The 57,671-nt window shown below is 41.9% G+C and carries 31 protein-coding genes (2 of these 31 running past the window's edge); 28 read left to right on the top strand and 3 right to left on the bottom strand.

Annotated elements, in window-relative coordinates:
• The 11 genes from BACCELL_RS06525 to BACCELL_RS06475 form a co-directional block, all read left to right on the top strand.
• Nucleotides 1–2,568: the 3' portion of a SusC/RagA family TonB-linked outer membrane protein gene (locus BACCELL_RS06525; protein ID WP_007210848.1), read on the top strand. Its footprint begins 552 nt before the window's first position; the window shows 2,568 of its 3,120 coding nt (coding positions 553–3,120); the start codon falls outside the window, past its left edge; it ends in the stop codon at nucleotides 2,566–2,568.
• Between the two features lie 13 nt (nucleotides 2,569–2,581).
• On the top strand, nucleotides 2,582–4,402 hold the full coding sequence (locus BACCELL_RS06520; protein WP_026366601.1) for a RagB/SusD family nutrient uptake outer membrane protein: 1,821 nt from the start codon (nucleotides 2,582–2,584) through the stop codon (nucleotides 4,400–4,402).
• 39 nt (nucleotides 4,403–4,441) lie between these two features.
• Entirely contained in the window at nucleotides 4,442–7,207 is a 2,766-nt protein-coding gene (locus BACCELL_RS06515; protein ID WP_029426088.1) for a SusC/RagA family TonB-linked outer membrane protein, read from the top strand.
• Between the two features lie 22 nt (nucleotides 7,208–7,229).
• The gene (locus BACCELL_RS06510; RefSeq protein ID WP_007210845.1) at nucleotides 7,230–8,894 is read left to right on the top strand and encodes a RagB/SusD family nutrient uptake outer membrane protein; all 1,665 of its coding nucleotides are present in this window, start codon (nucleotides 7,230–7,232) and stop codon (nucleotides 8,892–8,894) included.
• A 288-nt stretch (nucleotides 8,895–9,182) separates the two neighbouring features.
• Entirely contained in the window at nucleotides 9,183–11,117 is a 1,935-nt protein-coding gene (locus BACCELL_RS06505; protein ID WP_007216911.1) for a sialate O-acetylesterase, read from the top strand.
• Between the two features lie 13 nt (nucleotides 11,118–11,130).
• The gene (locus BACCELL_RS06500; protein ID WP_007210842.1) at nucleotides 11,131–12,195 is read left to right on the top strand and encodes a glycoside hydrolase family protein; all 1,065 of its coding nucleotides are present in this window, start codon (nucleotides 11,131–11,133) and stop codon (nucleotides 12,193–12,195) included.
• 34 nt (nucleotides 12,196–12,229) lie between these two features.
• Nucleotides 12,230–14,230 (top strand): hypothetical protein, encoded by a 2,001-nt coding sequence (locus BACCELL_RS06495; RefSeq protein WP_007210841.1) that lies wholly within the window; start codon nucleotides 12,230–12,232, stop codon nucleotides 14,228–14,230.
• 11 nt (nucleotides 14,231–14,241) lie between these two features.
• Complete coding sequence (locus BACCELL_RS06490; protein ID WP_007210840.1) at nucleotides 14,242–16,575, top strand: glycoside hydrolase family 127 protein; 2,334 nt, start codon at nucleotides 14,242–14,244, stop codon at nucleotides 16,573–16,575.
• 2 nt (nucleotides 16,576–16,577) lie between these two features.
• On the top strand, nucleotides 16,578–17,507 hold the full coding sequence (locus BACCELL_RS06485; RefSeq protein ID WP_007210839.1) for a hypothetical protein: 930 nt from the start codon (nucleotides 16,578–16,580) through the stop codon (nucleotides 17,505–17,507).
• Nucleotides 17,485–17,751, top strand: a complete 267-nt coding sequence (locus BACCELL_RS06480; RefSeq protein ID WP_007210838.1) for a hypothetical protein — start codon at nucleotides 17,485–17,487, stop codon at nucleotides 17,749–17,751. The genes BACCELL_RS06485 and BACCELL_RS06480 overlap by 23 nt, the downstream gene beginning before the upstream one ends.
• Nucleotides 17,752–17,777: 26 nt before the next feature.
• A complete protein-coding gene (locus tag BACCELL_RS06475; RefSeq protein WP_007210837.1) occupies nucleotides 17,778–18,710 on the top strand; it encodes a glycoside hydrolase family protein in 933 nt (310 codons plus the stop codon).
• Between the two features lie 79 nt (nucleotides 18,711–18,789).
• Here BACCELL_RS06475 and BACCELL_RS06470 read toward each other — a convergent pair whose 3' ends face one another.
• On the bottom strand, nucleotides 18,790–22,701 hold the full coding sequence (locus BACCELL_RS06470; protein ID WP_044153441.1) for a hybrid sensor histidine kinase/response regulator transcription factor: 3,912 nt from the start codon (nucleotides 22,699–22,701) through the stop codon (nucleotides 18,790–18,792).
• Between the two features lie 260 nt (nucleotides 22,702–22,961).
• Here BACCELL_RS06470 and BACCELL_RS06465 point away from each other — a divergent pair, with 260 nt between their 5' ends.
• The 15 genes from BACCELL_RS06465 to BACCELL_RS06395 all read left to right on the top strand — a co-directional run bounded on the left by BACCELL_RS06465 (nucleotide 22,962) and on the right by BACCELL_RS06395 (nucleotide 54,840).
• On the top strand, nucleotides 22,962–26,174 hold the full coding sequence (locus tag BACCELL_RS06465) for a SusC/RagA family TonB-linked outer membrane protein (RefSeq protein ID WP_007210834.1): 3,213 nt from the start codon (nucleotides 22,962–22,964) through the stop codon (nucleotides 26,172–26,174).
• 19 nt (nucleotides 26,175–26,193) lie between these two features.
• Nucleotides 26,194–28,011 (top strand): RagB/SusD family nutrient uptake outer membrane protein, encoded by a 1,818-nt coding sequence (locus BACCELL_RS06460; RefSeq protein ID WP_007216918.1) that lies wholly within the window; start codon nucleotides 26,194–26,196, stop codon nucleotides 28,009–28,011.
• Between the two features lie 119 nt (nucleotides 28,012–28,130).
• Nucleotides 28,131–29,714, top strand: a complete 1,584-nt coding sequence (locus BACCELL_RS06455; RefSeq protein WP_007210832.1) for a sulfatase family protein — start codon at nucleotides 28,131–28,133, stop codon at nucleotides 29,712–29,714.
• Nucleotides 29,715–29,740: 26 nt separating this feature from the next.
• The gene (locus BACCELL_RS06450; RefSeq protein ID WP_007210831.1) at nucleotides 29,741–32,056 is read left to right on the top strand and encodes a glycoside hydrolase family 20 protein; all 2,316 of its coding nucleotides are present in this window, start codon (nucleotides 29,741–29,743) and stop codon (nucleotides 32,054–32,056) included.
• Nucleotides 32,057–32,083: 27 nt separating this feature from the next.
• Complete coding sequence (locus tag BACCELL_RS06445; RefSeq protein ID WP_007210830.1) at nucleotides 32,084–35,149, top strand: glycoside hydrolase family 2 TIM barrel-domain containing protein; 3,066 nt, start codon at nucleotides 32,084–32,086, stop codon at nucleotides 35,147–35,149.
• A gap of 25 nt (nucleotides 35,150–35,174) precedes the next feature.
• Complete coding sequence (locus BACCELL_RS06440) at nucleotides 35,175–37,046, top strand: alpha-L-fucosidase (protein WP_007210829.1); 1,872 nt, start codon at nucleotides 35,175–35,177, stop codon at nucleotides 37,044–37,046.
• A gap of 4 nt (nucleotides 37,047–37,050) precedes the next feature.
• On the top strand, nucleotides 37,051–39,471 hold the full coding sequence (locus BACCELL_RS06435) for a sulfatase-like hydrolase/transferase (protein ID WP_007210828.1): 2,421 nt from the start codon (nucleotides 37,051–37,053) through the stop codon (nucleotides 39,469–39,471).
• Nucleotides 39,472–39,761: 290 nt separating this feature from the next.
• Nucleotides 39,762–41,363 (top strand): DUF6377 domain-containing protein, encoded by a 1,602-nt coding sequence (locus BACCELL_RS06430; RefSeq protein WP_007210826.1) that lies wholly within the window; start codon nucleotides 39,762–39,764, stop codon nucleotides 41,361–41,363.
• A 200-nt stretch (nucleotides 41,364–41,563) separates the two neighbouring features.
• Nucleotides 41,564–43,663 (top strand): alpha-amylase family glycosyl hydrolase, encoded by a 2,100-nt coding sequence (locus BACCELL_RS06425; RefSeq protein ID WP_007210825.1) that lies wholly within the window; start codon nucleotides 41,564–41,566, stop codon nucleotides 43,661–43,663.
• 17 nt (nucleotides 43,664–43,680) lie between these two features.
• Nucleotides 43,681–45,210 carry a sulfatase family protein gene (locus tag BACCELL_RS06420; RefSeq protein ID WP_007210824.1) on the top strand — a complete coding sequence of 510 codons (1,530 nt, stop codon included), beginning with the start codon at nucleotides 43,681–43,683 and terminating at the stop codon, nucleotides 45,208–45,210.
• A 2-nt stretch (nucleotides 45,211–45,212) separates the two neighbouring features.
• Nucleotides 45,213–46,559 (top strand): sulfatase family protein, encoded by a 1,347-nt coding sequence (locus BACCELL_RS06415; protein ID WP_157133885.1) that lies wholly within the window; start codon nucleotides 45,213–45,215, stop codon nucleotides 46,557–46,559.
• A gap of 16 nt (nucleotides 46,560–46,575) precedes the next feature.
• A complete protein-coding gene (locus BACCELL_RS06410) occupies nucleotides 46,576–48,435 on the top strand; it encodes a glycoside hydrolase family 13 protein (protein ID WP_007210822.1) in 1,860 nt (619 codons plus the stop codon).
• 12 nt (nucleotides 48,436–48,447) lie between these two features.
• Nucleotides 48,448–51,618 carry a SusC/RagA family TonB-linked outer membrane protein gene (locus tag BACCELL_RS06405; RefSeq protein WP_007210821.1) on the top strand — a complete coding sequence of 1,057 codons (3,171 nt, stop codon included), beginning with the start codon at nucleotides 48,448–48,450 and terminating at the stop codon, nucleotides 51,616–51,618.
• Nucleotides 51,619–51,729: 111 nt separating this feature from the next.
• Entirely contained in the window at nucleotides 51,730–53,190 is a 1,461-nt protein-coding gene (locus BACCELL_RS06400) for a RagB/SusD family nutrient uptake outer membrane protein (protein WP_007210820.1), read from the top strand.
• 12 nt (nucleotides 53,191–53,202) lie between these two features.
• A complete protein-coding gene (locus tag BACCELL_RS06395; protein ID WP_007210819.1) occupies nucleotides 53,203–54,840 on the top strand; it encodes a sulfatase family protein in 1,638 nt (545 codons plus the stop codon).
• 161 nt (nucleotides 54,841–55,001) lie between these two features.
• On the opposite strand, the gene BACCELL_RS06390 is transcribed toward BACCELL_RS06395, so the two are convergent.
• Entirely contained in the window at nucleotides 55,002–55,508 is a 507-nt protein-coding gene (locus BACCELL_RS06390) for an RNA polymerase sigma factor (protein WP_022208469.1), read from the bottom strand.
• Between the two features lie 268 nt (nucleotides 55,509–55,776).
• Entirely contained in the window at nucleotides 55,777–56,280 is a 504-nt protein-coding gene (locus BACCELL_RS06385; RefSeq protein WP_007216924.1) for an RNA polymerase sigma factor, read from the bottom strand.
• 231 nt (nucleotides 56,281–56,511) lie between these two features.
• Here BACCELL_RS06385 and glsA point away from each other — a divergent pair, with 231 nt between their 5' ends.
• Together glsA and glsB are read left to right on the top strand one after the other, a co-directional pair.
• Nucleotides 56,512–57,330, top strand: coding sequence for a lyso-glycine lipid O-acyltransferase GlsA (gene glsA / locus BACCELL_RS06380; protein ID WP_007210816.1), 819 nt, complete (start codon nucleotides 56,512–56,514; stop codon nucleotides 57,328–57,330).
• Nucleotides 57,331–57,367: 37 nt separating this feature from the next.
• On the top strand, nucleotides 57,368–57,671 hold the 5' end (the start) of the coding sequence (gene glsB, locus BACCELL_RS06375) for a glycine N(alpha)-acyltransferase GlsB (RefSeq protein ID WP_007210815.1). Its footprint extends 683 nt past the window's final position; only the first 304 of its 987 coding nucleotides appear in the window; the start codon lies at nucleotides 57,368–57,370; its stop codon lies beyond the right edge, outside the window.

The raw sequence follows: 57,671 nt of genomic DNA, 5'->3' as shown, positions 1-57,671 counted from the left end.
GGTATCAGTACGTTGAACACAATGAATGCTAAGCCTCTATATCTGGTTGATGGGGTAGAGCGCAGCTTTTTCCAGATTGATCCTAATGAAGTGGAAAATATTACGATTTTGAAAGATGCTTCTTCAACGGCTGTATTCGGTGTACGTGGCGCTAATGGTGTAATCATTGTTACTACTAAACGAGGAAAAGAGGGTAAAGCTAAGATTAACGCTTCTTTTTCTTATGGTATCCAGACTCCGACGCGGATGCCGGAATTTGTGAATAGCTATGATTATGCCACATTTTTGAATGAAGCTTATACGAATGATGGCAAAGATCCCAAGTTTACTCCTGAAGCAGTAGAGGCTTTCCGTACACATTCTAATCCTATCATATATCCGGATACGGACTGGATGGAGCTGTTGTTTAAGTCGTCGGCGCCTCAGACTCAGGGTAATGTGAATATATCGGGAGGTACGGAGAGGGTTCGATACTTCATTTCGATGGGTATGCTGGATCAGAAAGGTTTCTTTAAAAACCATGATACCCGTTACGATGCTAACTTCAATTTCAACCGTTATAACTACCGTGCAAACCTGGATATTGATTTTACAAAAACAACACTTGTGGCTATCAATATGGGAGGTCGCGTGGAGAAAAGAAACTTTCCCCGTTCGGGTGATGATATAAATCAGTTGTTCCGCAGAATTTATTGGGCTACACCTTTCTCCGGTCCTGGCATTGTTGATGGGAAATGGATCAAGGGTAATAGCCAATATCTGCCGGTAGGATTGTCTGACGGTTTGGGGAATATTTATGGACGTGGTTACGGTTCTAAGACGACCAATGTTGTCAATCTGGACTTGGCTCTAACACAAAAACTGGATTTCGTCACCAAAGGATTGCAGTTTAAGATAAAGGTAGCCTACAATAGCGGATATGATCACACCAAAGAGCGTGCTACTTCTATAGAGAGTTATCAGCCGTGGTATAGGAAAGATGTAACATGGATGGAGCATCCGGCAGGTTCCGATCCCAATGAAGTTGTGTATATTCAGGACGGTGAAGCCGGTCTGATCAGCTATGCCGAAAGTTTTGGTAAGTCGCGTGACTGGTATGCTGAGGCCAGTTTTGACTGGAAACGTGATTTTGGTCTGCATCATCTTTCTGCATTGGCCCTTTATAACCAAAGCAAAACCTATTATCCTGACAGTGATTACCCCGGTATTCCAAGAGGGTATGTTGGTTTGGTAGGTCGTGTCACGTATGATTATGATAATAAATACCTGATTGAAGGCAATGTGGGTTATAATGGTTCTGAGAACTTTGCTCCAGGCAATCGTTATGGTTTCTTCCCGGCAGTTTCCGGGGGATGGGTACTTACTCAGGAAGAATTTCTGAAAGATAATCCAGTAGTTAATTTCTTGAAGATACGTGCTTCTTATGGTATTGTAGGTAATGATAGATACCATCCGTATGGAACCGGTTTTATGGATAGGTTCTTGTATTTGCCTAACAGTTACTTTATAGGAAGCGGTTATCAATTTGGTACGGGTACAAGTTGGTCTCCGGGTGCTTACGAAAAGAGTTTCGGTAACTCCGGATTGAGTTGGGAGAAATCTGCCAAGCAGAATTATGGTATTGACTTTTCTTTGTTTAATCAGAAGCTGAGTGGTAGTATCGATTACTTCTATGAAAAACGCACGGATATTTTGGCGAAGGCATCTACCGATCCGATTATTCATGCAATGAGCTTACCTGTTTTGAATTTGGGTATTGTTTCCAACAAAGGTGTTGAGCTGAACTTAAAATGGAATCATAAAATCAATAGTTTTCGTTATTGGACCAACTTGAATGTTTCTTATGCGAAGAACAAGATCGTTTATCAGGATGAAGTTCCTTCTGAATATACATATACTTTGAAAACAGGTCATCCTGTGGGGCAACCTTTTGGGTTAAAAGTCCGGGGGTTCTACTACGAAGGTATGGAAGATGTGGCGGATCATAGCTATGTCCTGAAAGAAGGAGATGTAGTGTATGAGGATCTAAATCATGATGGTAAGATTGATGATAATGATAAAACGGCTATAGGATATCCCAGTTATCCATTACTGAACGCCGGTCTTACTTTAGGTTTTGAATATAAAGGTTTTGACTTTAGTATGCTGTGGGTAGGAGCTACAAAAACATCCCGTGTTCTGGAAGAAACTTTCCGTAAACCTCTTGGAGAAACTTACGACAGATCTCTGATGAGTCATCAATTTACTGATCGTTGGACTCCGGAAACGGCAGCTACGGCTAAATTGCCACGTGCCACGATTGACGGTGTGAAGAATAACTATCGGGATTCCGAGTTGTGGGTGAAGGATGCAAGTTACCTGCGTTTGAAGAACATTGAAATCGGTTATAACTTCCGCCTCCCGTTTATGCCAAAGATAGGGATGGAAAAGATGCGTGTATTTATGACCGGTTATAATCTGCTGACATTTGATAAGCTGAAAATATCAGATCCGGAATCTATGTCCAGTGGCGTACCGCAATATCCGGTAATGCGTGTGATTAATTTTGGTTTAAATGTAAGCTTCTAAAACTATGACTGACATGAAAAAGATATTTAATGGATTAATCCTTATATTATTCGCTGCACTGGTATCTTGTGCGGATGAATTCAAGGTAGGAGATGCTTTTCTGGAAAAGGCGCCGAGCGTGGATGTGGATAAAGATGTGGTGTTTAATGATGCTAATTATGCCCGTGCATTCTTATGGAACGCCTATACTTCACTTTATTATGGACGTCCTTTGAACTGGAGTGCGAAGGGAAATAGAATGAATATGGGGGCTGTGGATGCCTTGACAGATTGTTTCACCAGTGGTTTGAGTTGGGACGGCGTAAGTAGCCTGTACTATTCCGGTCAGTTCAATGCTACCTCTGATTATTCGGCTGCCGTTTATTCTTATTCTAACGGTGAGGAACAGTGGACCGGGATTCGTAAAGCCTGGTTATTTATTGAGAATATCGGTCAGACTCCTAATATTGACGATAGTGAGAAAGAACGTTTAAAAGGAGAGGCAAAAATGATTATCGCTTGCCATTATGCTGATATGTTCCGCAATTATGGAGGCCTTCCGTTAGTAACCAAGGCTTTCGATCCGAATGACGATTTTAAATTACCACGTGCTACCGCTCGTGAAACGATGAACTTTATAACAGATTTGTGTGACCAGGCCTATGCAGTATTGCCCTGGGCCTTACAATCCGGTGAACAAGAACAATGGGCCGGACGCTTTACAGCAGCTGCTGCCCTTGGTCTGAAGATTAGGATCTTGTTGTTTGGTGCAAGTCCTTTGTTCAATGATAGCGAACCTTATCATCCGGAAGCATCCTCTGCTCCGTCAGTTGCTGAACAGCATGTCTGGTTCGGTGGTAAAGATATGTCTTTGTGGGATGATGTGGTAGATGCCTGTGACCTGTTTATGACACGTAATCAGCAGGAAGGAAATCCCTGGGATTTAGTTCAGAATCCATCTAATCCCCGCCAGGCTTATCAGGATGCATATTATAGAAGGGCGAATGGTGAGCTGCTGATCGATACGCGTGCCCGTGCCACGGTTTCTTGGTACTGGGATGCGGATTGTTACTATTTGCAGTCTTACGGTTCGTATGGCGCAATGACCCCTACACTGGAGTATGTGAATCTCTTTCCATATGCAGATGGTACTCCATTCGATGCTTCTTTCTGGGATAGACAAAGTAAAGACCATTACATAGCAGAAGACCCGTTTGCGAACAGAGATCCCCGGTTGTACGAAAACTGCCTGGTGAATAATGCGGAATTCGGTATGGACCATGTGGCAGAGTTATGGATTGGTGGACGTGAGGGTCCTGCCAATGACCTTGCCAGTGATGGTGCGGCATTTACAGGCTTTGCCGTTTACAAATACATTTTGGATAAAGAACACATGGCGGGTAAACAAGACCAATGGCCCTATTTGCGTTTACCTGAAATCTATCTGAGCTATGCGGAAGCCCTGAATGAAGTGGGACGTACGAGCGATGCCTATCAGTACGTAAACTATGTACGCGCACGTGTCAGACTGCCGGGGTTGAAGTCGGGGCTTACTCAGGATGAGATGCGTAAAGAAATTCTGGACGAGCGTGCCAGAGAGTTTGGTGTTGAGGAAGTGCGCTACTATGATATGATCAGATGGAAACAGGCAAAAGACTTCCGTAAGATATTGCACGGAATCCGTATACGCCGTGGAGATAATAGTACTTATTCTTATGAGAAATTTTCTATTAAGAAGAGATTTATTCAGGATGGTGAGGATGGAACCATTTTCTTCACTCCGAAATGGTATTTGTCTCCCTTCCCATTTGTAGAGATGAACAAGGGATATTTAACTCAGAATCCCGGATGGTAATATGCTACTTGTAAATCACAATTAAAGAAGTAAAAGATTATGAGAAATATATATAAATTATCGTGTGCATTGATGTTCTCTTGTCTAAGCGCATATGCACAACAAGATAGCGCTATTGTTGCTAAAGGGGAAAGACTTCTGAATTTGGGCTATGGCGTAACGGTGAAGGCAAAAGAGTCTTCTGCTGCAATATCGGAAGTTACGGGAGAAGAGATCATGAAAAGTGCGGCGACCAATCCTCTGAACGCATTGTATGGTAAGGGATTGGGACTTACTGTATTGCAGAATGGCGGTACTGTATGGGAAAGTGTACCGACTACGATGATTCGCGGTTTGAATTCCACACGTGATAATTCTATTCTGGTGCTGATAGATGGCTTTGAAAGAGATCTGAGCATGATTACAAAAGAAGAAATAGAGAGCGTTCAGATATTAAAGGATGCGGCAGCTACGGCTTTATATGGTTTGCGTGGTGCTAATGGAGTCATGTTGGTTACGACCAAGACCGGTTCTAAGAAGAAGATTGATGTCAGTGTGAATTATGAACATCATTTTAATATGCTGAATCGCTTGCCGAAGTTTGCAGATGGTTATACCTATGCATTGGCAATGAATGAAGCGATGAAGAATGACGGTTTGAGTCCGATGTACGATCAGACACAATTGGATGGAATTAAGAATAATGATCCTCACTATGGTAATGTGAACTGGATGGATGAAGTTTTGAGCAAATCAGGTTCTACGGATAATGTTTTCGTAACATTGAGTGGTGGCGGAAAAATTGTCAGATACTTCTCTTCTGTGGATTATCTCTCCTACAAAGGTTTCATTAAGCCGGAGAATATTGTTGATGAGTATTCCTCCCAACTTAAGTATTCGAAGTTGAGCATAAGAACCAATGTAGATGTAGATCTGACTAAATCCACCTTGTTATCATTCAAGATGAGTGGTATGTTGTCCGAACATAACAGGCCGAACCCTTTGACCGGAGATCTGATGTCAATGCTGTATAATACTCCGGCGGCGGCTTTTCCCGTTAAGACTCCTTATGGTGACTGGGGTGGAAGCAACGTGTGGACCCGGAACCCGGTAGCTGAAGTAGCAGCCAAAGGATATGCGAGGAGTCATCAACGGCTTTTGTTTGCTGATATGGCCATCAGGCAAGACCTTGGTATGTTCTTAAAAGGACTTTCGGTTGATGCGCGTATTGCCTATGATAACTTTTGTGAGTATTGGGATAACTATGGTATGAACTATGCCTATGCAGTGCCTAATGTTTCCAATCCCTCATCTTCCGAAGATTATACATTGAAGGGAGAGAGTACTGCCGCTTCGTTCAGTTCTTCTTTAGGTAACCAGTGGAGCCGCTTTAACTTATGGGGAAGAGTAAATTATGCTAATACCTGGGACGACCATAAACTGAATGTGACTCTTGCGGCTTCAAGAGAGCAGACTATCTTGAACGGACAGCACAATACCCGTAACCGTATCAATATGCTGGGACATGTACATTATGTATATGCTGATAAATACGTAGCCGACTTGGCCTTTTCGCGTAATGGCTCTAATTTACTGGCTCCTTCTCAGCGTTTCGGAAATTTTCCGGCTGTCTCGGCTGCCTGGATCGTTTCTAATGAAAACTTCCTGAAAGATGTTGCTTTCCTGGATCTTTTAAAGGTGCGCGCTTCCTGGGGGCTTACCGGTACGGATATTATGCCTGAGGCTTTGATGTGGAATCGTAAGTATGGTTGGGCTAATGGCTATATTCTGGGCGGTGAATACAATGGTGCCAGTGGATTGGGAGAAGGTAGATTGCCAACGACGGATATGCTGTATGAGAAAGTTGCTAAGGCAAATCTGGGTTTAGATATGTCTTTTGTAAAGTCAGTTGATTTAACAGTAGAACTGTTCAAGGAAAAGAGAACGGATATGCTGGTAACCCCTGGTGATATCTCTGCTGTGCTGGGTGCTACTAATGCCTATCAGAATATCGGAAAGGTAGAGAATAAAGGGATTGAAATCGGAGCGAATTATCATAAGGAATTAAAAGATTTCCGTTTCAACGCAGGTGCTAATTTTACTTTCAACCGTAACAAGATCATAGAAATGGGTGAAGAATATGCCCCTTACGAATGGATGAAAGCTACGGGAAGACCTGTTGGACAGATTTTCGGTTATGAGGCAATCGGTTTCTTTAAGGATGAACAGGACATAGCCAACAGTCCGAAGCAGAATATGTCCACGGTGAAGCCGGGAGATATCAAGTTCAAAGACTTGAACGGTGATAAAATTATTGATGAGTTCGACAAGAAAGCTATCGGTTATAGTAGCCAGATACCTGAGATTTATTACTCTGTTAATCTTGGAGTGGAATATAAAGGAATTGGTATCGATGCTTTGATACAGGGAACCGGGAACTATTCCGCTATTGCATCTACGGCAAGTTTGTTCCGTCCCTTGACGGGCAATACTTCTATCTCTGAATATTATTACAATAACCGTTGGACACCTGAGACACCGAACGCCAAGTTTCCGAGACTGTCACAAGGAACGAATGCCAATAACTTTAATGACAATACATTGTGGCTGACCAATAAATCTTTCTTGAAATTGCGTCATGCCGAGCTTTACTATAAGTTCTCTAAAAAGGCATTGGCCTCAACACCTTTGCAATCGGCAAAGCTTTATGTCAGGGCTTCCGACTTCATTCTGTTCGATCACGTAGATGTGTGCGATCCTGAAGCAATGGGTATTTCTCATCCTATTCCGGCATCTATTCAGGTTGGTTTCTCAGTTGGTTTTTAATGTAACTAAAAAGATATAGATTATGAAAAAGCATATATTTTTAGCAGGAGTTCTGGTGATGTTGCTCTCCTCATGCAGCGACTTTCTGGATTACAATGAGAATTCAGATTACGATCAGAATAAACTCTTCAATACCACTTGGTCCAATACAGACTTTGTGACCGGCATCTATGCCTATCTTCCGGGTGCCTTAAATGATGTAGACGGTGCTTTGCGTTCGGCAGCTTGTGATGAAGCGGAGTATGTATGGCCCACTTCAACTATTCACCGCTTTTATGACGGAAGCTGGAGTGCAATACGTACTGTAGATGATAAATGGGGGCATTACTATAAAGCCATCCGGGCTTGCAATGACTACCTGGAAAATGGTACGGGCAAGGACTGGAAAGAGTTTGAGTTTAAGAAAGACTATGCCAAGATGATGCGTAAATACCGAAATCTGGAATGGGAAGTTAAGGCTCTGCGTGCATATTACTATTTTGAGTTAGTAAAGCGCTATAACCGGATTCCGTTGATAACGAAAGTCCTGACAGAGGAAGAAGCAAACAATCAAGTTCCGGTTGATTACCAAACTATTGTTGATTTTATCGTGAGAGAGTGTGACGAGGTTACCGAGGATGGAAGGTTGCCGGCAGTCTACAATGCAGACTATGATAATGAAACCGGACGTGTATCTAAAATCTTTGCATTGGCATTGAAAGCGAGAACTTTATTATATGCTGCAAGCCCGTTGAATAATCCGGATGCCGAGACTAACCCTGCAAAATGGATAGAAACAGCTAAAGCTGCCAAGAAGATTATAGATGCCGCCGGAAGTTGGAATTTGTCTTTAGTGTCATTTGACAGACTGCTGGGTGCCGATAATTATAAAGAACCGGAAATGATTCTGATTAAAAGAATTGGTGATACCAACGAACTGGAGAAATTGAATTTCCCAATCGGCCTGGAGGGTGGAAAGAGTGGCAATTGTCCTACTCAGAATCTGGTTGATGCATACGATATGAAGGAAGGGCAGGAGATGAATGAATCGGAACCTTATGCCAACAGAGACCCCCGATTGGCATATACCGTACTCTATCATGGCGGGAAAACGGCTTATGGCAAACAAGTTGACGTACTTCCGAACGGCCTTAACGGCCTTCCGCAGGAAGGTGCAACCAAAACGGGATACTATCTGAGTAAGTTCGTGAATATCAGTGTAAGCCTGACTGCCAATAGCACTACTACAGCTAAGCATTCCATGCCTTTGTTCAGATATGCTGAGATACTGCTGATTTATGCGGAAGCTATGAATGAAGCTTATGGTCCGGAAGGGGTTACGGATGAGTTAAATCTTTCAGCCCGTGACGCGATCAACATGGTACGTGGCAGAAGTGGTTTGGGGATTGCTGCACTGACTTCTGAGGATGTATCTTCGAAAAAGGAGTTCCGCCAGGCTTTGCGTAAAGAAAGGATGGCTGAATTAGCTTTTGAGGATCATCGCTTCTGGGATATCCGCAGATGGAAGATAGGGGAGGAGACAACGAAAATCAAGCGTGTTTCTATCAGTAAGGCTGGTGACAAGTATTCTTTCGAATATAGTGTGACTGCGGATCGTATTTGGGATGACAAGATGTATTTCTATCCGATTCCACAGTCGGAGATCTATAAAAATCCCAAACTTGTTCAGAATCCCGGTTGGAAATAGTGGTATTCGAAGAGGCTTTTAGTATGGAGTGAATCAGGAGTAAGAGTCTCACTCAGTTTCAACAGGGAAGAACTTTAGTTTCAACAAGGAGAAACAAAGGTTTCATCATGAAGAAACTATAGTTCCACCCTGTTGAAACAAAAGTTTCTCCTTGTTGGAACAACGAAGCGTCTCAGTATGGGATTTGTATAAGTCGGGAAGTACAGTCAATGAACTAAGGTAAAAGGATGTGCCTCTTCGAATACTTCTTTTAAAGATAAGATAGGTAAAATAAATAAAAATAGAATTATGGTATACAAACGTGTAAGCTCAGCTTTATTCTTTTCCATCGTGTGGATGTTACTGGTCTGCCCGAAGGCGTACAGCCAAAGCAATTCTATGCGCGTAGCACGTATCTTTTCAGATAATATGGTGCTTCAGCAGGGGATATATGCACCGGTCTGGGGGTGGGCCGATTCCGGAGCAACAGTCCGAATCAGCATGAGTGAAAAAGAATATGAAACTGTTGCTGATGATACAGGTAAATGGTTGGTTAAGATGGAACCACTGCCGGCAGGAGGTCCTTATACATTGAGTGTGAGTTGCGGTGGACAGAAGGAGGTGTTCAAGAATGTAATGATTGGCGAGGTATGGCTGGCATCGGGGCAGTCGAATATGAATTACAGGGTTGGTGCTGTCTTGTCTGCCGATGAAGTGATTAAGGATGCCAATTATGCGGATATCCGTGAGTTCTGTACTCCCGAAGTTGTAAGCAGAACTCCTCATGCTGATTTGACGGGTGGAGAGTGGAAGGTATGTACCCCGGAGACGGTGAAGGGATTTTCGGCAGTAGCCTATTTCTTTGCACGTGCTCTGCATTTGGATAAGAAAGTACCGGTAGGGATCATTCATACCTCCTGGAGCGGTACTATCTGCGAAGCATGGATTAGTGCGGAAATGCTTTATACGATTCCCGCTTTTAAGAACCGGGTGATTGAAGAGATTTATAAGAGTGATGAAGATTGGGCAGCTCTCCACCAGTTGGGAGTTGAGAAGGATAGAGAACGTGAGAAGATTGTTCAGACTACACAAGTGGGGCTGAAACAAGGTGCTCATAAACTTTCTTTTAATGACAAGGCATGGAAAGAGGAGGCTTATCCGGTATATCCTCCGCGTGTAGGTTTGGGCGGTTATCAACTGCTTTGGCTAAGAAAAGAAGTCACACTTTCGAAGGAGGCACTGGGTGAAGACTTGATTCTGCATTTAGGGAAAGTTATGACGGGAGACGTCACTTACTTCAACGGAGTGGAAGTAGGGCGTGAAAGATGGGATGGTGTGAGAAGTTACCGTGTTCCTGCCAAACTGCTCAGAAAGGGTAAGAATGTGATTGCCGTACGGCTGTTGTCCGAATGGGGAAATGGACGTTTGGGTGATGAGGCTAGTGATCCGTATTTACATTCTGCTGATAACCAGGTACGCATTTCTTTGAAAGGACAATGGAAGTACAATGGTGAGATAGAGCCGAAGCTTCCGGTGGGAAGGGGTTACTCCAATAATATCACTTGTATGTATAATACAAAGATTGCCCCTCTGCTGCCTTATGGTATCCGTGGTTTTCTATGGTATCAGGGTGAAGGGAATTCCGGTCAGCCGGAGTTGTATAAACAGTTGCAGCCAACTATGATTACCGATTGGCGCATACGTTTCGAACAAGGCTATCTTCCGTTCCTGCTTGTACAATTGCCTAATATCAGCGGAGGCAGTTGCCAGTATTTCCGGGAGGCGCAGGCAGAATCTTTGCAATTGCCTAATGTCGGGATGGCTGTTTCCATAGATGTAGGCGATCCTTATGATATCCATCCGAATAACAAGAAACCTGTAGGCGAGCGCCTTTATCTGCGTGCCAAAGAGATGGTTTACAAAGATAGTGTGGGTGTCTTCCAAGGTCCGGTTTATGATTCATTCCGGATAGAAGGAAACAAGATACGCTTGAAGTTTAAAAGTACGGGAAGCGGTCTGATGAGTAAAGACGGCAAAGATTTACGCACATTTGAAGTTGCGGGTGAGGATGGTAAGTATGTTCCGGCAAAGGCGGTTATCGAGGGTAATGATGTGCTGGTTTGGAGCGATGCAGTGAAGAAGCCTTTATCAGCGCGGCATGCGTGGGACTCCAATCCGGCAGTTAATCTCTATAATAAAGAGGGATTGCCCGCAACCTCTTTCAGAACCAATAAGGAATTATAAAAACGCTATATAGATGAAACGATTATTGTTACTACTCATAGTAGTAGGTGGTCTGATATTGGGGACTGATATGGATCTGAAAGCTCAATCAGCGGCTAAAGAAGAGATGAGAGTCGCTAAAGCCCCTTTGTTCAGAGATCCCATTCATGACGGGGCAGCAGATCCGATGGTGATATATAACGAACAGGAGAAGGCATGGTATATGTTCTACACCAACCGGCGGGCTAATGTCCCTACGCAAGGAACCAATTGGTGTTATGGAACCAGGATCGGCGTGGCAGTCAGCACGGATCACGGAAAGAACTGGAATTATGTAGGTGCATTGGATCTTGAATTCGAGCGCGGAAGAAATACGTTTTGGGCTCCTCATGTAGTGTATGATAAAGGAGTATACCATTTGTTTGTCACCTATATCCGGGGAGTGCACGAGTCATGGTCGGGGATAGGCAAGATAGCTCATTATTCAAGTCGTAATTTGTGGAACTGGGACTTCTGCGGATTGATACCTTTGGCCGATGCAGACCCGTTACTGGATGCCACGGTTTATAAGAAACCGGATGGAAAATGGGGGATGTGGTATAAGAATTCGCGTATAGGCTATACGGTGGAAGCTGTAAGCGACGATTTGTATCATTGGACGAACGTACCGGGCATTACGATTGGTGATGTTCCTCACGAAGCGCCTTTTGTGTTCTATTATAAAGAATATTACTGGATGCTGATAGACCAGTGGAATGGCTTTGGAGTGTACCGCTCAAAGGATGCTGAGAAGTGGGAGAAGCAAAGCGTTATATTGGGAAGCAGAGGGGAGCGCAAAGATGACAATGTCCGTGCCAGTCATCCGGGAGTGGTGGTGACCGGAGATAAGGCGTATGTCTTTTATTTCACCCATCCGGGATGGGAGAAAGAGGGAGGCTGGGGCGACGAGACCGGAAAGCTGGATGAAGCTGGTGTGTTGCCTTATATCTATCGTCGTTCGTCGATACAAGTAGCTGAATTGAAGGTAGACAGAAACGGAATAATGGGAAGCGATAGAAATGCCCCTTTTGATTTCTACTTACCTGATGGGTTGAACTAAACTTGATTAAAAACAGAATATTGAAAGAATAACCATGAAAACATTCTTATTATCAATTGTAATAGTATTTACCTGCTCTGTATGGGCAGTAGGACAGAATAACAGAAAACTACTTCCCGAATTATTAAAAGAAGGTAGTATTGATACGTATGGACTTGAAAAAGTTTCCGGAGGCAAGACGTTGCATTGGACGGCAACCCGGCAAGGGGCGAGCGTGACTTTTTCTTCGGGAGAAACGGCCTGGGACTTCTCCCCTTTTGTACATTTAGTTTGTGAAGTCCAGAACCTGGCAGATCATGAGTTATTCGTGGAGTGCCATTTGGATGGCGATTATTGGAGTACAGGTGCGGGGTATGTACCTGCACGGAGTACGAAAAAGATTGAAACTCTGATTTTACGCAAAGAATATTCAATGCAGCAATTGGAATTGTTTCCCAAAATGAATGGGTTACCCGGTGGTGCTACAAGATTGTGGTGTGGTTATCGTCCGGAATCTATCCATCGTTTTTCCTTGGACTTTCCCCGTATTCAGTCGGGAGATGAGGTCGTGGTGAAGAATGTGATGCTGACCATTCCTTATAAAGAATACTCAGGCAAGGAATATGAAGATTTACTTCCATTTGTGGATGAATTCGGGCAATATGTTCATAGTCGTTATCCTGGTAAGATATCTGGTGTCGGAGAAATAGTGAAAGCGGATAAAAGAGAGGAACAGGATATGAAAAATTATCCGGGCAATAAAAGCTGGGATATTTATGGGGGTTGGGCAAAGGGACCTCAATTGGCTGCTACCGGACATTTTCGCGTAGAGAAATATCAGGGTAAATGGTGGTTGGTTGACCCGCAGGGATATCTGTTTTGGTCGCATGGCATTACTTGCGTAGGTGGAGGAGACGAGACGAATGTCAAAGGGCGTGAGAAGTTTTATCGTCCCTTGAATCTCCCGGCTTCGGTGGATTCATCTTTGTTTGTTTCTGAGCGTAACGACAGGAAAGAGCTTTCTTATTGGAAACTGAATATGTATCGGAAATGGGGTGCTGATTATAAAACCAAAATGATTGATAAGGCAAACCGACGGTTAAAGAGTTGGAATATTAATACCATTGCAAACTGGTCTAATGAAGAAGTGATCCGTACAAGAAAGATTCCTTATACGGCAGTAATCCATACGCAATATTGGCATTTCATACAAGATCCGTTCTCACCGGAATTTCGGAAAGGTCTTGAACGGACCATTGCCGGCTCATCAGCTGCCAATGATGAATGGTGTATCGGATACTTTGTTGATAATGAACTGGGTTGGGGTAATAATACTTATCTGGCTACTTTGGCTTTACAAGGGAGATATCCTTATGCGAAGGAAGTGTTCAAGAATCGTTTGATTGAGAAATATGCATCCTTGGCTGAACTGAATACTATTTGGGGAAGTGAGTTCGCTACTTGGGAAGATTGGATGAAAAATGATTCAGTTTATGCCGGGGCTACAAATGATTTGATTGACTTCACAAGTCATATGGCGAATGCTTATTTTCGTTCTGTCAAAGAAGCATTAAAAGCAAAAGCGCCTCACAAACTGTATTTGGGTTGCCGGTTTAATTATGGAGACTTTGCCGGGAATGCCGTGCAACAATGGATTGTAGATATCGCAGCCAAATATTGTGATGTTGTAAGTTTCAACAGGTATACTTATTCGGCATATTCGCTTCGGCCTTCCAAGGATCGTGATTTTCCGATGATAATCGGTGAGTTCCATTTCGGAGGGTTGGATCGTGGTCTGCTGCATGGCGGGTTACGTTATGGAGGCAGTCAGGAGAACCGGGCTGACTTGTATAAACATTATGTGCAGGATGCCGTGATGAATCCTTATCTGGTTGGTACACACTGGTTCCAATACAATGACCAGGCTGTAACCGGGCGCGGAGATGGAGAGAACTATCAGATTGGTTTTATTAATGTATATGATGCTCCCAACTGGGAACTGATACGTGCTGCACGTTCGGTTGGTGAGACGATGTATGAACTTCGTAGTAAATAAAATATAATATCATGAAAATAGAGAAATACTTTTATGGCGTGTGTGCCTTGTGCTTGTTACTGTCCTGCCAGCAAGCGGCAAAACAAGTAGATACTCCGGTTTTACCGACAAAACCTTTTGAAATGGGGGAGGTCGTTATAACTAAGGGACCTTTTAAACATGCGGAGGAAAAGGAGACTGCTTATCTGCTGGAATTGGAACCGGACCGTTTTCTTAGTGGATTCCGCTCAGAAGCCGGATTGGTTCCTAAAGCTCCTAAATATGAAGGATGGGAAAGTCTGGGAGTAGCCGGACAGACATTGGGGCATTATTTATCAGCTTGTGCCATGTACTATGCAACTTCGGGAGATGAACGTTTCCTGCAAAGATTAGAATACACTATTAATGAACTGGATAGTTGCCAACAGGCAAATGGTGATGGTTATCTGGCGGCTACACCGGATGGTAAAAGGATTTTTAAGGAGGTTTCGGCTGGAAAGATATATTCACAGGGATTCGACCTGAATGGAGGCTGGGTACCTCTGTATGTAATGCATAAAGTTCTGGCCGGACTGATTGATACTTATCAATACGCTCATAATGAGCGGGCATTGGTTGTTGCCGAAAAATTGGCCAATTGGATGTATGGTACCTTTCAGCATCTTACAGAAGAACAAATGCAGAAAGTGTTGGCATGTGAGTTTGGTGGCATGAATGAGGCATTGGCTAATTTATATGCTTGTACAAAGAATGAAAAGTTCCTGGCTTTGGCTCAACGGTTCGATAATCATAAAGCTATCATGGATTCCTTAGCGGTGGGAGTGGATGATTTGGAAGGAAAGCATGCCAATACGCAGGTACCTAAGATTATAGGAGCCGCACGCCTGTATGAATTGACTGGTAGTAAGCGTGATTCTGCGATTGCTTCTTTCTTTTGGCATACGGTGGTACAGAATCATTCTTATGTGAACGGAGGTAATAGTGATGGAGAACATTTTGGAACCCCCGGACAATTGAATGAACGCTTAAGCACTTCCAATACAGAAACGTGCAACACTTATAATATGCTGAAACTGACGCGGCATTTATTTTCCTGGCAGTCGCTTCCTGAGTATAGTGCTTATTATGAGAGAGCCGTGTTCAATCATATTCTGGCTTCTCAGAATCCGGATGATGGAATGTGTACTTACTATACGCCTTTGATTTCTGGTGGTAAGAAAGGTTATTTGTCTCCTTTTCAATCATTTTGCTGTTGCAGCGGATCCGGTATGGAAAATCACGTGAAGTATGGTGACTTTATTTATTCTGAAGGCAGTGATTCCAGCCTTTGGGTGAATCTGTTCATCCCTTCGCAATTGAATTGGACGGACCGGAAGATGATTGTTACCCAGGATACGGATATCCCTTCTTCTGATAAAACTGTGCTGACAGTTAAAACAGAAAAATCACAGTCTGTTATATTCCGTCTACGTTATCCGGAATGGGCGGAGTCCATGCGTATCAAAGTGAATGGAAGTTCTGTTTCATTTGAGGCTTCTAATAATAGCTATGTTTCTATTGAGCGGGAATGGAAAGATAATGATAAAATAGAAATTACCTTTAAAATAAAGTTTTATACCGTATCTATGCCTGATAATGAAAAACGGGTGGGTATTTTCTATGGACCGGTTTTGCTGGCTGGTGAGTTGGGAGTAGAGGAACCTGATATGGAAAAAGATATTCCGGTGTTAGTAACCAATAATCAGCCAGTGGACAAGTGGCTGGAGAAAGTATCTGATAGTCCTTTGCGATTTAAGACAAAAGGGGTTGGAGAACCGAAAGATATGTCTTTAATTCCTTTCTATGGGATGCATCATCAACATTATATGGTCTACTGGGATTTGTTTACTACTGAAGAATGGAAGGATATGCAGGAAGCCTATAAAAATGAATTAAAGCGGTTGCAGGATCTGGATAAGATAACGGTTGACTACGTTACTTTAGGTGAAATGCAACCGGAGAGAGATCATAATTTCCGTGGGGAGGGTATTGGTAATGGTGTTTCGCACCGGAAAAAGTGGAGAGCGGCCTGGATTGGTGGTTGGTTTGAATTTGATATGAAGGTTTTGCCCGATGTTCCTCAAGATTTACATGTCACCTATTGGGGAGGCGAAACGGCTCATTTGGAATTTGATATTTATGTAGACGGTAAGGTACTGGCCAGGCAACATCTTTATCAGAATAAACCGAATCAGTTCTTTGAAGGAGTATATTCGTTGCCGGAGCATTTCTGGAAAGGTAAGGAAAAGATAACAATCCGTTTTAAAGGTGTACCGGGTAACTGGACAGGAGCAATCTATAATGCGCGTATAGCAAAACATGAGTAGGTATGAAAGTGAAAAGAACATTAAAGATAATAGTCGGCTGCCTGCTGATTACAAACCTGTGTTGGGCAGGAATCACCCAGGAAGGTGACACACTTCCTCCCGGAGTTGTAATACATAATGCACCGGCGATATCTCATGAATATATAGGATCACCCAGCATTGTTATCATGCCGGATGGTACTTATATTGCTTCACACGATTATTTTGGCAAAAAGCTTTCGGATACTTATATCTATAGGTCCGGGGATCGTGGTAATTCCTGGACTCCGATAGCCAAACTGGAATCTCTGACTTGGGCTACACTATTTAACCGTGGCAAAGAGTTGTATCTGATAGGTATATCACCTAAGGTTACAATGGGGTATGGAGATTTTGTAGTTCGTAGGTCATTGGACTTTGGGCGCTCCTGGACAGAACCTAAAGATGAAAAGTCCGGGCTTATCCGATGTGGCTTTTATCACTGTGCTCCGGTCCCGGTAGTTCGTCATAAAGGAAAATACTGGCGTGCTATGGAAAATATGGGACAAGAATGGGGCTGGGGACCTTTCTCCGCTTTGATGACTTCAATTTCCTGTGAAGCCGATCTGCTGGACGCCGGACAGTGGAATTTTAGTAACGAGATACGATATGATTCGTCGTGGAAAGAAGGAGCTACCGCATGGTTGGAAGGCAATGCGGTAGTAACCCGAGAGGGAGAAGTCAAAGATATCCTGCGTGTGGCCTATGGACCGGATGACGTGGCTGCAATGACTTCTGTTTCAGAGGATGGTAAGATTATGACTTTTAATCCGGAGAAAGATTTCATTAAACTTCCGGGAGCAGGCAAGAAGTTCACCATTCGTTATGATAAAAAAAGTAAGAAGTATTGGACGTTATCCAATTTTATATTGGAAAAAAGACCGGCACAATATGGATGGTGGTGCTATACGTAACACACAGGTTTTGATGTGCTCGGATAATTTGACGGAGTGGTGTATCAAAGATACGGTGCTGACATGCGATCAACCGGAATTGTATGGCTTTCAATATGTCGACTGGCAATTTGATGGAAAAGACATTGTTTTTGTCTCCCGTACAGCTTGGAGAGATAAAACCGGAAATCCACCCCGGCAACATGATGCTAATTATATGACTTTTCATCGTATTCGGAACTTTCGTGCTTTCAGTAAGAAATAAGGAAATAATAATTAAAGAATAAAAGTATGATAAAGAATCTGTTTTGTTTTTTGATCTGTATATGGCAATGCTTGCATGTTCCGGCGCAATTCCCCGAAACCGATTTTCAGTTATCGGTTGAAAATCCTTTCTTCTCTGATAAGAAGTGGGGAGGTGCTGCTGATCCGGTGATGGTGTGGAACGAACATTATAAGGAATGGTTCGTATATTATACACAAAGGAGAGCCTACTATGACGGTCAGGGAGTAGAGTGGATGCATGGAAGTTCTATTGGTATAGCTTCTTCTAAAGATGGTAAAGAGTGGAAGTATAGGGGTACTTGTGTAGGAGATGAAAATTTAACCAATAAAAAACATACGCAGACTTGGTGGGCACCGGAAGTTATTGTACAGGATGGCTTAATGCATATGTTTGTTACTTTTGTTCCCGGGGTATACCAGGATTGGAATGCAAAGCGGTTTATCAAACATTTTACGAGTAAAGAGGGGATGAGATGGAAATATCAGTCAACTCTTTCATTATCCACGGAACATTGCATTGATGCGGGAGTATGTAAGGTGAGGGATAAGTGGTTATTATGGTACAAGGATGAGGCCAATGATAATCATACTTGGTTTGCAGAGAGTACCGATCTCTATCATTGGGACGTGGTTGGACCAGCTATTACAGACTGCGGACATGAAGCACCGTTTGTGTGGGAATATGATAATAAATATTGGATGATAGTGGATGCTTGGGATAAGGGGCTTCGTATTTACTCTTCGGAAAATGGTCGTGATACTTGGACATATTCTTCAACAATAATCGGTTCTCATCCTGCTATTTATTTAATAAACGGCAAATTTATTTTCTTGTGTCACGGGTCGGCTGGGAAAGCTCGTTTGAACAGTGATAGGGAAACGGCATTATACATAGGAGAATTATTGTATGAAAAAGGGCGTTTTATCCATTCGAATTAATTTCAATATGCCTGTTTATACTGAACCTATTCCTGATAATTCCATAAGATGACTACAAAATATAATTCTTGGAAAAACGTTAGGATGACTTGTGTTCTTCTTTATATTGAGTAGGTGAACACCCCATGTATTGCTTAAACACCGTACTGAAATAGCGGGAAGTTGAGAACCCTGTCTGGTCTGCAACTTCAACGATGCTGAGCGCGGTATGAGTAAGCAGCCAGGCACTCCGTTCTATTCGTAGTTTGGTGATATAATCATTGGCCCCCATCCCCGACAATGCTTTCAGCTTGTTGTAAAGGCCTGCACGGCTGATACCCAATTCCGTACAAAGGAACGGTATCCCCATTTGCTGGTTATCCAGATTTTCGGAGATCAGTTTATTCAGGCGATTGAGGAATTTCTCATCGGCCGAGCTGAATGTACTTTCCTGTGGCAGGGGGAGTGGTCCGGCTTCAGCATAACGTGTCCGTATCCGTTCGCGATTCTTCAGTTGGCTTTGGATAACGGTATAAAGTATGTCTACTTCGAAAGGCTTGGTCAGGTATGCATCCGCTCCGTTCTTGTAACCGAATAACTGACTTTCCTCATCATTGCGGGCTGTAAGCAGGATAACGGGGATATGGCTGATTTCCAAGTCCTCTTTGATATGCTTACATAATTCATAGCCATTCATGCGTGGCATCTGAATATCGCTGACTACAATTTCCGGTGAAGATTCACGGCAGATACGCAAGGCTTCTTCACCGTCATAAGCTATCCGGATTTCTTTGAACTTACTTTTAAGGGCGGAGAATAGATAATCTGTCAGATCTTTGTTATCATCCACGATAAGCAACGTACAGTTTTGGGTATCCTCTTTGTTTTGCATATCGCTTGGGATGCTTTCGACTTCCTGGGTGGGAGCCAGTAACTCATTCAAATAGGCTTGGGGTTGCAGAGTAACCTTTCCCGGTTGTATGTCTCGCGGCAGTTCGAACCAGAAGGTAGAACCGGACATATCTCCATGGTCATAGGCACCTATACTTCCGCCATGTTGCTCTGCAAGAATTTTAGAGTAGGAGAGGCCGATTCCTGTTCCAGGGCGGCTATTGTTGCCTTGATAGAAACGGATAAACAAGTTGTTTATATCCACATCTTTCAATCCGGGGCCTTCATCGGAAACAGAGATGCGTACACGGCTCTTATCGTCTGACAGGCTGGTAGTGACACGGATCAGACTGTTCTCAGGGCTGTACTTCAACGCATTGATCAGCAGATTTATTAATATAGTAGTACATTTCTCTTTATCAAAGCAAAGAGTATCTACTTCCGGTCCGGGACTATATAAGATGGAGATGTCTTTTAACTGGGCTTCCGGTCTGAAATCTGTTATAAGTTGTTCTATCCATGGAGTTAATTCCACAGTTCCTACATTCAGGGTACTTTGTCCTACCTCCATTTTGCGTACATCCAGCACCATATTCAGAAGGTTCTTCATGCGTCCGGACTGTTTGCTGATGCTTTGGATAACCGGATACTTGTCGTCTTCAGGCGATAATGATTCCAGCAATTGCTTTAATGGGGCGTGTATCAGGGTGAGTGGGGTGCGCAATTCGTGATTGATATTAATAAGGAAACGTACTTTCTCTTCATAAACCTGTTGCTCATGTTCCTTCATGGCCCATTTCAATTTGTTTTCCTTGCGATGCAATAGGGAGAAGAATGCCAGTATCACTCCTGAAACTATCAATATGAAACAAATACTGATAAACCAGTTGGATTTGTACCACGGTGGTAAGACTACGAGTTCCAGAATCTGATAATCCCTAGTCCATCCGCCGGTACGAGTACTGCAGGAAGCCATCACTTGGTAAGTTCTTGCAGGCAGTCCGCTTAATGTCAGTTCCGGTTGGTAGGAGTAAATCACTTGCCCTTCCATACCGAGTAAAGTATAACGATACATCGGTTTGCGGAAGATATCTTTGTCGTGGGCAATGATTTTAATGGTGATGGGCTTACTTTGTTCTTCTACTTTTAGTCTTCGTCCGGTGCTCATTAGGGCATTCATACGTTCTCCGCCTACCAAAACGTCTGCCAGTTCAAGAATTGGAGGGGCGTTTGGTTCGTTAGGGAGTTGCTTGTTGATACAAAGCAGTCCGTTGACACCTCCCATATAGATATCGCCTTGCGTGGAAAGTAAACGGGGCTTCTCCAGATACTCGTTCAGAATGATTCCATCTGACTCCCCGTAAAGAATGAACTCTCCTTCTTGAATTAGGTGAGCGAATAGTTTACTGTCTGCTCCTATCCATACACGTCCCCGCTGATCGCAAATTAGTGAATTAATTTCATTGATCAGACTATTGGGAATATTGATGCATTGCTTTTTTTCCATGGAATAATAACTAAGCCCATAATTGCTTCCTATCCAGAAAATCCCGTTTTCATCGGCAGATACAGAATTGAATATGGTATCACCTTTGCAACTGTATAAGGTTTCTAACCGGTTCTTTCGGGAATCGATCCGGTAAATCCGTTTGAAATCATGCAGATAGGAAACGAAACCGTTCTGGCATATAGGCAGGAGCGTGCCGATGACATCTTGGGCAGGTTTGTCCAAAGGAATAGGTGTGAAGTCTTTCCGGGTTAGGTGGTAGCTATAAGGCATTTCGGATAGCAACAATATCGTTTCCGGTGTGTTCCGGAATACATTAACCGTTTTTCCCCGTTTGCATAAGAGGGTATTTATACTATCGTTGATGATAATAAGTGGTTGGTAGTTTTCAGTTTGCTTATCAAAAAAGAATAACCCTTTGCTGAATAAAGAAACCAGAAGATATCTCTGATCTACCCCTGTGATGGAAGATACTTTATCTCCCCAGGTAGAGAGTACATGGTGGAATTTCTTAGTGACAGGATCAAGGCGGTTGATTCCGCCACCATCTGTTCCAATCCATATGTCTTTTTTTTCATCCTGGTAGATGCTGAGTGTCGACTTTTCACTGAGTGCGTATTCAAATCCGGGCAATGCATCCGAATATATCTTCATTCCCGCTTCTTTGATGTGTATTAAGCCGGCACGCACACTGCCTGCCCACATATTATTATTGGAGTCAGTATATAAGTAAAGGATTGAATTCGCAGGTAGTGAGTATGGATCTCCGGGAACTCGCACAAGAACAGACATCGTATCATCCTTGGGGTTCAGAATATAGATACCGGACCCATCCGTACCCACCCATATCTGTCCGTCACGTTCGGCTAAAGAAAGTATGACATTGGTCTGCAATCGGGAGTTTGTGGTATCATAAGAGTGAAGAAGCTTACCGTTCCGGTCGTAGCACTTCACACCCTGATGGTAAGGAGCCACCCATATATTCCCGTTTTTGTCGATAAGAGTGGCTATCAGTTCGTTACTTTCGAAAGGTACGGGATGGGTCTGACCTGTCGGGAGATCAATGAGTAGTGCACGACTCCATCGGTTGGTGCACATCAGGGTATGATCGTCCCATTTCTGGAGGCTGGTAATATTATACTTATTATTAGTGAGGGCACACAGGAATCTGATTTGGTGATTGGCATAGTCATACTTATATAATTTGCCGCTTCCACCGAATAATACACCATCTTCCCAAGGACAAATGGAGGTAGCTATTACCGGATTATTATCCTCATCGCGTGCCTGCCGGAATTCATCTTCCTGATAATTGTAGTAGAAAAGCCCTTTGGGAGTAATGGCCCAAATGGTATTTTCTTTGTCTTCAATGATGTGAGTGATATTATCGTGGAGGTATTTCCTGAGTTCGTAGCCATCGAAGCGTCCGATACCTGATCTTGTTCCAATCCAGACATACCCTTTTTCATGGCTTACTACCAGACAGCGAACCGAAGAAGACAGGCCATTTTGGGTACTTATCTGTTGGAAAGCATATTGAGTATTTCCTGCCATCTTGTATGAAAAGGATAGTAGCAGGGATAATAGTAATGTGGTTAACAGGGCTTTTCTCATGGGTATTGTGGATAGGTTGGAGCAAAAATACTCTTTTGTTGCGAACCGCACAATACAATTTGCAGGAAATTACTTGGAAATAAGCTCCAAATTTGTCTACTTCGCCTCCAGTTTTGACTATTATTTGTTTTTGCTGTCCGGATAGTCAATTTTGGACCTTGAAATAGTGAATCTTGTACAGATGCTCCTTTACTATCGTTTTACATTTGCATCACAAATCAATGTTAACGATAGTTTATAACTAATTTAAATTTAATTCTATGAGACAGAAATTATTGAATGTATTTCTGGTATGCCTGCTCTGTTTGACATCTACTGCCGCTGCTTTGGCACAGCAAACGATTAAGGTGACAGGTAAAGTGATTGACAGCACCAATGAAGGTGTACCCGGTGTCAATGTACAAGTAAAAGGAGGGGCTTTAGGAACCATTACCGATGTAAATGGTAACTATAAGATCGATGTTCCCAACTCTAAATCCGTATTAGTATTTTCTTTTATCGGTTATGAAACGCAGGAAGTCCCTGTGGGAAACAAGACCGTAATAAATGTATCATTGAAAGATGATACGCAAGTGTTGGATGAAGTAGTGGTAGTGGCCTACGGTACAGCCCGTAAAGGTGATGTAACCGGTGCGTTAACCAGCCTGCGTCCTGATCCGAACGATGCGGCTAAGGCTACTTCTCTTGATAACTTATTGTCCGGTAAAGTGGCAGGTCTGGTCGTTAACTCAACTTCTTCGGCTGTTGGTTCCGCTTCTTCGGTTACGATTCGTGGTGCCAGTTCACTCCGTGGTGACAACCAGCCGTTGTATGTTATTGATAATGTGCCGCAAGCTTCTACCGGTGAGTTTTCTTCTTCCGGTATCAGTGGCGATTTCCAGATCAATCAAGATCCGTTGTCATCTTTGAACCCTGGCGATATTGAAGATATTACCGTTTTGAAAGATGCTTCTTCAACCGCCATTTACGGTTCGCGTGGTGCCAATGGTGTAATTCTGATTACCACTAAGAAAGGTAAGGCTGGAAAAGCTAAAGTTAACGCTTCGGCTACGTTCACAATTGCCAATACTACGAATCTGTTGGATATGATTAACTTGGAAGAGTATGCTAATTATGCAAATAGCAGAATTCAGGATGGCCTTGTACCATTTCATCTTGTAGGTGACCAGGTAAGATATGTATTCAATGGTTCTTACGACAAATATGATGCTAATAATCCCGAAACTTACAACGTTGTAACCTACCGCAACTGGCAGAAGGAAATCTATACTTCGGCATTCTCACAGAATTATTCTCTATCTTTGAATGGTGGATCGGATAAGATTACCTATTATATATCTGCCAATTTCAAGGACATCAACGGTACGGTAAAGCAAACTTCTTTGAAACAGGGTGACTTACGTGCCAATCTGAGCGCGGAAGTATCAAAAGCTGTAAAGATTGACCTGTCTTTGAGTGGTGCTCTTCGTCAAAATGATATGATGGCGGGCGGTAATACATTGGGAGGAGCTACTGGTGCTATCTCACGTACGGCATTGGACTATGCTCCATTTGAAATGCCGGAAGGTGATCCCAGTTTTAATAATGAGAATAAGACAACTGTTTTCAGTTGGTTGAATGATTATGTAGACGTAACAGATGATAAAACTTTCAAAGCCAGTCTGGACCTGACCTGGAAGATTAACAAGTTCTTCCGTTATAACCTTCGTACCGGTGGTAACCTGAATATTAACGAGCGCAAGCGTTGGTACGGTCTGCAACTTTACCAAGGTATGAACAACCAAGGTTTGCTGGCATTGTCAGACTTGAATAAGAATAATGTTTCCGTTGAGAATATCTTGAATTACAGTACGAAGCTCAAGTCCTTTGCAACTTTGGATGCTACGGCCGGTGTTACTTACGAAGATTATAACTTCCTGAACAAAAATACTACCGCCAATCAATTCACTTTCTTTGAAATGCGTGAGAATGGTCTTCACATGGCAGGTAATGTAAACAATGCCCAGCCTATCCAGAAAGACTACCAGTTGGTTTCCTATCTGGGACGTGCTAATCTTTCCATTCTCGACAAGTACTTGATTACTGCTTCTTTCCGTGCTGACGGTTCCAGTAAATTTGCTAAAGGCAATCGTTGGGGATACTTCCCGTCTGCATCGTTGGCATGGCGTATGGAACAGGAAGAGTTTATGAAAAATATCTCTTGGTTGAGCCAGTTGAAGATTCGTGTGAGCTATGGTGTTACCGGTAATCAAAGTATTGATCCGTATTCTACCTTCTCTATGTATGGTTCTAACTCCAATCTTTATTATGCTGATGGTTCCGGTAATGCCCAGACAGCCTTTACGGTAACCAATCTGTCAAATAATAGCTTGAAATGGGAAAAGACAGCTTCATGGAATGCCGGTTTAGACTTCGGTTTGTTTAACTCACGCCTGAGTGGTACTCTCGATGTGTATCAGAAGAAGACTACTGACTTGCTTATTTCCAGAACTCTGCCGGGTTCTGCCGGATTTGCTTCCACCTATTATAATCAGGGAGCAATGAAGAATAATGGTGTTGAACTCTCTCTGAATGCACAGATTATTGATAAGAAAGATTGGAAATGGAGCGTAAGCGGTAACATCGGTTTCAACAAGAGTGAGATTGCCGAGTTGGGACTTCTGCCATCTGACTTTGGTTTTCTAGGTGAGAAAGTAGGATATTATGGTAACTCGATAGGTGACCACTTCGGTGTAGGCCATGTCTTCCTGGAAGGTGAAGCTCCGGGCTTGTTCTTCGGATATGTTACACAGGGTATCGTACAGCCGGAAGATATAACAGAACAAGGTGTGAAATATACCAAAAAAGACGGTACAATTGGTTATTACCAGACATTCAACAAAGTAGCTCCGGTAGCCGGTGATATCAAATTTGTAGATAGCGATGGAGACGGTGATGTAAATGTAAACGACCGTGATGTTATCGGTGATCCGAATCCTGATTTTACCTACGGTTTCTCTACAAATATTTCCTGGAAAAACCTGAGTCTGTCGGCTTCGTTTGCCGGTGTACAAGGGAAAGATATTCTGAATACCAACAACCGCTATGTTAATACTCCGGGAACCAGATCTAATAATCTCACCCGTAAAGCTTATCAGAATATGTGGACAGAAAGTAATCATTCCAATCTGTATCCGAGTTCCACATTCGTTATACAGAACTATGTTATGGACCGTTATGTAGAAGATGCCAGTTATCTGCGTTGTGCCGACATTACTCTGAACTATATATTACCGAAAACATGGATGAGCAAGATTGGTTTCCAGAATGCTTCGGTTTATGCTTCCGTTAAGAACGCATTTATTATCACCAACTATAGTGGCTACGACCCTGATGTAAACTTTTTCGGTTTCGACGGTCTTCGTCCGGGTGTAGATATGGGGGCTTATCCGACTCCGCGTTCGTTTATATTCGGCTTAAACTTGACTTTCTAATATTAAAAACATGAAGAATATGAAAAGATATAAATATTATATACTGTCTTTGGCTGTACTGTGCAGCTTTTCAGCCTGTGACTCTTTACTGAATGAAGATCCCTTATACTCTCAGAACAGCAATATTGTTTTTCAGACCGAAGATAATGCAGAATTAGCTCTGTTAGGATGCTATGGTTATATGTCGGCCCCTAATGCCTACGGACAGATGTGGCAGGAAGCTCCTATTGTAGCTTCGGGTCTTGCATGGGCACAACGTCCTGAGGATTTGAACTCGTTGAATACATTGGCTGCCAATAGTTTGGTATCCTTGGCTTGGGGAGGTATGTACAAGGCGATAGCCGAAATCAATGCTTTCCTGGAAAGTATTGATAAGAGCGGGCTGAGTGCAGCAGTCAAGACTCAGAAGGGTGGCGAAGCTAAATTTTTGAGAGCACTGGCTTACTATAATTTGGTTTCCACTTTTGGTGATGTTCCTTTGAAAACGGTTGCTTCCTCTTCCGAAGGTATTTCTATTGCCCGTTCACCCCGTGAAGAGGTATTCTCACAAATCACACAGGACCTGGTGGATGCTTTGTCTATTTCTGAAAAATCAGCAGTGGGCCGTGCTAATTCCTGGGCTGTAAAAGCTTTCCTGGGTAAAGTATATTATAAGATGGCTGCTCTGGGTATAGATGCTGCCGCCAATTGGCAGAATGCAAAAAACATGTTTGATGCAGTATACACAAGTCATGTTTATTCGTTGGAACCTAAGTTTGCCAATTTATTTGGTGAATATGTGTCAACCTCCAAGGAGTCTATCTTCCAGATGAACTATTCAACAGGAAATGCGAACGGGTGCTACAATCGTGGCAGTAACCGCTTTGCTCCTCAGGCTTCTACTAGTGGCATCAATTGGAGTACGTATCGCGTAGCTAAGTTCGCTTATGATATGCATGAAGGTACTTACCCGGGAGATCCTCGTATTGATGTTAATTTCTTGACAAAGTGGAGAGCTCGCAATGGTAATAATCAAGCTAATCCGAAACCTCAGGTTGGTACTGCACTTTGTGCTAACGACTCTGTATGTACGTACCCTTACTGGAAAATCAAATATACTGATATGACAGTACCCGGATCGAACAATGTGAATATGGAGGTTATAGCCAAGATGCCTTATGCAGAATTTCCTAATCCGAAGAACCCGAGCCTTAGCGTTTGTGATAATTACGAGGCTACACACGGGGCATCTCCGTATAACTCTTCAGTAGCAAAAGCTGTAAATGACTTTGCAAAAACAGGTAATGCAGAAAAGTGGCCGTACTTTGGTAAGTTGTACGACCAGACACAAACTGGTACGATGGCCCACAAGAACTTAATGGTTTATCGTTACGCTGAAATGCTGTTACTGATGGCTGACGTTTACAATGAACTGGGTGATACTCCGAAAGCTATCAGCCTGGCCAATGAAGTACTGGCCCGTGCCCGTAAATCCGGAGCCGTTTCTTCTGCACAACCTGCAGACTGGTCGGCATCACTTACCAAAGAACAGGTTACGGAAAAATTGTATTTTGAACGTATCATCGAGCTTTGCGGCGAACCCAGCATTTACGATATGGTACGTATCCGCGGTACGGTATACTTCAAAAAGTTCCTGGAACTGAATACTACTCATGAACTGACCATATTGGGAGAAAAGAATTATACTTCAAGTGTAAACAACTTCGCAGATCGTCTCCTGAACAATGGTAGCCTGACGGATGACTTCCTGAAAAAGAATTTGCTTCTGCCGATTCCTACCAGTGAAATAGATGCTAATCCGGGCCTCACGAATAACGATAATAACTTTGGTTATTAATCATCCGGAATCTATAGAGTTTACAATAGGTTATTAGATTTTCCCGGATGCGGGGTGGGAGTTGTCTTCCACCCTCGCATTCCACATCCGGATTTTTAAATATTTAATTAGATTCGATTATGAACACGATACAATCAGGATTGCTTTTTTCTCTGACCGGTGTCGCTGCTGTGGCATCCATGACTTCATGTACTTCACAAAAGAAAGCTGAGGAACAAAAGCAATATAATATAGTATACATCATGACGGATGATCACACAGCCCAGATGATGAGCTGTTATGACCACCGCTACATGGAGACGCCGAACCTGGACCGCATTGCTGCCGATGGAGTACGTTTTACAAACAGCTTTGTGGCTAACTCTCTGAGTGGTCCCAGCCGTGCCTGTATGATTACGGGCAAGCACAGTTGTGCCAATAAATTCTATGATAACACAACTTGCGTATTCGATGCTTCGCAGCAAACTTTCCCAAAACTTTTGCAACAGGCTGGTTATCAGACTGCGTTGGTTGGTAAATGGCACCTGGAAAGTTTGCCTACGGGTTTTGATTACTGGGAGATTGTGCCCGGACAAGGTGATTACTATAATCCTGATTTTATCACTCAGGACAATGATACTATACAGAAACACGGTTATGTGACCAATATCATCACTGATGACGCTATCGACTGGATGGAAAATCAGCGGGATACAAATAAGCCGTTCTGTATTTTAATTCATCATAAAGCGATTCATCGTAACTGGTTGGCAGATACCTGCAACCTTGCACTTTATGAAGACAAGACCTTTCCGCTACCGGACAATTTTTTCGACGATTACGAAGGACGTCCTGCCGCTGCTGCACAGGAAATGAGCATTGTGAAAGATATGGATATGATCTATGACCTCAAAATGCTACATCCGGACAAAGAAACCCGGTTGAAGTCTCTTTATGAGAAATATATCGGCCGGATGGATGAGGGGCAGCGTGCAGCATGGGATAAGTTCTATGGTCCTATCATCGATGATTTCTATAAAAAGAATCCTCAGGGTAAAGAACTTGCCAACTGGAAGTTCCAGCGCTATATCCGCGACTACATGAAGACTGTGAAATCACTGGATGATAATGTAGGCCGTGTGCTCGATTACCTGAAAGAGAAAGGATTGCTGGATAATACATTAGTTGTTTATACTTCCGATCAAGGTTTCTATATGGGTGAGCACGGATGGTTCGACAAGCGTTTCATGTATGAAGAATCCATGCATACTCCGCTGATTATGCGTTTGCCGAAAGGTTTCGACCGTAAAGGAGACATCGGAGAGTTGGTACAGAACATTGACTATGCACCCACATTCCTGGAACTGGCCGGTGTGAAGGTGCCCGAAGATATTCAGGGACTTTCCCTGGTGCCATTACTGAAAGGCGAAAGACCTGAAAACTGGCGGAAATCCCTGTACTATCACTTCTATGAATATCCTGCTGAACACATGGTGAAGCGTCATTACGGGGTACGTACAGAACGTTACAAGCTGATTCATTTCTATAATGACATCGATGAATGGGAATTGTACGATTTACAGGCCGATCCGACCGAAATGCGTAATATCTATGGACAGCCGGGTACGGAAGATATTGTGAAGGAACTGAAAACCGAACTTACGGCATTGCAGGAACAATACAATGATCCGGTACGCTTTTCCCCAGAGAGAGATAAAGAATAATTCATATTATCAAACGCTATGACCTTATGAAATATATATATACAGTACTGCTTTGTCTGTTCCTGGCAGTAACAAACATTCAGGCTGATAACTTGACACAACCTTTTTCATTAGTTCCCTGCCCGGTGAGTTTAGTACCGGGCACGGGTAACTTCCACTTCTCCGCTAAGACGAGTTTCGCAGTAGAGAATGAAGGACAAGCTGAGCAAGTGCGCCAGTTCACCGAACTTCTTACCCGTGCGGGAGGTTTTACTCCCCGCATAAAGGTAGATAGCCGGAAAGGTGATGTCTGTCTGGTGACGGACGCAACCTTAAAAAGTGAAGCTTACAAACTGGAGATAACGATTAAGAAGATAACCATCCGTGCCTCCGATCTGCAAGGTTTCTATTATGCCCTTCAAAGCATTCGTCAATTACTTCCCTCTGCGATTGAAAGTGAACAAGTGACGGAGAATGTCGATTGGACTGTTCCGGCACTGACTATCACCGACCAGCCCCGTTTCGGTTATCGGGGACTATTGGTAGATGTGGCACGTTTTTTCTCCCCCAAGGAAAACTTGTTGCGTATTATCGATTGTATGGCAATGCTGAAGTTGAACAAGTTACATCTGCATCTGGTAGATGACAATGGTTGGCGTATTGAGATCAAGAAATACCCCTTGCTCACAGAAATAGGATCATGCCGTGTAGATCGTCCGGGCAAGACATTCCCCGAACGCCGTAATCCCCGTCAGGGTGAACCTACTGTGGAAAAAGGATTCTATACGCAGGATGAAATCCGCGAGATCGTGCGCTATGCTCAGGAACGGCATATCGAAGTGATCCCGGAAATAGAAATGCCGGCACATAGTAATGCTGCCTTGGCTGCTTACCCTTTGCTGTCCTGTCCGGTAGTGGATAAATTTATCGGTGTATTGCCCGGTTTAGGCGGGAATCATGCGGATGTTATCTTTTGTGCAGGAAATGACAGTGTATTTACTTTCCTGCAAGATATTCTGGATGAAGTACTCGAATTGTTTCCCTCAAAATATATCCATTTAGGTGGTGATGAGGCGAGAAAGACACATTGGGAAGAATGTCCGTTGTGCCAGACACGGATGAAAGCGGAGAGTTTGGAGAATACAGAAGAATTGCAAGGCTATTTCATGGCACGGGTGGCACGATATGTGCAGAATAAGGGACGTGAAGTGATAGGATGGGATGAACTGACGAATGCCAGAATCCCCGAAGGAAGCATTATCCTTGGATGGCAAGGTTACGGACAGGCTGCACTGAAAGCTGCTGAATTGGGTCACCGCTTTATCATGACTCCTGCCCGGATATTGTATCTCATCCGCTATCAAGGTCCCCAATGGTTCGAACCTATTACCTATTTTGGGAATAACACCCTGAAAGATGTCTATGACTATGAACCTGTGCAGAAAGACTGGACACCGCAGGCTGCATCTCTGCTAATGGGGGTTCAGGCGTGTATGTGGACAGAGTTCTGTAACTCTCCGGCAGATGTGGACTACCTGCTTTTCCCCCGCCTGTCGGCATTGGCGGAAGTTGCCTGGACGAAGCCTGCACGCAAGAACTGGGCTTCTTATCTGAAAGCTATGGACCACTTTAATGAACACTTGGCTGCAAAAGGAATTGTCTATGCCCGGTCCATGTATAATATACAACAGACTGTAACTCCCAAAGAGGGTCGTCTGCAAGTAGAACTGGATTGTATTCGCCCTGATGTACAGGTGCGTTATACAATGGATGGCAGTGTGCCGACTGCGCAATCACCCCTTTATACAAAACCGTTGATGCTTACAGAGGCCAAAACAATTAAGGCAGCAACCTTTGCCGGAAACGAGCAATTGGGACAAATGCTGGAGTTGCCTGTCATCTGGAATAAAGCGACGGCGAAGCCTGTAAAGAGTGCCGGTACAGGAGATCTTTATATGCTGACAAATGGGATACGGGGAAGTCAGAAATATACCGATCTGGAATGGTGCTCCTGGATGAAAAGCGATACGGTTACTTTTACCCTCGACCTGAAGAAACCGGAATTGGTGAATAAACTAACGTTAGGCTCTATTACGAATTATGGCATGGCAGTGCATAAACCTACTGAAATAGAAGTTTGGATTTCAGGTGATGACAAGGAGTATCGCAAAGTAGGTGAGTGTAGCTACACAAAGAACGAAATCTTCCGTGAAGGTGTATTTAGAGAAGATATCCCGTTTGAAATAGGGACAGAGGCACGTTATGTTCGTGTAGTAGCCCATGGAGCAGGAGACTGTCCTTTCACGCATGTACGTCCGGGACAGGAAGCGAGGATATACTTTGATGAGATAATAATAGAATAGAAAATTAGAAAAATGAGATATAGTACCATGAAAAAGACCCTGTTGAGCTTGTGTCTGACTTGCCTGCTTACCACCCCTGCTATAGCACAGACTGTACAGCCGGAATGGCAGAGCCAGTATGCTATCGGAAAAAACAAACTGGCACCACATACTTATATATGGCCTTATGCGAATGCTGATGCTGCGGGTGAAGGGAATTATGAGCAATCACCTTATTATATGAGTCTGAACGGTAAGTGGAAATTCCACTGGGTGAAGAATCCCGATCATCGTCCGAAAGACTTTTATAAACCTTCGTTCTATACGGGCGGATGGGCAGATATCGATGTACCCGGTAACTGGGAGCGTCAGGGATATGGTACGGCTATTTATGTGAACGAAACTTATGAATTTGATGATCCTTTGTTCAACTTCAAAAAGAATCCTCCGCTGGTACCTTATGCAGAGAACGAAGTAGGTTCTTATCGCCGTACGTTCACGGTTCCTGCTGACTGGAAAGACCGTCGCATCGTGATTTGCTGTGAAGGTGTGATCTCTTTCTATTATATCTGGGTGAACGGACATATGCTGGGTTATAACCAGGGTTCAAAGACTCCTGCCGAATGGGATATCACGGACTATGTACAGGCAGGAGAAAATATCGTGGCACTTGAAGTATATCGCTGGAGTGCAGGTTCCTATCTGGAGTGTCAGGATATGTGGCGGTTGAGTGGCATTGAACGGGATGTCTATCTTTACAGTACTCCACGCCAGTTTATAGCTGATTATAAAGTGACTTCTTCTTTGGATAAGAAAGAGTATAAGGAAGGATTTTTCGGCCTTGATGTAACAGTTGAAGGAAGTGCGACTGGTGTGTCTACTTTGGCATATAGTCTGGAAGATACTGCCGGAAAGACAATATTACAAAATGAAATACCGATCAAGAACCGTGGTTTGAGTAATTCTATTATCTTTGACGAACAGTCTCTTCCAGGTGTAAAACGTTGGAGTGCAGAACATCCGAATCTTTATACGTTAATATTGACGTTGAAAGATGATGCAGGACATATAACACACCTGACCGGTTGCAAAGTTGGTTTCCGTACTTCTGAAATCAAGGATGGCCGTTTTTGTATCAACGGGGTACCTATATTGATAAAAGGTGCTAACCGGCATGAACATTCACAGTTGGGACGTACTGTCAGCAAAGAACTGATGGAAGAAGACATTCGCTTGATGAAGCAACATAACCTGAATACTGTGCGCAACTCGCATTATCCGACACATCCGTACTGGTATCAACTCTGCGACCGTTACGGCCTTTATGTGATAGATGAAGCAAACATCGAATCGCATGGTATGGGGTATGGCCCGGCTTCATTGGCAAAGGATAGCACTTGGCTGCCTGCACACATGGACCGTACGCAACGTATGTACGAACGTGCCAAGAACCATCCGGGGATCGTGATCTGGTCGTTGGGCAACGAAGCGGGTAACGGAATCAATTTTGAACGGACATATGATTGGATGAAGTCCGTTGAAACCACCCGCCCTATACAATACGAGCGTGCCGAACAGAATTATAATACGGATATCTACTGCCGTATGTACCGCAGTGTGGAAGAATTGCTGGCCTATGCCCGCCAGACAGAACCGAAAGTGTATCGCCCTTTCATCATGACTGAATATCTGCATGCTATGGGCAATAGCGGAGGCGGATTGAAAGAATACATGGATGTTTTCGAAACAGAACCTATAGTGCAGGGCGGTTGTATCTGGGATTGGGTAGATCAGTCTTTCCGTGAAATAGATGCCGATGGTCGTTGGTATTGGACTTACGGTGGTGATTATGGTCCGAAGAATGTACCCAGTTTCGGGAACTTTTGCTGCAATGGTCTGGTGAATGCTGTCCGCGAACCTCATCCGCATTTGCTGGAAGTGAAGAAAGCATATCAATATATAAAGACTACATTGATTGATAAGAGCAACTTGACTTTAAGTATAAAGAATTGGTATGATTTTACGAATCTCAATGCTTATACCTTACACTGGCAGGTGGTAGGTGATCATGGGAAAGTGATTACTGATGGTACTCGTCGGGTAGATGCCGCTCCGCACGCCACCGTTGAAGTTACGCTGGGTGCTGTACGTTTACCTTCTGATGTTCGTGAAGCTTATCTGAACTTAAGTTGGACGTCTGTGGATGCTGCTCCGTTTATTAATACGGATTACGAGGTAGCCTATGACCAATTTGTTCTTTCGGGTAATAAGAACTACCGGGCTCCGGAAACTAAACTTTCGGGTAAGGTGGAAATGAATATAGATCCGGCAACAGGGGCGCTTCACTCTTATATTTATAATGGGAAAGAATTACTGGTTTCCCCCGTTACATTGAGCCTCTATCGTCCGGTGACGGATAATGATAACCGTGAAAAAGTAGGAGGAGCCAAAGCTTGGAAGAAAGCTGGGTTGGATCAGTTAACACAGCGTGCCCTTACCGTGAAGACTTCTACCCGCAGTGGACGTGCCGAAGTGGAATTATTAAATGTCCGTGGTGAAAAAGTGGGAACCGCTTCTTTCATCTATACACTAAAGAAAAATGGCGAATTGGATATACAGACACACTTTGTGCCGGATACTACCGTTATCACTTCACTGGCGCGTGTAGGGCTTACTTTTGAAATGCCCGATGCTTACAATCAGGTGTCTTATCTGGGGCGTGGAGAGCATGAAACTTATATGGATCGTAATCAATCCGGTAAAATAGGTATTTATCACACCGATGTGGAGAGTATGTTCCACTATTATGTTCGTCCGCAGGCAACGGGTAACCGTACGGATGTCCGTTGGATGCAACTTGCTGATGAGGCAGGTGAGGGGCTGGCATTCCGTTCCGATGCCTCGTTTCAGTTTAGTGTGATTCCTTTTACGGATGAGAATCTGGATGCGGCAACGCATATCAATCAATTACGGCGCGATGGAGTGGTAACTGTTCATCTGGATGCCGCACAGGCAGGAGTCGGTACGGCTACCTGTGGTCCTGGAGTATTGCCGCAGTATCGTGTACCTGTGCAGGATTACATATTCCGGTTTACAATCCGTCCTTTGAAATAGATCGAAACCTATAACATAAGATAGCATGAAAAACCTGATTCTAACTACAGTTCTCAGTCTTACAATCTTTTCCGGATTGCAGGCACAAGAGACTTATTATGAAAAGCACGTTGCTTTTCCCGCTGGTGCTACAGCGGCGGAAAAGGTAGAAATGGCTTCACGTCTTGTACCCACTCCCCAACAATTGGAGTGGCAGCGTATGGAACTGACCGCTTTCCTGCATTTCGGTGTAAATACTTTCACCGGACGAGAGTGGGGAGATGGTACTGAAGATCCCGCCATCTTTAATCCTACCTCGCTGGACTGCGAACAATGGGTGAGGACTCTTAAAGAATCCGGTTTCAAGATGGCCATCATCACCGCCAAACATCACGATGGCTTCTGTCTCTGGCCTACCAAAACTACCCGTCACTCCGTAGTCTCTTCTTCCTGGAAAGATGGAAAGGGAGACGTGGTACGTGAACTGCGGGATGCTTGCAAGAAGTATGGTATCAAGTTTGGAGTTTACCTCTCCCCGTGGGATCGTAATGCTTCTTGCTATGGTGATTCTCCTGCCTACAATCAGTTTTTCATCAAGCAACTGACCGAATTACTCACCAATTACGGTGAAGTCCATGAAGTGTGGTTTGACGGTGCTAACGGTGAAGGTCCTAACGGTAAAAAACAAATCTATGATTGGGATGCCATATTAAAAACCATTCGTCGCCTGCAACCTAAAGCAGTTACTGCTATCATGGGTGATGACGTTCGTTGGGTAGGCAATGAAAAAGGCATCGGTCGTGAAACAGAATGGAGTGCTACAGCTCTGACTCCGGGTATCTATCCCCGTTCCGGCGAACAGAATAAAGAATTGGGTATCTTCGGCAAGGCAAAGGACTTAGGCGGACGTGATATAGTGGCTCGTGCTACCGAACTTTTCTGGTATCCTTCTGAGGTGGATGTTTCCATCCGTCCGGGTTGGTTTTATCATGCCGATCAGGACAAGCAAGTGAAGTCTTTAAATCATCTGACGGATATTTATTTCAAATCAGTAGGCTATAATTCCGTTCTTTTATTGAATATTCCGCCTGACCTTCGTGGGTTGATTAATGAAAATGATGTGCAGAGGCTGAAAGAATTTTCCAGTTATTTAAAGAAAACTTTTGCCCGTAATTGTGTGCTGAAAGGAAACGAGGCATGGTATGGAACTTCCGGCACAGTCCGCCAATATGATATACAGAAAGATGCGTTGGTGAATACTTTCATGATTCAGGAAGATATCTCCAAAGGACAACGTATTGAAAGTTTCCTTGTAGAAGCGTATAAAGATGGTTCCTGGATTCATATGGCAGAAGGTACAACAGTAGGATATAAACGTCTTGTACGTTTCTCTGATACTCGTCCGGAGCGTATTCGTGTAACTATTCGCTCTGCCCGTGGTGTGGCTAATGTTGCTGCGGTCGGTCTTTTCTATGCAGAACCTCTTGCAGATAAGAATGAAGAAGTACAACTCGGCGATGTGCCTGTCGATGGATGGCAGGTAGTTGGTGGCAATGCAGATTCCCGTAAGGCTATTGATGGGGACCGGAAAACGGTTTGGCGTGCTTTCGCACTTACGCCATTGATTGTTGATATGGGGGATAAAGTGGAAGTAAGTGGCTTCAGTTATGCTCCTTCCATAGGAGAGGATTTGACGGGAACTATCTATAAATATGCTTTCTATGTGAGCCTTGACGGACAGTCGTGGACTCAATGTGAGGCAAGTGGTGAATTCAGTAATATCATGCACAATCCTGTGCCTTATTTTGTACGGTTTGGCAAAACATATCCTGCCCGTTATTTCAAGCTGGAACCATTGTCGGAGATAAATAATAAAAATATTGTAACGGTCGGTGAAGTCGGTATCCTGACAAAGTAGTGTTATGAAGAATTCGATACTTTCTATAGCTGCTATGGCATTGCTTTCAGGTAATGCCATAGCTCAGCAAAAGCCTAATATTATTCTTTTTCTGGTGGATGACATGGGATGGCAAGATACTTCCTTACCGTTCTGGAATGATACTACCGAATTGAATCATATTTATGAAACACCCAATATGGAGCGTCTGGCAAAGAAAGGTGTCAGGTTTACACACGCTTATGCATGCCCTATCAGTTCCCCTTCACGTGTCAGCTTGTTTACGGGAGCAAACGCCGCCCAGCATAAAGTAACGAACTGGACGTTGAAGAAAGATACACCGACTGACCGGAAAAATGAAACACTGGATTTTGAAGTATGGAATTATAATGGTCTGTGTCCTGAACCCGGGTTGGAACATTCTTTTTATGCGAAGTGCCTGCCACAATTGCTTCGTGAAAACGGATATACTACCATGATGGTAGGTAAAGCTCATTTCGGTTCGATAGATACACCTGCTGCGAATCCATTGGCTATTGGCTTCGATTATAACATAGCCGGTCATGCGGCCGGTGCTATGGGCAGCTATCTGGGAGAAGAAGGATATGGTGCTTCCGGCAAGCCGGAATGGGCAGCGATATGGGCTGTGCCCGATTTGGAAAAGTATCATGGAACAGATACTTTCCTTACTGAGGCTTTGACGTTGGAGGCAAAGGGGCTTATGGATAAGGCTCTTGACCAGTCTAAACCTTTTTTCCTCTATATGAGCCATTATGCCGTGCATGCGCCTTTCGGGACAGATAAACGTTTCTATCAGAAGTATATGGATAAAGGGCTTCCGCATAAAGAGGCGCAGTATGCTGCCTTGGTGGAGGGTATGGACAAGAGTCTGGGAGATTTGATGGACTATGTAGATCGGAAAGGCATTGCAGATCATACAGTTATTATTTTCATGTCGGATAATGGTGGCTATACAATAGGTCGTGCCGATAAAAATGCTCCATTGAGTGAAGGAAAAGGTTCCTTGAAAGAAGGAGGAATTCGCGAACCGATGATCGTCTATTATCCGAATGTAACGTCCCCTTCAACTATGAATGATACACCAGTCATTATTGAAGATTTCTTTCCGACTCTATTGGAAATAGCTGGAGTACATGATTATCAGACACCACAGCAGATTGACGGGCAGAGCTTTATGGCGCAGATGAAGGGACAGACTGGAGAAAAAGAACGTGCTTTATTTTTCCATTATCCGAATAATTGGGGTGAGAGAATACAAACGATTGGTGCTCCGCAAAGTGCCGTTGTGAAAGGTGACTGGAAATTAATTCATTATTACGAAACCGGCAGCAGTTGTCTATACAACTTGAACGATGATATTTCCGAACAGCATGATTTGTCTGCATGTTATCCGGATAAAGTGAAGGAGCTGGCTAAAGTTTTGAGTGATTATCTGCGAGCCCAACATGCCACTATGCCTATTCTGAAAACTACCGGCAAGTTTGTTCCCTATCCCGATGGAGAAGACGTAGAGAGGGTATTGCCGAAAGATGATGAAACATTGGTGTATGACAATCCGGGGGATGCCCTGCACTTGAAGAAGGGCGATATGCATCCTAAAATGAAAGGATGGTCTTTTTATACAGCCCATGAGTTTAATGATAAAGATACGAAAAAGGGACTGCCGCTTGGCTTCGTAGAACATAGAGGCTTGCACATGTCACGTACGGCAAAGGTCGATAACCGGAAATGTTCAAAAGTAGAGGATGGAGTTTTGCGCATCTGGAGTGTAGAGGAGAAAGACTCGATAGACAACCGTTTCGGTAAGAAAGTGAAGTATTCTCACGGTTGTTATCGCACCTCACTTCCCGGCAGTAAGGAGTTCTGGTGTAACTTTACTGAAAATATGCGTATTGAGATACGTTTCAAACGTACTCCTTATGTAGGTTTCAATGATGCCCTCTGGTTTATGGGAAACAATAACCGTCCCTGGCCGAAGAATGGTGAGATCGATCTTTTGGAGAATCCCAAGAAGACATTGAACGATTGTGCTCATTTCACGCTTCATTCCGAAAATCACTATGCCGGTGTCATAGGCGGTGGTGGTAGTGTCACTTCCTCCATCAATCTTGCCAATATGTCTCAATGGAATATCTATTGGCTGGAATGGTATCCCGACCGCATTGTAGGAGGTGTCAACGGACAAGTCTATTTTGAACACCACAAAGGGGCTGATGGCAATACTGACTGGCCTTGGAGTGATCCGCTGGGCTTCTTCCTGATTTTCAGTACGGGTATCTCTACGAACCCGAATGCCTGGCCTGGTGCTATCATTCCTTCCGAATGGAAAAAAGATGCTAAACCTGCCATGTACATCGACTGGATACGTGTTTATACGAATCGAGATTATAAAGGTGAAAATCCTCCTGCTCCGAAATATTATTAGTCAAATATCCACCTACACCGTACCCGAGTCATACTTGCTCCGTACCAAGTCCGTAGTTTCTCCGTACAGAGGTACTTCTGACCGAAGAATGTACGGAGCAAGTGCGGTTCGGGTATGGAATAAAATAGTTTTTGATGGGCTTTTTATGGTGTGCGTATCTATGTATCTACTTTTGAGATGAATGTGATTTTTGCATTATTATAGAGAAAACTAAAAAATTATCATGTATATTTGTGCTTTAGGGAAATCTTTTCTCAGATGATTTTTTAATTTTATTAAGTGGAAAGATAATGCAACGCTACATCATTTTATTCTTTGTTATTCTACTATGTAAGAGCATCGTGGCGAAAGCTGAGAACGTGTTTTCTTTACCTATACCCTCTCTTATTCAGCGTCTGGATAAGGTGCTTGATGCAAAAGAAAGCTATGTACAACAGAAAGTACAGAGAATAGATTCTTTAAAGAAACAACTTTTCTTATGTAATTCTTTGGATGAGAAATATATGGTCACTACCCGTTTAGTCATGGAGTATAGATCCTATATTTGTGATTCTGCAATGAAATATGTGGATGAAAACTGGAAAATAGCGCAACAGACAAGGGATAGTGATCAATTAAACGAAACGAAATTTTTGGAAGCCAATCTTTTACTTTCTGTCGGTATGTATCAGGAGACGCTTGAGATACTTCGTAGTGTCAATGTGGATCAATTATCTCCATTTTTGTTGAAGCAATATTATCATTGTTGCGAACAAACATATTATCACTTGAGCAATTATGCAGGAAGCTCAAAATACGGGAAAGAATACAAGCGTAAAAGTAAGTCGTATATTGACTCGTTACTACTCATCTCTGAATCGAACAGTAATGAATATATGCGATTACTAGCTCGAAAATCCTACAGTGAAGGTAATGAGAATAAAGCCAAAGAGGTTTTGTTGGGTGTCTTGCAAAAATATGAATTTGGTTCTCATGATTATGCTGTCATTACTTCTACTTTATCTGAGATGGAACCGGTGGGTGAAAAAAGGAAAAGATATCTTTTGCTGTCTGCAATGTCGGATGTGATGTCGGCAGTAAAAGAAAACAAGTCATTGAGAAATCTGGCAGCTGAGCTATATGCTGAGGGAGATATTGAGCGAGCTTATCATTATTGTACTATTTCAATGGATGATGCAAACTTTTATAATGCAAGATTGAGAAGCTTGGAAATCGTTAAAATACAACCGATTATAGAAAAAGCCTATAAACAGAAAGTTGCTGAACAGCACAGACGTTTACGGATCTATCTGATTGCTATAACAGGTTTATTCGTATTGTTGATGGCGTTTTGGATTGTTCTATATAAACAGAATAAAAAACTGGATAAGATAAAGGTAAAATTGCAGGTTTCTAATGCAGAATTGTCGAATCTGAATAAATCTTTGTCTGAATCGAATATGGTTAAGGAAGAATATGTGGGGCGTTTTATGAGTCTCTGTTCTTCTTATATATCCAATTTGAAACATTATCAGTCAATGGTATATAGTAAAATAGTGGTTGGCAAGATTGAAGAACTCAAAAGTATGGTTCGTTCTTCTGATGTAATAGAATTAGAAATCAGGCAATTTTATAGGAGCTTTGATGAAGCTTTTCTTAATATTTATCCAAATTTCATTGTCGGTTTCAATACACTTCTTAGAGAAGAAGAACGTATAGTCTTGCCAAATAGCAGATGTCTGACTCCTGAATTAAGAATTTTTGCATTGATACGGTTGGGGATTACGGATACGGATCGCATAGCCAAATTCCTGCAATATTCTACAAATACCGTTTATTCATATCGAACAAAAATTAAGAATAAGGCTATTGATAAAACCTGTTTTGATAAGAAAATCCTCGATATAGGCTAATACTAATTCTATATTTTACAGAAATGAATGCATTGGGTATTTGTTTTATTATTAGTTGATTACGTGCTTTTGTAGTCTCTAAAATCTCTATATTTTATTTGTGGCTTGTCAGATGCCTGCCAAAAGCTACTATTTTTGCTTGCAGAACATCAATAAAGAGATGTTTGACTGTTTTTTATAGATATAATTTTAGAGATACAATGAAAAACCTTTTTAATTTTTGTCAGATAGTATTAGGTATAATTCTATTGTCAGCTTGTACAAAAGAGAATATACTGAAGTATAATGAAAACATAGCTTCCATCTTAATACTGGAAAGCGATACCTCATCTATTTATATAACTGATTATTACCCTACTATGGATAGGGTAGACTCTATAACATCTTCCTCATTGAAAATTTTGTTTCAAAATACTTCTGAGCAGTTTATTATTATAAGTGAAACAACAACCCCTATCTTGAATACAATTGAGTTCTGGAGTGGAAAAGAGAGAGTATCTGTTATGGCTATAAAGAAGAGAGGGGACGATACTCCAAAAAAGGAACTGACTGCCTTTAGTTCATCTCAGGTTGGAACAGAGTTTAAAACAACTTTTTTGGTGGCACCGGAGCAGGTGATGGTTTTCTGGCAAAACGTGAAGATGAGTTCCACTGATTATGAGCTGAATGGTCGAGAACTTATAGTTAGGGTTCCACGTGAGGCCGGATTAATGAAACGTTCTTATATAAGAATTATAGCTTCCGAAGGAGAAAAGATATCCAATGATTTGCTAATTCCTTTAGAATATAAGAGGGTGTTGTCGGATATTTCGCAATTAGATAGGACGGATAAGCAGGCACAAGTACTTTATTCACTGATGATTGATAGATTTCATAATGGTGATACAAGTAATGATAAGCCACTCAATCGTCCTGATGTCTTGCCTACTGTTGACTTCAAGGGTGGAGATATCAAAGGTATTACAGATAAAATACAGTCTGGCTTCTTTACAGATTTGGGGATAAATACAATTTGGATGACCCCTGTAGCACAGAATCCAGATGACCCGTGGGGATTAGATAAAGACCCATATACAAAGTTTTCTGCTTATCACGGATACTGGCCCATCAACCCTACGGTTTTAAATCCTCATTTTGGAACAGAGGAACAATTAAAGGAGATGTTGGAAGAAGCTCATAAAAGAAATATTAATGTGATTGTGGATTATGTGGCCAATCATCTTCATCAAAGCAGTCCTATTTTGAAGGAACATCCGGACTGGGTTACTCCGATGTATACTGAAGACGGGCGTTTGAATGTGCGTTTATTTGATGATGAGCGCTTAACTACTTGGTTTGATACTTTTTTACCGACACTTGATTTAGAGAAAGAGGAAGTACGTGAGGCCATGACTGATTCTGCTTTATATTGGATCCGGCATTACGATTTTGATGGATTCAGGCACGATGCTGCGAAGCATATTCCTGAATCTTATTGGAGATTACTTACAAAGAAAATACGGAAAGAACGGAACTGGAACCATCTGTACCAGATTGGTGAAACCTATGGTAGTGTGGAATTGGTGAGAAGTTATGTAAAAAGTGGAATGTTGGATGGGCAATTTGATTTCAATGTCTATCATACTGCAGTCAAGGTGTTTGGCTTAGATGGAGGGGATATGAGAGTGCTTAATACTGAACTGTATAAAAGTCTGGATAATTATGGTTATCATAATTTAATGGGATATATATCAGGCAATCATGATAAGCCTCGTTTTATATCGGTAGCAGGAGGTACGGTTAGTTTATCAGAAGACACAAAGGCCGCCGGGCGTAAGCGGAAAATACTGGTAGGGGATACGGTGGCTTATGACAAATTGGCTTTATTGGAAGCGTTTATGCTGACTATTCCCGGTGTACCATGTATTTATCAGGGAGATGAATATGGAGTCCCGGGAGCTAATGATCCGGATAATAGACGGATGATGCAGTTTGATAATTATTCTGTCAGAGAGCAACAACATTTGGATAAAGTAAAGAAGCTTATAAAATTGCGCAGGTCGAGCCTTCCGTTAATTTATGGAGATATGTTGTCTTTGTTTTGTGATAAAGATGTTATGGCTTTTGCGAGGATATACATGGGCGAGATTGTTGTTGTTGCTTATAATCGGAGTAGTCAAGTGAGAGAGCTAAAATTTACTTTGCCAGAAACCCTGTATTCGGGTAATCTGCATACTAATTTCGGCTCTGATTATAGTTTAGATAAAAACAGGTTCAATTTGACTTTGCCTCCTTATGGATTTGAAGTTCTAAATGATTAATTTTTAATATTATTACTATGAGAAAATTATTTAATTATGGTTGTGCAGCTATCGCATCCTCTTTGGTCGTGGGAAATGCAGTTGCACAATCTCAAAAAAGAATGGATAAAGATCGTCCGAATCTATTCTTGTTTATAGCAGACGATTGGTCGGCACCACATGCTGGGGTTTATGGAGATAAAACGGTAAAGACTCCGGCTATTGATTACGTAGCACAAAATGGGGTCACGTTTATGAATGCATATTGCGCGGCTCCAACTTCCACTTCATCAAGGGCAGCAGTACTGACGGGAAGGTACTCTCATGCATTGCAGGCTGCTGGAAATTTGTGGAGTATGTTTCCAAAAGATATTAAAACCTATACTTCTACACTTTCAGATAATGGGTATGAAGTTGGTTATACCAAGAAGGGGTGGGGCCCCGGTGTCTATGAAGAAGGAGCCTGGGCTGAGAATCCTGCTGGAAACTATTCTGATAATCTGAAGAAATTTGTACAGAAAGCACAGTCCGAAAGTAAACCGTTTTGTTTTTGGTATGGTAGCAAATATCCCCATCGTCCGTATGAAAAGGGTAAAGGGGAAGAGAATGGTATAGATCCGAGAACAGTGGAAGTTCCGGCTTACTTGCCGGATAATATGGAAACAAGAATAGATATTTCTGATTATTACTATGCTGTAGAACGCATGGACTATGAACTACATGAGGCTTTAAAGATATTGAAAGAATTAGGGGAGTTAAGCAATACTTTGATTATTATTACAAGTGATAATGGTATGCCTTTTCCCAGAGCTAAGGCTTCTCTTTATGATTCCGGTACCAACATGCCTTTCATTGTCATGTGGGCTGATAAGATAAATCCCGGGCAGGTTAGCCAGGAGTTAGTAAGCCTGACAGATATAGCTCCTACTTTTTTAGAGGCTGCGGGATTGGATATTCCACAAAATGTACATGGTAAAAGTCTGTTACCCTATTTAATGCGTAATGAGCCTTTGAACAGGGAATTTATAAATGGAGGACGTGAACGCCATGGATATAAAGCTCGTGCCAACCATGGAGGATATCCGGTACGTACGGTTAGAACCGGAGATTATCTGTTGATACGCAATTTTAGGCCGGATCGTTGGCCAAGTGGTGACCCTGTTAACCCATATAACAATGAGCGAGGTTACGGTGATGTGGATGGCTCTCCAACCAAAAACTATATGATTGATCGTAAAGATGATCCAGATATGAATCCTTATTTCAAACGTGCTTTTGACAAACGTCCGGAATATGAGTTGTTCAATGTAAAGAAAGACCCTTATCAATTTGTGAATCTGGCTAATGATAAGGCATATGCCAAAATACTGAAAAAAATGAAGCAAAAAATGGATCGGTGGATGAAGGAAACAGAAGACCCTCGTGCTATTTCGGATACTGATATTTGGGATACTTATCCTTACTATGGCAAGGGAGGTGTAGCTGATGGTAAAGGTAATGTGAAGAAAGCAGAGAGAGAGAAGAAAGGAAATAAAAAAAGAAGAATTTTGAAAATAGAACAGGAATGATTATGACTAAATATTCAGCTATTGTTGCTGCATGTACTTTACCGCTGGGAGTAAATGCACTGGCTGCCCAGACACAGCAGGAAAAACCGAATGTACTATTCATCGCAGTAGATGATTTGGGATGGAGTGATGTAGGCTACAATGGGAGTACTCTTGTTGCAACTCCTAATATAGATCGGTTGGCCTCTATGGGTGTTTCTTTTACTGATGGATATGTAACAGCTCCTATAAGTGGTCCGAGCCGTAATGGTATGGTCTCTGGTATGTATTCTCAAAAGTATGGAATGCAAATCAATGCAGATTTGAAATTTGCTCAAGTTCCGGCACAGCATAAGACACTTCCAGAAACAATGAGAGAGGCGGGATATAGAACCGCATTAGTCGGTAAGTGGCATGTTTGCCGCGATGCAAACGTAGTTTTTGATGAGGTTTATGATCGTATTGATATTAGCAGTAACTATTTCCCGGATTCGACTGGAGTGTATGATGGACCTCGTTTACCAATTCTGGCAGTGAAAGAATCAACCTATGAGAATGAGTATATGACGGATAAACTGACCAGTCATGCCATACAATTTATGAACAAGCAATCTAATGCAACTCCTTTCTTTCTGTATCTGGGATATAATGCGGTTCATAATCCTTGGCAAGCAGAGAAAAAGTACTATGATAGGTTGAGCAATATTAAAGATGAGTATATGCGTGTACAAGCTTCTCTTATTGCATGTGCCGATGAGAATATTGGGATTCTTCTGAACTATCTTGAAAACCGGAAATTGATTGATAATACTATAATAGTGTTCGTTAGCGATAATGGGCCGGCGAAGGGAGGACCAGAACTTAAAACATGGGAAGGGTATGATCCCTCTTTTGAGTATGTTTTCGGTCAGATGAAAACTTTGCGCGGACATAAAGTCGATTTGTACGAGGGTGGTATCAGGACTCCTATGATCATTGCTTATAAACCTTTACTTAGAGAAGGTAAAGTATTCAGGGATATGATTTCTACTTTAGATTTTTATCCTACAATTTGTGAAATGACCGGATCTGAAATCCCGGAAGGGACTACTCTGGATGGTGTAAGTTTAGTGCGTTATCTGCGTGAAGAGACTAAGCAGCAACCTCACGATATGCTTTTTTGGTGCAGAAATAACTTTGGAGCGGCCAGAATGGGTGTCTGGAAATTGTATAAGGAGTCTGATAAAACGGAATTATATAATTTGCGTGAAGATATTGGTGAAACGAAAGATGTATCGGCTGAATATCCCCATATTAAGGAAAAAATGATGAAAGCTTGGAATGAGTGGCATTCTACAATTCCGGTAAGTGCTTCAAAAATAAAGAAATAAATAAAATGCAAGCGGTATGAGAAAAAAACTTGTATTGATCTTCTTTGCGGTATTGTGTACAGCTTCTTTAGCTTTTCCGACCGATATCGAAAAGATAGAACCGGGCAATTGGTGGACAGGGATGAAAGATAGTAAGTTGGAGTTACTTGTCTACGGTAAGGATTTGGATGGTACTTCTGTGACTATTGAAGCAGAAGATGTAGAAGTGGTAGCTGTAGAGAATGCAGATAGTCCTGACTATCTATTTGTGACATTGGATATTGGTAAAGATCAAAAAGCCGGTAAAATCAAACTTTCATTTAAGAAGGGGAAATTCTTTCAAAAGATATCTTATGAGTTGAAAGAGAGGAGTGAAAACTCTGCCATCAGGAAAGGATTTGATCAATCGGATGTTTTTTATCTGATTATGCCGGATCGTTTTGCAAACGGGGATATTTCTAATGACACCACTGCAAATACGCTGGAAGGTACAGACCGGAATAATTCGAATGGGAGACATGGAGGAGATATCGCAGGAATGATATCGAAACTGGATTATCTACAGACATTGGGAGTCACCACGATTTGGCCAACACCTTTGTGGGAATCTAATCATGTGAAAAATACATACCATGGTTATGCTTGTACGGACTTCTATAATATAGATCCCCGTTATGGTAATAATCTATTATATAAGCAGTTTGCTGATGAATGTCATAAACGAGGATTAAAATTGGTGATGGATGTGGTTCCGAATCATTGTAGCATTTCCCACCCATGGATTCAGAATCTTCCTTTGAAAGATTGGATTCATCCGGCACCGAAAACCCCGGGTAGGGCATTGGCTATTTCTGCCTGGAATGATCCTTATGTTTCGGAGAAAGATTTTCTGTTGAATAAAGATGGCTGGTTCTCTCCATTGATGCCAGATCTGAATCAAAATAATGAGAAAGTGCTACGTTATTTGGTTCAGAATACTATTTGGTGGATTGAATATGCCGGCTTAGATGGATTGAGAGTTGATACCTATCCTTATTGTGAACGTGAACAGATTGCAAAGTGGACAAAAGCCATTATGGATGAATACCCCTATTTGAATATTGTAGGTGAAGTATGGCAACCGCAAGTGTCTTCTGTTGCATATTGGCAAAAAGATGCCAGAAATTATGATGGATACAATTCTTATTTACCTTGTGTAATGGACTTTCCTTTAATGGATGCAATGCAGGATGCTTTTGCTGCGCATAACCCGAATAGAGGAAGGCATTTGAATAAGCTTTATGCCTCTCTCGCACAGGATTATTTATATGCTCATCCTGATAATGTATTGATATTTGCCGACAATCATGATACGGAAAGATTTGCGACTTCAATAGGTAAGGATCTCGACTTATATAAATCGGCTATGGGATTCTTGCTGACAACGCGGGGTATTCCGCAACTTTATTACGGTACGGAAATCGGAATGAATAGTGATATTGAAGGTATTTATAAGTCAAATGCAAATCGCAAAGAAATGAACGGCGGTTGGGGGGGGGATCCTCGAAGTGTGTTTGTCAGAGAAGGACGCACTGCTGATGAGAGTGCTGTTTATGATTATGTGCGTATGCTTTTGACCTGGCGTAAACGGACTCCGGTTGTTCAGTATGGGAAATTGAAACATTTTAAACCGCAAGATGGAATCTATGTCTATTTCAGATATGATGATTCTGCTTGTGTAATGGTGGCAGTCAATGCAAATGATGCAGATAAGGTCTTGGATACTCAACGGTTTAATGAGATGTTAAGTTCCTATCATTCTGGATTGAATGTTGAAACGGGAGAAGCTTACGGACAGCTTGATAAAATATCTTTAAAGAGAAAAAGTACACAAATTATAGAATTGAGAAAACATTAATCTTAAAAAATTATGAAGAAACACTTTTTGCACGGTAACCATATTAATACTTTAAAGTGGTTGCTATTCGCGCTTTTTGTGCTTATGAATATAGGCGGATCTGTTGCTCAGGTTGGTAAAGTGTCAATAACCGGACTTGTTGTCGATGAGTTAGGTGAACCTATGGTGGGTGTCAACGTAGTGGTTAAGGGAACTACTAATGGCACTGTGACTGATTTGGATGGGAAATATTCTGTATCTGTTTCTACTAAAGAAAAAGCTATTTTCGTTTATTCATTTATTGGGTATAAATCTCAGGAGATATTGGTTGGAAATCAACGTCAGATCAATGTTAAGTTGATGCCTGATCAAGAGATGCTTGATGAAGTGGTGGTAATTGGTTATGGTACTGTGAAGAGAGGAGATGTTACCAGTTCTATTTCAGTTGTGAAAACGGATGAGCTTCCTAAAGCTTCTACAGCTTCAGTGGGGAATATGCTTACAGGAAGAACGCCAGGGCTTATAGTGAAAGCTAATAGTGCAGCTCCCGGTGGTGCTATCGATTTCAGTATTCGTGGTGGAAACGCCCCTTTGATTGTAATTGACGGTTATCCTATTTCTCCGGTAGATGACCAGTATATTTCGGAGAATGTGAAAGAAACCGGAAATAAATTGGGTTCAGTACCTATGGATAACAACTTTATCAATTTGAATCCGGATGATATAGAATCTATTGATATATTGAAAGATGCCAGTGCTACTTCTATTTATGGATCTCGTGCGGCTAATGGAGTTGTACTGATTACAACTAAGCGTGGCAGTGAAGGCAAAGTGGATGTAAAGTTCTCAGCCTCTGTATCTATGCAGAAACTATATGGCTTTGAAGACATGCTCAGTGGGCAGGATTTTATGTGTGAAAGAAATAAAATAACCCGGGAAATATGGATGAATAATAATAATGTGTATCCATATGGGACAAGAGAATGGGAGGATTCAATGAATGCTTCTATCCTTTATCCATATACAGAAGAGGAAATCAGCAAATTCCGTGGAGGAACAAACTGGCTGGATGAGGTAACGAGAACAGGATTAATTCATAATGAGTCCCTAAACATCAAAGGTGGTTCCGGTAAAACTAAATACTTGTTTTCTGTTAGTAACCTGAGTAATGACGGGGTTGTTAAGAATAACTCTTTTAATCGTTTTACCACTAGATTGAATCTGGATCAGAAGTTTAATAATTGGCTGAAAGGAGGCGTAAATGTTTCATATAGTCGGAATAATATTGATAATGTTTATGGAGAATCCGGACGCTCTGGAGGTTCACAGTTTGCTGGTATGCTTTCAAGTGCAATGGAATTCAATCCGACGTTGCCTATTTGGGATGAAAATGGAAATTATACTTTGAACCCGGATGATCGTTTCGGGCGCCCCAATCCTGTATCGTTTTTAGATGCGCAGGATAAAAGTCAACGGGAAAATATATTGGCTACTGCAAATGTAGAACTGACTCCGGTAAAAGGCTTGATGATTAAAGGTACCGTGGGTACTGATATACGAATTAATGAACGAAAATCTTATTTGCCTTCTACTATAAGTATTGGAAATCAGGAATCCATGTATGCATATATCGGACAAAACAGGGGTGAAAGCTATTTGTTGAATTTGATGGCAGACTATAAATTAAGTCTGGATAAGCATAATTGGGGTGTTATGGGGGCATTTGAATTTGAGCACCAAGGACAAAATGGTACGACTATGATCAATTCCGGATTTCCTTCAGATAATTTTGGTTGGGATAATATGGGATCCGGTTCTCGTGCACATCCGGATGTAACCTCATATAAAAAGATAGGTGAGCGTGCTTCATATATCGGACGTATTAACTATAGCTATGACAATCGCTACTTGCTTACTGCAAATATTCGTGTGGATGGCTCTTCTAATTTTGCGGCAAATAAACAATGGGGAGTATTTACTGGAGTGTCTGCTGCGTGGAAAATAGCAGAAGAGAAGTTTATAAAGAATAAGATAGACTGGCTGAATGATCTGAAGCTAAGAGTCGGTTGGGGACAAGTGGGTGATGACGGTAAATTGACAGGGACGGATACTTATTTTACGACTTATTATTATGCATTTAATAATATACCTACTGCTGGCTTGGGGTTAGGAGCTTTGGCAAACCCTGATTTGACATGGGAAACAAAAACAAGTTTTAATGTGGGAATTGATTGGGGCATTTTCAATAGTCGTATAAGTGGAACTGTTGACTTCTTTAGTTCTCGTATCAAAAATAAGATAGGGAAAAGGCAACTACCGATTAATCAAGAAATTATGGAAATAGATTATAACCTTTCTCAGGTAGATGGAAATCATGGCTTTGAGATAGGAATTAACAGTACGAATATACATAATAGGAATTTTAAGTGGAATACCAATTTTGTATTATCTTATTATCGAAACTATTACGTAAAGCGTGATGCTAATTATGTTTTAGGTATCAATGAAACTCAACGTCAAGATGTGAATGATATGTGGCAGTATGTTGTAGATGGCATGATACCTGCTGGAAATCCCAATGCCGGTGCCTTGAAGTTTAAGGATTTGAATGGATATCTCCGTGACGATAGTGGTAATATTGTGATGGTGAATGGAAAACCGGCCTATAGTGGCTCGCCGGATGGAATGATTGATGAAGCGGATATGATCTATAAAGGTAATAGTACTCCTATTCCATTTAGTTTGAATAACTCTTTTGAATTTGGAAAATTTGACGTGAATGTCTATTTCTATGGAATGTTCAATAATTGGCAGAAGAATTCTACTTACACTATGTTTGCCGGAAACTTACAGAATGTAGCTTTGTATGGAGAAAATACACTTAAGTCTTTGGCTAACCGCTGGTCATACGACAATCTGAATTCTTCGATACCTTCTATTTTTGCACATGTAGAAAGTACGGCAGCGCAGAGAAATGGATATTATCTTGAAAAGGCCTGGTTTTTGCGTTGCGACAATGTTTCATTAGGCTATACATTCAAAACAAAGAAATCAAATAAATATTTTTCTTCATTGAGAGTATATGCTGCTGCACGCAACTTATTTGTGATAACTCCTTATTCCGGTTCAGATCCTGAAACTGATTCTCAAGCAGCTTATCCTAATTCTCGTACCTATACTTTTGGAATAGATATTACCTTTTAATTTGATATGAATATGAAAAAAAATATATATAACTTATGTTTGATCCTTTTGTGTGGGATGTTGAACTCTTCCTGTCTTGATTTGGTACGTGAAGATTCAACAAGGGTTTCTATGGAAGATTTTTTGAAGAACGAAGATGATTTAAGGCTTTATGTTTATTCTTTGTATAAACCGTTTGGATCTTCTCAAGGGGATGTAAGCGTTGCAGGATTTTATGCTACACTGGATGGAGGATATTTTGCCTTGACAGAAAATACTACGGACATATTGACTTCTGAAAAAACAAATGTAACAGCTCCTTCAATAGTATGTAACACCCATGATTGGGATTTAGTTGCAAGTGCCAATCTTGTAACCCCTCTCTATCAGAAATTCCTGCCCAGGCTTACTTATATATCTAAAGCCAGAATGGCAGCATTGAGAATTATGCAGACTACAGTAAATAATAAAGAAAAGTATGCTGCTGAAGCAAAAGCTATTATTGGTTGGGCAGGTATGATTTTGTATGATATGTTTGGTCCTCTTCCTTATCCTTCGGACGAACAATTATTATATTGGGATGAACATCCTCTGGAAGGAGAATGGATAGCGCGTCCTTCTTCTGAAGATTTTCTGGCATATCTAGAAGAGAATTTGACTGAAGCCATTCCTTTTTTGCCGGAAACACAAGACACTTGGGGACGTTTGACTAAAGGGGCTGCTTCTATGATACTTTTAAGGGTACATCTGATGCAGAAAGATTTTGTGAAGGCTAAAGTGGTAGCAAAGTCTGTCTATGAGATGGGAAAAGAAGGAGGTGGTTCTACTTATGAACTGATGAAAGACTATTCTAAAATATTTAGTATTGATAATCAAAGAAACAGTGAGTTAATCCTTGCTATTCCGTGTGATGGTACTAAAGACTATAGTCCTAATCAATGGTATTGTGCTGCAATGCCAGGAGATTATCCCCATATTTCTACTGCTGCAAAGGGTAGTAATTCCCATAGAATGAGATGGGCTTTTTATGATACGTATGAAAAAGGGGACAAACGGTTGAATACGATTGTTGCCGAGTATGTAAATAATAAGGGGAAAAAGGTCAAACGAGGAGATAAGAATCTGGAAAATGGAGCTTTGCCCTTTAAATATGATCAAGATCCTACCACGCAGGGAAATTTTGCTAAAAATGATATTCCGATATTCAGATATGCCGAAGCAATTTTAGGATATGCTGAAGCTATAAATGAGACGGAAGGGGTAACAGATCTGGCTATACATCTTGTTAATTTAATAAGAAGCAGGGCCGGTTTGTCTAATATTGAAGAAATAAACGGAGGGGAAAAAGTCGCTTCTCCGGAAGCTTTCCGGGAAGCTATCTTAGAGGAAAGAGGACATGAATTGTATGGGGAAGGTGTTCGCCACATGGATTTGGTGCGTATGGGCAAATTTGTAGAGTATGGGAAAAGAGGTTTGTCTGCATATAGTTTATCCAAGTATAACGAAGACCCACGACGTGCCGTATTTCCGATAGATCCGCAAATGGTGATTGATTCCAAGGGTGTAATAGAACAAAATGAGGCATATAAATAAGAAATATAAAAGATGAAGAACAGTAGCTTAAATAACTTATCAGTTGCAACAGGGAGTATGCTGTGTGCACTCTTTGCTTCCTGCACAGGTAATGAAAAGGCGGTTCAGAGTGAACGACCTAACATTATTCATATAATGACAGATGACCATGCCTTTCAGGCTCTCAGTGCTTATGGAGGTGCTATCTCAAAGATAGCACCAACTCCCAATATCGATCGAATCGCACAAAAAGGAATGATTTTTCAGCGTGCTTATGTGGAAAACTCTATTTCTGCTCCAAGTCGGGCTACGCTCTTGACAGGGTTGTATAGTCATAAGCATGGTCAGGAGATATTAACGAATGGATTCAAACCAGATAACACAGTCTTTCCGGAACTATTGCAGCAAGCTGGGTATCAAACGGCTATTGTGGGAAAATGGCATTTGCAAGTAGAGCCCAAAGGCTTTGATTATTATAAAATTCTGAAGAATCAGGGGGATTATTACAATCCGGAATTTGCGACAAAAGAAACTAATGGGGAATATGTGAGAGAAGAAGGTTATGCAACGACATTAACTACAGATTATGCTATAAATTGGTTAGACAAAAGGGATAAGAAGAAGCCTTTCTGTTTATTGGTTCATCATAAGGCGCCACATCGTAACTTTATGCCAGAATCTAAATATTATGATTTGTATGAAGATTCAGAATTTCCTTATCCGGATAACTTTTTTGATGATTACACTAGCAGAGGACCGGCGGCTAAATCACAGCAAATGTCTATCATGCATGATATGACTATGGGGTATGATTTGAAGGTTAATGAATTAAATGATAATTTACCTCCCCATCTGGAATGGTCAAAAGCTGATTGGGAGAAAGCGCGTGCTCGTATGACCCCTAAACAATTACAGGCATGGGATGCAGCATATGGCCCCCGTAATAAAGCGATGTTGGAAGCGAATCTTTCTGCAAAAGAATTAGCTAAGTGGAAATATCAGCGTTACATAAAGGATTATATGCGTACTATAAAATCTGTAGATGATCAGATCGGACGTTTATTGGACTATCTGGAAGAGAATAAATTGATGGACAATACAATTATCGTATATACTTCTGATCAAGGTTTCTATATGGGAGAGCATGGTTGGTTTGATAAACGCTTTATGTATGAGGAGTCATTCAGAACGCCTCTTTTGATTATGTATCCTAAAATGATAAAAGCTGGTTCAGTATGTAATGAGTTGGTTCAGAACATAGATTATGCACCTACTTATTTGGCTTTGGCAGGGGTTGAATCACCGGTAAAGATGGACGGAAGATCTTTAGTACCTTTATTCTCCGGAGATAAACCGCAGGAATGGCGCGAGAATCTCTACTATCATTATTATGATTATCCTGCTATTCACATGGTTCGTCGCCATGATGGTGTTTTTGACGGCCGTTATAAACTGATTCATTTTTATGGTGAAGGAAAAGGTAAAGATGAGGGAGCGGATATCGAATACTTTGAATTATATGACTTGCTGACTGATCCTCATGAAATGAAAAATGTCTATAATGATACAGCATATAAAGAACATGCCGATAGATTAAGAAAGGAATTGCATGGATATCAGCAGGATTTAGATATTGTAGAGGGAAATCTGAATTTAAATGAGAAAATATAAAGTTAACAATAGATGATTCGTGTGGGTTGTGAAATTCGTCCGGATTAATTTTAGAGAATGAAAAGGGCAGACTGGAAGTAATTCCAAATCTGCCCCTATTCTCTCTAACACAACTAAAAATTTATACTATATATCGGTTTTGCAGATTTTTTTTAAATCTCCTAAACAAAATCCTTCAGTTCTTGTTGTAACTTCTGTCGGGTGAAGAAGATACGGCTTTTCACTGTTCCGAGTGGTAATCCCAGTTTCTCTGCAATTTCGCGGTATTTGAAACCGGATACATGCATGGAGAATGGAATTTTATATTCACGGGGTAATGCATTTACTATACGATGCATCTCTTTCAAGTCGTATGCGCTTTCCGTGCATTCAAAGCCGGATTCCTGCGGTAAGTTGAGATGATAGAGATTTTCTGTCTGATCTACGAAAGTCTGGTCGCGAACCACCTTGCGGTAGTTGTTGATAAAGATATTGCGCATGATGGTATACATCCATCCTTTGAAATTAGTATCAGGTGCATATTTATCTTCGTTATCTAACGCCTTTAGAGAGGTTTCCTGGAGTAGGTCATTTGCTTCTTCGTGGTCTGAGGTTAATTTGTATGCGAAGCGTAATAAATCGTCTTGTACCCCGATCAATTCTTTCTGGAATGTAATACTGTTGTTCATAATCATTTCTCCTTTTCAATAGTTATTGTTTTGCCTTTTGACTTTGCAATTTTACGAAAGTTATCTTATTCTGATAGACGGATTTCAGGCAATATTTGGGGGGAAAACTATCAATTGATAGTTTTCAGGTGGTGTTTTGATAGTTTTCGGGTGGTCGGAAAGTGCTCATGCAAGTAGTCTCTGACCTCTTCATGAACACTTTTTCATATCTGAACGTTATCGGTTTAGGTTGTATAGGGTAATAACTGTTTTTATCCTGCAACACAGATTATCTGAAGTCTTTCAGTTCCTGTTGCAACTTCTGGCGTGTAAAGAATATACGGCTCTTTACTGTTCCTAAGGGTAATCCCAGCTTTTCTGCAATTTCGCGGTATTTGAAACCGGATACATGCATAGAAAATGGAATCTTATATTCGCGTGGCAGTGCATTTACAACACGGTGCATTTCTTTCAAGTCATAGGCGCTTTCGGTACTTTGAAATCCGGACTCCTGAGGCAGATTGAGGTGATAAAGATTATCAGTCTGATCTACGAAGGTCTGGTCGCGAACCAGCTTCCGATAGTTGTTTATAAAGATATTGCGCATGATGGTGTACATCCATCCTTTAAAGTTAGTGTCGGGCATGTATTTATCTTCATTATCTAATGCCTTTAGAGAGGTTTCCTGGAGTAAGTCGTTAGCTTCTTCACGGTCGGAGGTTAGTTTATATGCAAAACGTAATAAATCGTCTTGTACTCCGAGCAAATCCTTTTGAAATGTAATACTGTTCATATCGTTCTCCTTTTTTATTATAATTATTCGTTTGTTTGACTTTTGATGTTGCAATTTTACGAAAGTTCCCTAACTCTGACGGACGCATTTTGAGCAATCTTTGGGGCAAAAACTATCAATTGATAGTTTTTGGGTGCCTTTTGTTTGTTTTTGGGTGCAGTTTTCACCAATTTTATTGCGTATAATTAAAAAGATGAGTTAATTTTGCGCAATCATTTCATCTTAAAAAGAATGGCTGACGACTCTTTATTTTTGATTGATATTGATAAAGTGCTCCGGGAAAAGGCTCCGAAGTACTATAAGTATATCCCCAAATTCGTGGTTTCTTATCTGAAAAGAATCGTTCATCAGGAAGAACTGAATGTTTTCCTGCGCGAGTCGAAGGATAAGGTAGGTGTAGACTTCTTAAAAGCCTGCCTGGAATTTCTGGATGCCAATATTGTAGTGAAGGGAGAAGAGAATCTACCGACTGAAGGATTGTATACCTTTGTCTCTAATCATCCGTTGGGAGGCCAGGATGGTGTGGCTTTGGGATATGTGTTGGGTAGTTTCTATAAAGGTAAGGTGAAGTATATGGTGAATGACCTGCTGATGAATCTGCAAGGATTAGCTCCTCTTTGTATACCTATTAATAAGACAGGAAAACAGGCAAAAGATTTTCCGAGAATGGTGGAAGCGGGCTTTGCATCGAATGATCAGTTGATTATGTTCCCTGCCGGATTGTGCTCCCGACGTCAGAATGGAGTGATCCGTGATCTGGATTGGAAGAAGACCTTTATCGTAAAGAGTGTGCAGGCACAACGCGACGTTGTCCCCATTCATTTTGAAGGCCGGAATTCGAACTTTTTTTATAATTTGGCTAACGTCTGCAAATTTTTGGGCATCAAAATTAACATAGCCATGCTCTACCTTGCCGACGAGATGTTGAAGAACCGTCATAAAACGTTTACTGTTACCATCGGGAAACCTATTTCCTGGCAGACTTTTGATAAATCAAAAACTCCTGCCGAGTGGGCGGCTTACGTAAAAGATATCGTTTATAAATTATAGAACTTAGTTTTAATAAGAGAACTACTAACAAAAAAATATGGAAGAGATTATTGAACCTATTAGTAAGGAACTTCTGAAGGCGGAACTGACCGAAGAGAAGCGTCTGCGTATGACGAATAAGAGCCATAATCAGATTTATATCATTACAGCTCAGGATTCTCCGAATATTATGAAAGAAATCGGGCGTTTACGCGAGATTGCTTTCCGTGCAGCAGGTGGAGGTACAGGACAACCGCTGGATATCGATGAATACGATATCATGGATAATCCCTACAAACAGCTGATTGTCTGGAACCCTGAAGCAGAAGAAATATTAGGTGGTTATCGTTATATCCTTGGTA

This window comes from Bacteroides cellulosilyticus DSM 14838, assembly GCF_000158035.1.
In the GTDB taxonomy this organism is placed as follows: Bacteria; Bacteroidota; Bacteroidia; order Bacteroidales; family Bacteroidaceae; genus Bacteroides; species Bacteroides cellulosilyticus.
Note: the sequence above shows the minus strand (reverse complement) of the source record. Positions and strands in the feature narration are given on the sequence as shown.

What these genes read in the sequence shown, in the direction of transcription:
- BACCELL_RS06455 (WP_007210832.1), top strand. Translation starts at nt 28,131, where the DNA reads ATGAACACGATACAATCAGGATTGCTTTTTTCTCTGACCGGTGTCGCT.
- BACCELL_RS06430 (WP_007210826.1), top strand. Translation starts at nt 39,762, where the DNA reads ATGCAACGCTACATCATTTTATTCTTTGTTATTCTACTATGTAAGAGC.
- BACCELL_RS06475 (WP_007210837.1), top strand. Translation starts at nt 17,778, where the DNA reads ATGATAAAGAATCTGTTTTGTTTTTTGATCTGTATATGGCAATGCTTG.
- BACCELL_RS06405 (WP_007210821.1), top strand. Translation starts at nt 48,448, where the DNA reads ATGAAGAAACACTTTTTGCACGGTAACCATATTAATACTTTAAAGTGG.
- BACCELL_RS06400 (WP_007210820.1), top strand. Translation starts at nt 51,730, where the DNA reads ATGGAAGATTTTTTGAAGAACGAAGATGATTTAAGGCTTTATGTTTAT.
- BACCELL_RS06445 (WP_007210830.1), top strand. Translation starts at nt 32,084, where the DNA reads ATGAAAAAGACCCTGTTGAGCTTGTGTCTGACTTGCCTGCTTACCACC.
- BACCELL_RS06450 (WP_007210831.1), top strand. Translation starts at nt 29,741, where the DNA reads ATGAAATATATATATACAGTACTGCTTTGTCTGTTCCTGGCAGTAACA.
- BACCELL_RS06490 (WP_007210840.1), top strand. Translation starts at nt 14,242, where the DNA reads ATGAAAATAGAGAAATACTTTTATGGCGTGTGTGCCTTGTGCTTGTTA.
- BACCELL_RS06515 (WP_029426088.1), top strand. Translation starts at nt 4,442, where the DNA reads ATGAGAAATATATATAAATTATCGTGTGCATTGATGTTCTCTTGTCTA.
- BACCELL_RS06385 (WP_007216924.1), bottom strand. Translation starts at nt 56,280, where the DNA reads ATGAACAGTATTACATTTCAAAAGGATTTGCTCGGAGTACAAGACGAT.
- BACCELL_RS06465 (WP_007210834.1), top strand. Translation starts at nt 22,962, where the DNA reads ATGAGACAGAAATTATTGAATGTATTTCTGGTATGCCTGCTCTGTTTG.
- BACCELL_RS06395 (WP_007210819.1), top strand. Translation starts at nt 53,203, where the DNA reads ATGAAGAACAGTAGCTTAAATAACTTATCAGTTGCAACAGGGAGTATG.
- BACCELL_RS06510 (WP_007210845.1), top strand. Translation starts at nt 7,230, where the DNA reads ATGAAAAAGCATATATTTTTAGCAGGAGTTCTGGTGATGTTGCTCTCC.
- BACCELL_RS06485 (WP_007210839.1), top strand. Translation starts at nt 16,578, where the DNA reads ATGAAAGTGAAAAGAACATTAAAGATAATAGTCGGCTGCCTGCTGATT.
- BACCELL_RS06520 (WP_026366601.1), top strand. Translation starts at nt 2,582, where the DNA reads ATGAAAAAGATATTTAATGGATTAATCCTTATATTATTCGCTGCACTG.
- BACCELL_RS06470 (WP_044153441.1), bottom strand. Translation starts at nt 22,701, where the DNA reads ATGAGAAAAGCCCTGTTAACCACATTACTATTATCCCTGCTACTATCC.
- BACCELL_RS06500 (WP_007210842.1), top strand. Translation starts at nt 11,131, where the DNA reads ATGAAACGATTATTGTTACTACTCATAGTAGTAGGTGGTCTGATATTG.
- BACCELL_RS06505 (WP_007216911.1), top strand. Translation starts at nt 9,183, where the DNA reads ATGGTATACAAACGTGTAAGCTCAGCTTTATTCTTTTCCATCGTGTGG.
- BACCELL_RS06480 (WP_007210838.1), top strand. Translation starts at nt 17,485, where the DNA reads ATGGATGGTGGTGCTATACGTAACACACAGGTTTTGATGTGCTCGGAT.
- BACCELL_RS06410 (WP_007210822.1), top strand. Translation starts at nt 46,576, where the DNA reads ATGAGAAAAAAACTTGTATTGATCTTCTTTGCGGTATTGTGTACAGCT.
- BACCELL_RS06435 (WP_007210828.1), top strand. Translation starts at nt 37,051, where the DNA reads ATGAAGAATTCGATACTTTCTATAGCTGCTATGGCATTGCTTTCAGGT.
- BACCELL_RS06460 (WP_007216918.1), top strand. Translation starts at nt 26,194, where the DNA reads ATGAAAAGATATAAATATTATATACTGTCTTTGGCTGTACTGTGCAGC.
- BACCELL_RS06425 (WP_007210825.1), top strand. Translation starts at nt 41,564, where the DNA reads ATGAAAAACCTTTTTAATTTTTGTCAGATAGTATTAGGTATAATTCTA.
- BACCELL_RS06390 (WP_022208469.1), bottom strand. Translation starts at nt 55,508, where the DNA reads ATGAACAACAGTATTACATTCCAGAAAGAATTGATCGGGGTACAAGAC.
- BACCELL_RS06440 (WP_007210829.1), top strand. Translation starts at nt 35,175, where the DNA reads ATGAAAAACCTGATTCTAACTACAGTTCTCAGTCTTACAATCTTTTCC.
- BACCELL_RS06495 (WP_007210841.1), top strand. Translation starts at nt 12,230, where the DNA reads ATGAAAACATTCTTATTATCAATTGTAATAGTATTTACCTGCTCTGTA.
- BACCELL_RS06420 (WP_007210824.1), top strand. Translation starts at nt 43,681, where the DNA reads ATGAGAAAATTATTTAATTATGGTTGTGCAGCTATCGCATCCTCTTTG.
- BACCELL_RS06415 (WP_157133885.1), top strand. Translation starts at nt 45,213, where the DNA reads ATGACTAAATATTCAGCTATTGTTGCTGCATGTACTTTACCGCTGGGA.
- glsA (WP_007210816.1), top strand. Translation starts at nt 56,512, where the DNA reads ATGGCTGACGACTCTTTATTTTTGATTGATATTGATAAAGTGCTCCGG.